The sequence below is a fragment of the Arthrobacter sp. GW822-FHT05G07 genome (assembly GCF_058799755.1).
This window is the reverse complement of sequence record NZ_JBXALT010000012.1, coordinates 1-55,980: the sequence shown is the minus strand read 5'-3', so window position 1 is coordinate 55,980 and position 55,980 is coordinate 1. Positions and strand designations below refer to the sequence as shown.

Genomic DNA, 55,980 nt, shown 5'->3' with positions numbered 1-55,980 from the left:
GAAGGCGGGGGAGAAGGACCTCCCGCCCCTCGGTCGGCGTTCCGGAGCACCATGCGTCAGACCACGGCACAGGGATTCGAGCAGACGTTTGTCATCGGACAGGACCCCGCGGGCGACGTAGGGTTCGCAGCAACGTTCATGGCCATCTGCCTGGTGGCCGGAGGGCCGGGAACCCTCCTTCCGGACGCCATTCAACAGTCCGGGCACCAGGCAATCCTTCAAGCCGGCCGCGGGCTGCAGGACTCCACGCCGACAGTGAACTGGCAAGTCGTCGCCTCGCGGCCCAACGGTTCGGCTGTTCTGGAAACGGTGCTTTCCACGGTGGCCGGCTACAGAGTTGCCGAGCACAGGGAAGCAGTGGAGCAGGCTAGGGAATTTGCCCGGACAAATCTGAACCGCGCATGGCAGTCCCCGCTTGAACTGGCCCGCTCCCTCGCCCACTACGAGGTGATGGGATGGGGTGGCGAGCTGGTCCTTAACCCGGATACCGCCCTCGACCTTGTGGATTCCGCCGCTATCGGGAAGGCGGTGGAAGGCTTGGTCAGGCCTATCAAGGAGGTCCTTGGACGCAGCTAGTGCGTCATGAACTTCAGGAATCCAACCCTGTCCGAGAACCGGGGCTAAGGTCCACCAGCCCTCCTTCGACCGCGGCCACAAGGATCTGTACGCGGTCCCGCACACCGAGCTTCTCCATGACGTTCACGAAGCGTGCTTTGATGGTGGACTCTGTCACGAAGAGCTCCGCAGCCATCTCACGGTTGCTCATTCCACGTCCGAGTAGCTGGATCACTTCCAGCTCCTTCTTGGTCAGCGCGTCCACGAGCTTGGGGTCCGGAACGACTTCGGCAGGGACGGACTCCGCGAGTCCTGTCACCACATGCCGCGTCACTTTGGAAGACAATACGGATTCGCCGGCCATCACAGTGTGGATGGCGGCGGTGATTTCCTTGGGCAGCGTGTCCTTGACCAGGTATCCCGATGCCCCAGCTCGCAGTAAGTCCACCACGTAGCGATCGGTGGAGAAGGTGCTCAAACCCAGGATGGCGATGTCCGGGAACTCGGCATGGATTTGGGCCGTTGCAGCAACGCCGTCCATCACCGGCATCTGCATATCCATCAGGATCACATCCGGGCGGAGCGAGGCTGCCTGGACCACGGCCACGCGCCCATCCGACGCCTCACCGACCACTTCGATGGACGAATCGGACGAGAGATAATCCCGCAGGATCTCCCGCGCCAACAGCTCATCATCCACCAACAAAACCCGCGTCATACTGATCCCCCAATGTCAGTCCTCGAGCCAATCCTCCCACAAACGCGCTCAGGCATCCGCAGACGCCAGCCCTTCCAGCGGGATGGACACCGCGGTGGTCCACCGCCCCTCGCTGAGGCCGACGTCCATGAATCCTCCGAACACTTCGCAGCGGGCACTCATTGCCTCAAGCCCGGTTTTGGAAGACATGATCGGCTCGGCGGTGGAGACTGTGTTCTCCGAAGCAAGCTGGACGCGATCGGCCCCTACAGTCAAACGCAGATCCACTACCCCGGACGGGTCGGCGTGTTTAAGCACATTGGTTCCCATTTCCCGCACCGTCCGGCGAAGCGCCTGGCGCAGGCTTGCCGGGATGCGGGCTACTTCGCCTTCGACTACGAGGCTCACCTGGAAGCCCGCGCGGTCCAGTGCTTCCACAACTCCGTCGAGATCGTGAACCAATCCAACGGCGGTGGTGGTTTCACCGGACATGGCAGGAGCATCCAGAAAATCAGCGGCCTGTCCTTCACGGTCCAGTAGCTGTGAACCGCCTCCCGGCTCCTCCCTTTCCTCTTCCTTCAGGAGGGTCACCAGGCTGCGCAGATCCTGGAGCGTCTGCTGCGCTGCATTCCCGATGCCCTCCAGGATTTGGGACGTCTTCGCTTGGTCGTTCACAAACTCAGCGCGCCGCGCTTGCATGGCAATGATGGTCACGTCGTGGGCCACGATGTCGTGAAGCTCATGGGCAAGGCGTGTTCGTTCCTCGCTGCGGACTTGCGCCTGTTGCTCCTGCAAATCGCGGATGTGGTGCGTGCTTTGCTCGTAGCGATGCCGGTAAACGTTGACGCTGCGCCATGCCGCGGCGGCTAGGAAGACCACCAGCGCCAGCAGCACTGCCGGCTGGTCGGCCATCTCCGGCGTTGATATGTACAAACCCAGCAAGACACTGGGCACGAACAGCGAGAAATTGATGGCCAGCTTCCACGGAAGAAGGAAGGAACAGAAGGCCACCACCACCATCGTGGGGAAGATCATGGCCACCACAAGGGACGCGTCTCCGCCCAAGACCATGATGAGGACCAAGGACAGACACCAGGCAACAGCGGATTGCATGGCACCGATGAGGAGCGCGAGGAGCGGCAGGTACGGGACTACCAGCTCCAACCATCCCTGAAACGACGAAAGATCGTGCTGTTGCCAGCGAATACCCAACGCCAGGAAAAGCAAGGTTGCCAGGACGATAGCCGAGCGAAGAATCCACCCTCCAGGCAGGGGTTTGACGTCAGCGAGCCAGTTCGTCCTACTCATCCACCCAAGTATTACAGAGCCAGCGATTCAACCTCGACGGCGGTGAGGCCCGCCTCGCGCAGGAAGCTCCGAACGTCCCCGAACTCGCGTGCGAAGCCGGCCAGAAAGTGCCGCATGGCAGCTTCCGGGCTCTGCAGGATCATGAGGTCCGGGCTGAAGTACTCGGCTGGTGTGGAAGGGACGCTCAGGCGCCACGTTTCGGCCATGACCTCCAAGACGTCGGGAAGGTTGGCTGTGGTTGCCGCGTAGTCCGCCACCACGTCGTCTTCGGTTCCGCCGGCGGCGAGGAGCCCAATCGCGGACACCACACCGGTCCGGTCCTTGCCGAGCGAACAATGAACCAGCGTGCGTTTGCCGCGGGCGGCAGGTCGAAGTGCATCTCCCACCCACTCCGGCCGCAGCCGGATCCAGCCCAAATACAGATCGCCGAGGTCCTCGGCCGTTTCCACGGCCTGGAGGGACCCCGCAATGGCGTTCGGGTCCAGCGGATTATGGATGAGTTCGACGGCGGGCTGGACGACGGCGGCAGGCTCGCCGCCGTCGTCGTGAACCAGCCACGGAACCAACGAGCGTTCAAGCTCACTCCGCAGGTCCACAATTGCCTGGATGCCGTGCTCCGCCAAGAAACCGTGCGTTGCAGCGGCGTCCAAACCGAACGGCTGGCTTCCCCTGAGTATTCGACCACCGGCCAAAGGACGCAGATTGAGCACAGCCATTGTTTGTCCCCTTAGATCTGGCTCTTGAGGTCGGCCACGGAGTTCAGGATCTGGTTGGGCCGGAACGGGAAGGACACGATTTCTTCCCGCTGCGTGATGCCGCTGAGCACCAAGACCGTGTGCAGGCCCGCTTCCATGCCGGCCACGATGTCCGTGTCCATGCGGTCGCCGATCATGGCCGTGGTCTCGGAGTGGGCGTCGATCTGGTTCATGGCGGAGCGGAACATCATGGGGTTCGGCTTGCCCACAATGTAGGGCTCGCGGCCCGTGGCCTTGGTGATCATGGCCGCAATTGCTCCGGTGGCCGGCATGGGGCCGTCCTTGGAGGGGCCGGTGGCATCCGGGTTGGTGGCGATAAAGCGGGCGCCGGCCAGGATGTGTCGGACGGCCATGGTGATCGCTTCGAAAGAGTAGGTGCGGGTTTCGCCGAGAACCACGAAGTCGGGGTCGGTGTCCGTGAGGATGAACCCGGCCTCGTGCAAAGCGGTAGTGAGCCCGGCTTCGCCGATGGTGTAAGCGCGGTTGCCTGAATCCGAGGACTGGACCTGATCCTTGAGGAATTGGGCGGTGGCCAGTGCTGACGTCCAAATGTTCTCTTCGGGGACTTCCAGGCCGGACGCGCGCAGGCGTGCTGCGAGGTCGCGGGGAGTGAAGATGGAGTTGTTGGTCAAAACCAGGAAGCGCTTGGACGTGTCTACCCAGCGCTGAATGAGCTCAGCCGCTCCGGGGATTGCCTGGTTTTCATGAACCAGGACGCCGTCCATGTCCGTGAGCCAGCATTCGATTTCGTGGCCGTTCCGATAAACCGATGTGGACGTGGTTTCTTCTGCCATATTTGCCTCCGGCTGGGATTGTTCATGCACTGCCACCCAGTCTTTCATCAATCTGCTGCCCCAACATCCTGGAAGCCCCCTTATGTGGGAAGTTCTGCCCATGTGGATAACTCTTGTGACTTGCGTGTGTTGCGTTGGGCTGGACTACGCTGGTTGCGGCGCTGGTGTGCCACCACCATGGGTCGGGGGATCGACATGGTGGATTCATGATGTCGCCGCGCTCCAGCAGGTCCCCACTTACCGCATGTGAAAGGGCCTGTCATGAGCAACAACAACGGAGTGCCGCAGCCTCCCTCCAACCCCGAGGGCGTGCCGCAGCCTCCCTACAACCCGGACGGCGTGCCGCAGCCGCGTTACGACACCGGCAAGGACCAGTACAGCCAGTACCAGCCCGGGCAGACTCAGCCCTTGTATCAGCCCGAAGCCCAGACTGAAGCCTTCCCCGCCCAACACGCCCCTACCCAGGCGTTCGCCGCGCAGCAACCCCAGCAACACCCCGACGGCGAATACGCCGAAACCGTGCACCGCTATCCCCAAGCACAGCAGGGACAGCCGGGCTTCCCGCCGCCGGGCAGCGGATACCCCGGCCAGCCGGGCTACCCAGGCCAACCCGGTGGACCCGGCCACCCCGGCGACCACAACAAGAAGTCGCTGTTCCTCATCCTGGGTGGTGTCGCCGTCGTCGTGATCATTGCGCTGGTGGTGACGTTCACGTGGCTGATTCCGTCGATGACCAAACCTGTGGCCGTTGATACTCCGCTGCCGTCGGTGACGTCCTCCGATGAAGCCTCTGAGGCAGCCGCCGAGCCTTCTGCTGAACCCTCCGGCGAGGCCTCGGCATCCTCCGAAATCCCCGCAGACGCCATTCCGCTGCCCGCAGGCTGGGACGAGTTGGCCGGACCCAGCAATGTTCCGGCCGACGGTGATCCCCTGTTCAGCAAGTGGGTCACGGGCGAATCGTCCTTCCAGTACCTGGCCGAGTGGACCCACGATGAGTCGTTCGGCATCACCAAGGACCCCACCACTGGCGAGGAGATCCAGAAGAAGGCCCAAGGCACGGTGGAGGCTGACGGCGACGGGATCGCACTCGCCTATGCCTTCTTCGCGGAGTCCGAGGAAGGCAAGTTCGGCAAGGATCCGGCGGAGATCAAGAAAGCCATCCAGGACATTGAAGCCCGTTTCAAGGGGATGACCGCTTCCGAACTGCCCCAGAACCTTGTGGGCCACAAGTGCACGGCCGACTTTAAGACCAGCATGCCGGAAATCCGTGAGTTCCGCCGCGGCGCGGCCGTGGTCATCGGATTCACCTGCACCAACGCCCGCGGCGAACAGATCCAGGCTGTGAACCTGTTCTCCGTGACACCGTGGGGAACCCCGCAGATGCTTGGCGTCAGCGGCCACAAGGAATACTGGGACGCCCACCCCGGACTCTTTGAGCAGTTGGGCAACTCCTACCGCATCAACAAGTGGAAGATGGTCTAAGGACCCTCAAAGGGCGCCAAGACGGGCAACCGGGCAGGGCTAAAGTTGAGGGGTGACTGACCTTCCCCCCAATACAGCCCTGCCCACGCCTGCCGAAACCACCGCGGAGGGCGAGGCGGAAGCGAAACCGGAGGTCGGCGTCGGGCCGTGGGAGGGCGAGTGGCCGGTTGGCGAGCACTGGGACCCGGACCTGTTGAGGGATGGTGACCGCCGCAACGTGGTGGACCAGTATCGCTACTGGAAGCACGACGCGATCGTGGCGGACCTTGATTCCAAGCGGCACGACTTCCACATCGCGATTGAGAACTGGCAGCACGACCTCAACATCGGCACCGTTGTGCGGACCGCCAACGCCTTCCTCGCCAAAGAGGTCCACATTATTGGCCGACGCCGGTGGAACCGTCGCGGGGCCATGGTCACCGACCGCTACCAGCACGTCCGCCATCACCCCACTGTTGAGGACTTTGTCCAGTGGGCCGAAGGGGAGGGCCTTGCCGTGATCGGCATCGACATCTTCCCGGATTCAGTGCCGCTGGAGACCTACGACCTGCCCAAGAACTGCGTCCTGGTGTTCGGGCAGGAAGGCCCGGGCCTGACGCCCGAGGTGCACGATGCCGCCGTCGCGACGCTGTCGATTGAGCAGTTCGGCTCCACCCGGTCCATGAACGCGGCCTCCGCCGCAGCCATTGCCATGCACGCCTGGGTTCGCCGGCACGTGTTCCAACAGCCTGTCAGCTAGGCGAGCTGTCACTATCGGCCCGGGCAACTGCCGTTCTAATAATCTTTGAGGGTGGCTTTTCCGTCGACGATGTGGATCTCACCTGAGATACGGGGCTCCATAACCTCACTATGAGGCTCCCATTTCGGGGCGGCCTCGGTGCCGCGGTTCACTTCGTAGCTAACTGTGGCTTTGCCCTTTCCCTCCGGCTGGATATACCAAATATCCCTGGACAGGGAGAGCGTGAAGGTGGGCTCTTCGTCGATGGTCCACTTCACATTTTGGGTGGGGCGGGATTCGTAGAGATTAAACCCGGAACAACCGCTGCTGAAGGACTGCCTCGCAGTGGCCGAAGCGGACGCGATGCATGTATCCCGCTTTTTTTGGAGAAGAGCCTTGGTCTCATCCAGGAGGAGCTGGCTGGGCAGCACCTTCAGGGTTTCGAAAGTGTCGGAAATCCTCCGGTCGATGCTGACCAAGGCTTTCTTCTCTTCAACTGTTGCGTACTTGTCCCCGGATATACCGAGTTTGTACTCACCGGGAAAAGCCGGCAGGAGCAGCTGGGAATCCGGCGATGCGCTCCCTGAGTCAGGGGCCGCTACGTCCACACCGTTAACGGTGAAAGACTTCACAGGACGATTGGAACTGAGCCGGATTTTCTGGAAGTTTTTGGGCCCCACCTTCCATTCGCCGTCCGGTGACTTGGTCATCATCAGGATGTCCTCTTGCTTTCGGCCGTTCTGGGTTACCTCCGCCCTGACGTACTCCCCTTTTGACTCAAGGATCCGGAAGCCGTCAATGTGCTGACCCGCGGCCTTGTAGATGTTGTCCTGGAGGAGAACCGCCTCATTCTCCGGGACGCCCGGATCCGATACGCTCAACGCCTTCTTGGCATCCCCGTCTTTGAGGGCCTGGTAAAAAGTTGTGGCAGCCTGGCCGCCGTCTGCTGCCGGCGAAAACAGGAGGACCAGCCCAACTGTGGCGGCCGCCAGGACTACCGCCGCACCGGCTGCGATGGCAATGATCACCTTACGGTTCAGTGTGCGTTTCGGCTGAGGAGGGATTGTGCCCGGCTGCTGATATGGGACGTTGGGCTGCTGATAGGCGCCGTAGGCAGGGGGAGAAGGCGGGGCGGGCGGGTCGGATGGGGCCGACGTTGGGCGGGGGTGGTTGTTTGCGCTCAAGGGGTTCTCCATCCGAAAAGTATATCCATCGTCTGGATGAAACCGTGTAGCCGTGATAAATGCCGACTCGGCGGAAGTGTTAAGGACCCTCAGTGACCCGAAACACGGCGTCCCGGCGGATATCGCTAGGATGGGTGCTAGCCGTAAGCGGTCTACTCCAGGGTTACCAACCCACAGACGAATTCAGCATAGGAGTCACCATGCCCATTGCAACCCCAGAGATTTACTCCGAGATGATCGACCGCGCAAAGGCTGGCGGATTCGCTTTCCCCGCGGTCAACGTGACGTCGTCGCAGACTCTGAACGCTGCGATCCGCGGTTTCGCCGAGGCCGAATCCGACGGCATCATCCAGGTTTCCACCGGTGGCGCAGCCTACTGGTCCGGCGCCTCCATCAAGGACATGGTTGCCGGTTCCCTCGGCTTCGCCGCGTTCGCCCGCGAAGTTGCCAAGAACTACAACGTCAACATCGCCCTCCACACGGACCACTGCCCGCAGGACAAGCTGGCGGACTTCGTCCTCCCGCTGCTGGCCGCTTCCGAGGAAGCCGTTAAGGCCGGCAAGGACCCGATCTTCAACTCGCACATGTGGGACGGCTCGCACGAGGCCCTCCCCGAAAACCTGCGCATCGGCCGTGAACTGCTGGAACGCGCCGCAGCTGCCAAGATCATCCTCGAAGTTGAAATCGGCACCGTCGGTGGCGAAGAAGACGGCGTTGAGAACGAAATCAACGAGAAGCTCTACACCACCACCGAAGACGCCCTCGCCACCATTGAGGCCCTCGGTGCCGGCGAAAACGGCCGCTACCTCACCGCGCTGACCTTCGGAAACGTGCACGGCGTGTACAAGCCGGGCAACGTGAAGCTCCGACCGGAACTGCTCAAGCAGATCCAGTCCGAGGTTGGCGCCAAGATCGGCAAGGAAAACCCGTTCGACCTCGTGTTCCACGGCGGCTCGGGCTCCACCGAGCAGGAAATCGCTGACGCCGTTTCCTACGGTGTCATCAAGATGAACATCGACACCGATACCCAGTACGCGTTCACCCGCCCGGTTGCCGGACACATGTTCTCCAACTACGACGGCGTCCTCAAGGTCGACGGAGAAATGGGCAACAAGAAGACCTATGACCCCCGCGTCTGGGGCGCTTCGGCAGAGGCCGGCATGGCCGCGCGCATCGTCGAAGCCGCTCAGCAGCTCGGATCGGTTGGCAAGACGTTCTAATGTCCGACGAATTCCGGAAGAACCTGATGGGGCCGGAGCCCACGCTCCTGCCCGCCGAAACCGAGATCTACCAGCACCTGGCTCTCGGCAACGAAGCGCTGGACCTGGTGGCGAAGAACCCCACGTCGTCTCTTCTGTGGGCCATCCTCGCAGAGGAAGCCTGGGCGGAAGGCCGGACCATCGAGTCCTACGCCTACGCCCGTGTCGGCTACCACCGAGGCCTGGATTCCCTGCGCCGCAATGGCTGGCGCGGCGTCGGTCCCATCCCGTGGGAGCACGAGCCCAACCAGGGCTTCCTGCGTGCGCTCTACGCGCTGGGCCGTGCAGCGTCGGCGATCGGCGAAGCTGAAGAGCCGGAGCGGATCGAGAAGTTCCTGAACGACTCGGACCCCAAGGCCAAGGCAGCACTCGAAGCCCGCTAAGGCGTCAAAGCAAAGCAAACGACGGCGACCCTCACCGAAAAGGCGAGGGTCGCCGTCGTCGTTAGGAACGTTAGTCCGTAACGGCTGAGTGCCGCGGCCTGCCCAGCGGGACCACCAGCGGCGTGTGCGTCACGGGGTCGTCAATGATCCGGCAGGCCATGCCGAACACTTCTTCCACCAAGGACTCAGTGATCACGTCCGCGGGAGCGCCCTCAGCGGCAACGGCACCGTCCTTCATGGCGATGATGTGGTCTGCGTAGCGGCTGGCGTGGTTGAGGTCGTGCAGCACGGCAACAAGGGTGTGGCCCTTGTCCAGGTTGAGCTCGCGGAAGAGTTCCAACAGCTCGATCTGGTGGGCGATATCAAGGAACGTGGTTGGCTCGTCCAGGAGCATGAGCGGGGTCTGCTGGGCGAGGACCATGGCCACCCACACTCGCTGCCGCTGGCCTCCGGACAGTTCGTCCACCAGCCGCCCGGATAACGACGAAACGCCGGTGGCCTCCATCGCCTCAACTACGGCAATCTCATCGGACTCAGACCATTGCCGGAGCAGCTTCTGGTGCGGGTACCGGCCACGCGCCACCAGGTCCGCCACGGTAATGCCGTCGGGGGCGATGGACGACTGCGGGAGGAGACCCAGACGCCGGGCAAGTTCCTTTGCAGGCAGCGACGTCACAGATTTCCCGTCCAGCAGCACCTGCCCGCTCTTGGGCTTGATCAGCCGTGCGAGGGCGCGCAGCAGCGTGGACTTACCGCAGGCGTTGGGCCCCACGATCACCGTGAACTGCCCCTCGGGGATGCGCACATTGAGGTTCTCGGAGATGATGCGTTGCTCGTAGCCGATGGTCAACGCGTCGGCGTGGAGCTGCGGCGCGGCAGTGGTGAGGCTCATGATTTCCTTGCTTCCTTGGCCAGCAGCCAGACGAGGTAGATACCGCCGATGCACACGGTCACAACACCCACGGGCAGTTGGACCGGAGCAAACAAGCGCTGTGCCGCGAGGTCGCTGGCCACCAGGAGGAACGCGCCCATCACCGCGGAGGGGACCAGGGTGATGCCGGCACTCCGGGTCAGCCGACGGGCAAGCTGCGGTGCGGCCAGGGCAACGAACGCGATTGGTCCGGCCACGGCGGTGACGGCTGCCGTCAACGCGACGCCCAGGATCAGCAACAGCAAACGGGTCGGTTCTGCCCGGACGCCCAAGGCGCGGGCGGCGTCGTCGCCCATTTCCAGAAGCTGCATCCGACGCGCCACTGCCAGCGTGGACAAGCCAACCACAACAACCACGACGGCGGCAGGCGCCGCTTGCTCCCAGGTGATGCCGTTGAGGGTCCCGGCTCCCCAGACAGCTGCCGCCAAAGCAGCCTCCAGTTCCGCTTGCAGGATCAGCCAGTGGTTCAAGGCGGCCAGCATCGCGCTGATGCCGATGCCCACGATGATGAGCCGGAAACCTTGGGAGCCGCGACGGTAGGCGAGCAGGTACACGGCAAGCGCTGTGAGGATTCCGCCAACAAGGGCTCCCACCGCGACACCAAGGTAGCCGCCGCCAACGGTCAGCATCACGATCAAAGCTCCCGTGTAGGCGCCCGTATTGAAGCCGATGATGTCCGGGCTGCCCAGCGGGTTGCGGGTCATGGATTGGAAGATGCCACCGCTCATTCCCAGGGCCGCGCCGAACACCAGCGCTGAAAGAACCCGGGGGAGCCGCCACTCCATGACGATGGTTTGGGCCAGTCCCGGCGCATCGCCTGTAAAGGCCTGCAGGACTTGTGGCACGGAGACGTCGTAGTCGCCCGTTGCGAGCGAAACGACGGCCACGGTTAGCGCTGCCAGAACAAGTGGTATGCAGACGAGGATGCTGCGGACATCGAACCGGACGCTCAGAGTACGGTTGCGCACCAAGGCAGTAGGCCGGCCGAAGTGGACGCGGGCCCCGGCTTCCAAACGGCCGGGTTCGAGGCGACTCACAGCCCACTCACTTTCCGACGCCGCGCCAAGGTGATAAGCACCGGCGCGCCAATGAACGCCGTCACCACGCCAACCTGGAGCTCACCTGGTGCGGCAACCCTGCCCACAACATCCGACACCAGGAGCAGGATGGGGGAGAGGATCACTGTGGTGGCCATGATCCAGCGCTGGTCCGGTCCCACGATCCAGCGGGCTACGTGCGGAATCATGAGCCCCACAAAACCAATTGCACCGGCACCGGCTGTTGCGGCTCCGCTGAGGAGGGTGATGGCCACGACGCCCAGGATGCGCGTCCGGTTGACGTTGGCGCCGAGGGACGTGGCGAGGTCGTCGCCCAGTGCCACGGCATTGAGCCCGCGGACGCAGAACAGCGCCACCAGCAAGCCCACGCCCATGAACGGCGCCACGGTCACCACCGACTCCATGCTCCGTGTGTCCAACGAGCCGATGCTCCACGAGCGCAGGTGATCGAAGGCCTTGGGGTTCAGGAGGGTGAGTCCGGAGCCAATACCTGTGAGGACCGCACCCAAGGCAACACCCGCGAGCGTCAGCCGGATAGGGTTCACCACGTTCCTGCCGGAGGTGCCAATCACGTACACGGCAGCAGTGGTCAGGATGGCGCCAATAAAGGCGAACCACATGTAGCCACTGAGAGAGCCGATCCCAAAGACGCCAATGGCGATCACGATGGCAAAGGAAGCGCCCGCGTTGACGCCCAGGATGCCGGGATCTGCCAGGGGATTCCGCGTGATGGCTTGGATGAGCGCGCCGGCTACGCCCAGGGCAACCCCGACGGCGATGCCCATCAGAGTACGCGGCAGCCGATTCTGAAGGATGATGGCGTGATCCGCCGTGTCCTGGGGGTTGGTGAACGCTTCAAGGACTGTTGACGCCGGGATGAATTTGGCTCCCACGCCCAGACTTAGGATCGCGGCGCCCAAGAGGACTGCCGCGGCAAGGACCAGGAAGAGGATCCGCCAGCGGGACTTATTGACGACGCCGGAACGTGGGGCCGCGCTGTTGGCCGGGAGGGCGACGGTGGCTGGCCCGCCGTGGCGCGGCTTGGGCGCGGGGGCGGTCAGTTGGGACATAACGCCGTCAGTGGGGACACAACAGGGGACCATTCCGGAGAGGTGGGGCAGTAATGGGTGGCCAGTCCGTGACTGTCGTCACAACGTCACGAATGTGTGCCTTAATTAGGTTAGCCTTACCCAGTGAAAAATGACGATTTTGAAGTACAGCCGCGCAAGGCCTCCCCTCGTCGCAAATCTGCAGTGCGCAAGCTTGCCATGAAGGTGGCCGGCGCTGCCGTGGCGGTGGGTCTCCTCGCGGGCTGCGGCACCAGTGGTGGCTCCGGCTCCACCGCCGGCAACGCCGATGTTGCCACGGGTGGTTCCAAGTTCACTACCGCGGACCAGGAAACGGCCAAGCTCGGCACGGACGCTGCCCCCGGCGTCTTCCCCCGCACCCTCAAGCACGCCAACGGTGAGACCACCCTGGAGAAGAAGCCCACCCGCGTTGTGGTCCTCGACACCGGTGAGTTGGACGACGTCGTGACCCTTGGCATCACCCCGGTAGGCATGGCTACCACCGAAGGCGCCAACCCTGTCCCCACCTACCTGGCCGACAAGGTCAAAGACGTGGAGTCGGTGGGCACCATCCAGGACCTCAACCTGGAAGCGATCGCTGCGCTGAAGCCGGACCTGATCCTGGGCAGCCAGCTCCGTGCTGACAAGCTGTACAAGCAACTGTCCGCCATCGCTCCCACGGTCTTCAGCATCCGCCCCGGCTTCCCGTGGAAGGAAAACTTCCTCCTGGTGGGCAAGTCCCTGGGCGAGGAAGACAAGGCCGTCAAGGCGCTCAACGACTACCAAACAGCAGCAGACGCCCTCAAGGCAGACGTGAAGGGCGACCCCAAGATCTCCCTGGTGCGCTTCCTGCCGGGCAAGATCCGCCTGTACGCAAACAAATCGCTGATCGGCGTCATCTTGAAGGATGCCGGTCTTGCCCGTCCGGAGAACCAGGACATTGATGAACTCGCTGCCGAGATTTCGGCCGAGAACATTGAACAAGGCGACGCCGACTGGATCTTCTACAGCAGCTACGGTGATCCCGCAGCAACCGGAGAAACCTCCGTGGTTGAAGGTGCCGTATGGCCCAAGCTCGGCGCAGTGAAAGCCGGGCAGGCAAAGTCAGTCAGCGACGACGTCTGGTTCCTTGGCCTCGGCCCCACAGGCGCGCAGCTGATCCTGAAGGACCTCCGCAGCATGCTGGTCAGCTAACGCCGCCAGCTCACACAAGCACCCCCAACACAAGCAGCCCCAACACAAGCACCCCAACAACGACGGCGGCCCTCACCGGAAAGGTGAGGGCCGCCGTCGTTATTGCTGGTAATTAGGCCTTGCGGGGGATTCCCGTGCGTGCCATGGCCTCGGCGTAGGCGCCGTGGATGGCATCCAGGTATTCCTGCTGGCGGGCCGGGGTGCCGGCAAAGGAGCGGCCGCCGAGCGAGCGGACCTTGAAGGTCTTGAACCCGCGGCGGGCGATGCTGGCCGGTGCGGCCTTCATGAGCTGGTCGGCCAGGCGGTGTGCCTCGTTGCCGTGTGCCACCAAAGCGGACGTGCGCGGAAGGAGCTGAAGGAGACGCAGGAGCGGCTTGAGTCCCTCGGTGATGTTGGCCGGCGTGAGCTTGCCCGGTTCCTCGGTGGGTTCGATCCACGGGTACGCGTTCCAGGGCATCATGAGCTCGGGGCGGAGGCCCAGCTGCCACTGCATGCCGAGCATGCGGGTAGTGGCTTCCTCGTCACCCGGGGTGATGAAACCTTCGCCGGTATTGGTGCGCTGATTGGAGAAAAGGCTGACGATGCGGCAGTCATCCATGCTGTGGGCGGGGTCGATGTAAAGGACCTCGCTGCCCGGCTTCTGGACCTTGATGGAGTCGCACAGCTCGTTGACCTCGGCGATGTGCGGTTCATAGCGGCGGTTCCAGAGGATTTCTTCGGGTGATTCAGTCGCCAGTTCTTGCATCAGGGGTTAGGTCTCCTAGGTGTTACAGCGCACCGTTCCAAGGTGCCGCGGGCATGCCGCAGCCAAACCTCAAAGGGTGCTGTTGGGGGCTAACTAACCTTACCGGACTATGGACGTGAACGGGGCCCGCTTCGGCGCGCCTTTCGAATGCGACGCGGCGTGTTGCCCGGAAACGTGGCCGGCATCTCCACGGCGGCGGGCAGCTCTCGACGGCAATACGTGGCGCGCACCCATCCCTGACTTATCCACAACTCCGCCCCAACACCAGCCAAACACCAGAGAAACCGTTGTCATCGGCTAAACTTGGCTGGTAAGAGCCCCGAAACTCTTGCGTATGCCGTGCCCAGTGCCGGCTGCACCAGCTAACGTCGGGGCATTCTCATGTACGGCGTCGAGTCCTGGTCATCCGGCTGGGTCTGGGCCCGAAAGAATGGGGGAGGATCCCATGCCCGCTATCGTGATCGTCGGAGCCCAGTGGGGCGACGAAGGCAAAGGCAAAGCAACCGATCTGCTCGGTGGCCGCGTTGACTACGTGGTCAAGCCCAACGGCGGTAACAACGCCGGGCACACCGTGGTTGTTGGCGGTGAGAAGTATGAGCTGAAGCTCCTTCCCGCGGGCATCCTGAGCCCTAATGCCATCCCCATTATTGGCAACGGCTGCGTGGTGAACCTTGAGGCCTTGTTCCAGGAAATCGATGGCCTCGAAGCCCGGGGCGCGGACACATCCCGCCTGCGCGTTTCGGCCAACGCCCACCTGGTTGCCCCGTACCACCAGGTCCTGGACAAGGTGACTGAACGGTTCCTTGGCAGCCGGGCAATCGGTACCACTGGTCGCGGCATCGGTCCGGCGTACATGGACAAGGTGGCCCGCTTGGGCATCCGCGTCCAGGACGTCTTTGACGAGTCCATCCTCCGTCAGAAGGTGGAAGGATCGCTTCGTCAGAAGAACGAACTCCTGGTCAAGGTGTACAACCGCCGCGACATCATTGCGGACGAGATCGTGGAGTACTTCCTGTCCTTCGCCGAGCGCCTGCGCCCGCTGGTCATTGACAGCACCCTTGAACTGAACAATGCCCTGGATGAGGGCAAGGTTGTGCTCATGGAAGGTGGCCAGGCAACGTTCCTGGACGTAGACCACGGCACCTACCCGTTCGTCACCTCGTCCAACCCGACGGCCGGCGGCGCGTCCGTTGGCTCGGGCATTGGCCCCACCCGCATTTCGCGGTCCATCGGCATCATTAAGGCCTACACCACGCGTGTTGGCGCCGGCCCGTTCCCCACGGAACTGTTCGACGAGATGGGCGTTTACCTGCAGAAGACCGGTGGCGAGTTCGGTGTGAACACCGGCCGTCCCCGCCGCTGCGGTTGGTACGACGCCGTCCTGGCCCGCCACGCTTCCCGCGTCAACGGCTTCACGGATTACTTCGTCACCAAGCTGGACGTCCTCACGGGCATCGAACAGATCCCGGTTTGTGTTGCCTACGACGTTGACGGCGTGCGCCACGATGAAATGCCCATGACGCAGACCGAGTTCCACCACGCGGTGCCCATCTTCGAGTACTTCGACGGCTGGACCGAGGACATCACCGGCGCCCGCACCCTGGAGGACCTGCCGGAGAACGCGCGCAACTACGTGCTGGCCCTCGAAAAGCTCTCCGGCACACGTTTCTCGGCCATCGGCGTCGGACCGGACCGCGATCAGACAATCGTTGTTCACGATCTGATCAACGACTAAGCACTCTTAAGTTCACGACGACGGCGGGTCGCCCGAGGTTCCTCACGGAACTTACGGGCGGCCCGCCGTCGCTGTATGAAGTACTCGGCCACCACCAGATTGATCACCCAGGCCGCCCCCATGAGCACAGCCCGCACGGTCTGGTCAGTGGGGCCTACGATCAGCATCCATGACAGGAGAACCAGCGCCTGCGTCCCGGCTCCCACGGCGATTGCGTAGGCTCGCGTCATCCATGCACCGTGTGCAGCAAAGTCCCGCCGGCGTATCGCCAGCAGACCCAGCATGATGCTTCCCAGCATTCCGAAGCCGAAGATCAGGCGAAGAACCAGGAGGGACTGGCCGTCGGTTTCCGGGAGGGTGTAGAACACGGACATCCACAGGCCGGACAAGGCAGCTAGCAGCCCTGCCGGAACCAGGACGCGCCCGGCTGCCTGGTGCCAGGACCGTGTGCGCCGCTGAGGTTGGGAGCCGCGTTGACGCGGGTTAACGCGTCGAAGAGCGGGGACGAATTGAATCGCTCCCAGCAGGCTGTACACGGTGACTGTGACGATATGGGTCACCACCGGTATGGGCGAAGCGAAGAACCTGGCGTTCTCAGGCGTCACAGTTGCGCCGCCGGTGAGTTGGGTGAGGCGCGCCGCGCCGGCGATCACCGGGATGAGGCTGAGGATGATCAGCGCTGCGGGCACGCCCCAATTGATGCCGCGGCTCCGCGCCGAGGGGGTGGTTGTGGATGTCATGGCTGCTGCCTGCGTTCTTGGGTTGTTGGATGTTCTTCTATCACCGTCTTGGCTAGGTGTACGGTGTACACCTCTGTGGACCAAACACTAGGTGTACGCTGTATACCTGTCAAGGCCTAAACAGCCGTGGCTGAGTGTGAAGAAGGGAATTCCCATGACCCAGCTAGTGGAGACGCCGCGGCGGCTTCCTCTGAACCGTGACCGTGTGCTGCGCTCGGCCATTGCCCTGGCGGACACTGAGGGGATCGAAGCGCTCAGCATGCGCAGGCTGGCGCAGGAGCTTGGCGTTGTTCCCATGGCTCTCTACAAGCACGTCGCCAATAAGGAAGAACTCCTTGGCGGCATGGTGGACACCATGGTGGGCGAAATCGAAGCTCCCGTTGCGCGCGCTCCGTGGAAGTCTGCAGTCCGGCAGCGGGTCCTTTCGGCCAGGCAAGTACTCCTGCGGCACGCCTGGGCACGTCCCGTGATCGAGTCCCGCACTACCGTGACGCCTGCCGTACTCGGGTACATGGACAGCTTTGCGGAGATGTTCCTGGCCGGAGGTTTCTCTGCGGACCTCACGCACCACGTGATGCATGCCATGGGTAGCCGAATGTGGGGATTCACCCAGGAAGTCTTTGATGACCCGGCGGAACCGGGCCCGGACCAACCGGAAATGCAGGCCGCCATGGCACGGCAGATGGCGGAGAACTACCCTAGTCTCTTCAGGATCGCCGTAACGGCGGCACATGATGATGAGTCCGTGGTGGGCAGCGGCTGCGACGACCAATTCGAGTTCGAGTTTGCCCTGGACCTGCTCCTGGACGGATTCGAACGGCTCCACCGGCAGAAGTGGACATCGGACGGGGGTAATCACCGATGAGCACAGCGATTGACGACGGAGTCGGGTTCCGTTCCCGGCGTGGGCCCATTCTGATTGCGCTGATGTTGGCCACTGGGCTGGTGGCGATTGATGCCACCATTGTTGCCACGGCCGTGCCGTCCATTGTGGAGGACATCGGCGGTTTCGCCTCATTCCCGTGGCTGTTTTCGGCCTACCTGTTGGCGCAGGCAGTGTCCGTACCTGTTTACGCCAAACTCTCTGACGTCGTGGGCCGTAAGCCGATGATCCTGGGTGGAATTGGGCTCTTCCTGCTCGGCTCGATTTTGTGTGGGCTGGCCTGGAGCATGCCGGCTCTCATTGCTTTCCGTGTGCTCCAGGGACTCGGGGCGGGGGCGGTCCAGCCCGTGGCAATCACAATTGCCGGCGACATTTATACCTTGGCGGAGCGGGCAAAAGTCCAGGGATATCTGGCTAGTGTGTGGGCTGTTTCCTCGGTTGTAGGACCCACTCTGGGAGGTGTCTTCGCCTCGCTGGGAATCTGGCGGTGGATCTTCCTGATCAACATCCCGCTGTGCCTGCTGGCTGGATGGATGCTCCTCCGCACTTTCCATGAGAACGTGGAGCGGACCAAGCACCGCATCGATTACTTGGGAGCAGGGCTGCTGACCATTTCGTTGAGCCTGCTGATCCTCGGGGCCCTTCAGGGCGGCCAAGCATGGGCTTGGGACTCGACGATCAGCATCTGCGTTTTTGCCGGCGGAGCCGTGTTGTTCGTTGCTTTTCTCTTGGTGGAAAGGAAGGCGGCGGAGCCGGTCCTGCCACCGTGGGTTGTCTCCCGCAGGCTGCTGGCGACGACGGCGATGGTCGCCTTCGGTGTAGGTGCGGTCATGCTTGGCATCACTTCCTACGTTCCCACTTTCCTTGAGGGTGCACTGTCCACGTCACCCCTTCTGGCGGGCCTCGCCTTGGCGGCGTTGACGATCGGCTGGCCCATCAGTGCGTCGCAGGCCGGCCGGTTCTACCTCCGGATCGGTTTTAAGAACACGGCCATCATCGGCATCGTGATCACGGTGATCGGCACGGCCGTCCTTGCCCTCACCGCCCCTACGCCCAACATTTTGCTGGTGGCAATGGCTTGCTTCATTGTTGGGATCGGTCTGGGGCTGGTAGCAACGCCCAGCCTCATTGCCGCGCAAACCAGCGTCGAATGGAATGAACGCGGCGTAGTCACGGGCACCAACCTCTTTGCGCGTTCAATCGGCAGCTCCATTGGCGTGGCTGTTTTCGGTGCCATCGCCAACGCCATCTATGCCAGCAGCCTTAGTGGTGGTCCCGATCCGGAAACTACTACGCACGCGTCCTCGGCCGTTTTCCTGGCGGTGCTCGTCAGCGCCGTCCTCACTGTGGTGGCGGTTCTTGTGATGCCCGCCGACCGAAAGCGCAGCAGCGATGCACCGGCACGGAAGCCCAGCTCGGAACCTGCCAACGACTAGTCTCGAACACATGGAAGAACTGATCACCGGCCCCCTGGAAAAGTTGTTCGAAGGCACCGTGTGGGCGGAGGGCCCTGTTTGGGTTCCGCAGTCACAGACCGTTCGCTGGAGCGACATCCCCAATAACAGGATCCTCGAGTTCACGCCCGCCACCGGCGCGACCAGCGAGTATGCCACCGGCGTCGAATACACCAACGGGCGCACGCTGGACCGTGACGGTAGCGTGGTGCAGTGCAGCCACGGCCGCAGGCGCGTTGAGCGTGACCACGACGGCGTGGTGACGCCGATCGTTGAAGCGTTCGGTGAGCATCGGCTCAACTCGCCCAACGATGTTGTGGTGGCCGGGGATGGCACGGTCTGGTTTACCGATCCTCCCTACGGAATCCTGCCCGGGACAGTGGAAGGACACGAGGGTGAGCAGGAATACGGCGGCTGCTACGTGTTCCGCTTCGACCCGGAAACGCAGGAACTGACTCCGGTGGTCACGGATTTGGTCCACCCTAATGGCCTTGCGTTTTCACCGGACGAATCCCTTCTGTACGTGGCTGACACGGCGGGCCGGGGCCACGGAGTGCCGTTCCGGATCGCTGCCTATCCGGTTGAGGCTGGAGCATGTGGACAGGGTTGGACGTTCGTTGAACTCGAGGACGACGCGGCTTCGGACGGGTTCCGGGTGGACGTGGAAGGCCGGGTGTGGACGTCGGCGGGCTCGTCAGTGCGCGTGTATGCCCCCGATGGCAGCCTGCTGACCGCCGTCGAGATTCCGGAAAGAGTCTCCAATGTGTGCTTCGGTGGGCCCGATGGGCGGGATCTCTACATCACTGCCACCACGTCCCTCTACCGGCTGCCGACGTCGACGCGGGATGCGGCCCAAAGGGACCTAGGCCCGGGCACCTCGGCCCTATAACCTTGACTCAGCACCACGCACTGCGATCGAGGGAGTGAACGTGTCAGGCAGCAACCCCGACCCATACGAAGACAAGATCACTGGCCTGGAGCCGGGCGGAGGAGTGCCGCCAGGGGAGACCCCTCCTGGCGAAGCCTCCACCGCCGGACCGCAGGGCCATGACGAGGGCGGCCCCAGGAAGGGCACTCAGGTTTTCTGGTTGGCTGCCATCGGTGCCGGCGTGCTGCTCACGCTGCTGTTCTTCATCGGCTACATCGTGGGATTCTTCGACTAGATCTCCCTTTTACTCGACGAGCTTCCCAGCGACGGAGTCGTCCGCGTTGGCCTGGGCCAGGGCTCGGAATGAATCCGGAGCGGGCGGCAGGCTTTCGAAGCTGACGCCTTCATCTGTTGACCAGACAAAGTTCCCCTGCAGCGAGGGATCTGCCGTCGGGAAGTCAGCACGGTTGTGGGCGCCGCGGGTTTCGCGGCGTTCAAGGGCGCACTCAAGGGTGGCTCGTGCTGCCAGCAGGGAGCCGAGAAGGTCGTAGGCGTGGGCCAGGTCATCGAACCCTGCGATGTCCGGGTGGGCGGTAACGAGCTGGGCGCGTTCCTCCAAAGCGGTCAGCTTAGCGAGTCCTTGTTCCAGTCCCTGTTCGGTGCGCACCACCCCGGCGTGTTCGGTCATGAGGTTGCGTAGTTCGCGCTGCAGCCGCCGTGCCGACTCTGTTCCGCGGTCACTGAGCAGTGACTGCATTTCCCCGCGGGCTATTCCCACAGCGGCGGGATCCCGGACGATATGGGTACGCGAATGGACGTAGTCGGCCACATGCTCGCCGGTAATACGTCCGTAGACGAGGAGCTCAATCAGTGAATTGCCGCCGAGGCGGTTGGCGCCGTGCAGCCCGGAGGATGCCTCGCCGATTGCGTAGAGGCCGTTCACTCCCGTTCCGTGGTCCTCCGGTGCAACCCAGACCCCGCCCATCGAGTAATGAGCGGTGGGCGCAATTTCGATTTTGGTGGTGGTGATGTCCAGCATCTGCAGGTCGATCATGGTGCGGTAGACCCGTGGCAGCTTTTCCATGATGGTTTCCCGTGGCAGGTGGGAGACGTCCAGGTAAACGCCGCCCTTCTCGGTCCCGCGACCTTCGGCGACCTCGGTGAATGCGGCCAGCGCAACCCGGTCACGGGTGGAAAGTTCCATGCGTTCGGGATCGTAGCGTTCCATGAAGCGCTCACCGAGGCCGTTGGTGAGGATGCCTCCTTCTCCGCGCGCTGCCTCGGAGACCAACGTACCGGCCGCGTCGTCGGGCTCCAACAGGCCGGAAGGGTGGAACTGAACCAGCTCGGCGTCGCGGATCCGCGCTCCGGCCAGGGCGGCCAGCCGGAAGGAGTCCCCGGTGTTCTCATCGCGCCGGGACGATGTGTGCCGCCAGATGCGGGTATGTCCGCCTGCGGCCAGGATCACCGCATCGGCGTGGATCTGCACCGGGGTGCCGTCCACGATGTCGAATCCATATGCGCCGAAGACGGTGCCGTCAGCGACGAGCAACCGTGTGATGTAGACGGTGTCGATGATTGGCACGTTCAACTCTGCGGCCCGGCGCATCAGCGTGCGCTGGATCTCCAAGCCGGTGTAGTCCCCTGCGTAAGCGGTGCGGCGATATTTGTGGGCGCCGAAGAAGCGCTGTGAGATGCGGCCATCCTCCTCCCGGGCGAACGGCATGCCCCACTGTTCAAGGTCCTCGATACCGCGGGCCGCGTTGCGGGCTACTGTCTCGACGATGGACGGGTCGGCCAGGAAATAGGACTCCCGCAAGGTGTCGGCGGCGTGCTGTTGCCAGCTGTCCTCGGGATCCATCGTGCCCAAAGCAGCGTTGATGCCACCGGCGGCCAGGCTCGTGTGGGCGTCATGCTTGCGACGCTTACCCACGGCCAGCACCTGCACCCCCTGTTGGGCGAGTTCAATTGACGCGCGCAGGCCGGCGCCGCCAGTGCCGATGACCAGCACGGAGGTAGACATAAGGCGTTCTGGAATGGTGTTGAGGTTCATGCTGTCAACGCTAGAAGGAGCCGCATCATGTATCCAATGAATTGTTCGAGTGAAGTTGATGCATTTATGCTATGACTATGAAGCTAGAGCAGTTACGCTCCTTCGAGGCGATCGCCCGAGTGGGCCATTTCACACGCGCGGCCGAGCAACTGTTTCTCGCGCAACCTTCTCTCAGCAGGCAGATCGCAGCTCTTGAGGCCGATCTTGGAATGGCTCTTTTCCACCGCGGACCGTCCGGGGCGACCCTGACGAACGCGGGGGAGCTCCTCCTGCCCATCGCCCGGCGCATGCTCGGTGACGCGCAGACGGCACGGGAGCAGATGAACGAGCTTGCAGGTTTGCGCCGGGGCCGCATCCGCCTGGGCGCCCCACCTACCCTGTGCGTCTCACTGGTGGCTGACGTACTGGCCTCTTTCCGAAGCGCGCATCCCGGAGTGGAATTGCACATCACTGAAGGGGGCTCCCGTTTCCTGGTGGATGCCCTCAATGAAAGCGCACTGGACCTGGCTCTGGTGGTCACCCGTGGAACGGACCCCGCCGTGCAGGGCACTGAACTGATTCCGTTGCTGACCGAGGAACTGGTGGTTGTTTCCGCCGCCGGAGCGGCTTCGCCGGAAGAACTCACCCTGGAAGAGTTGGCGCGCATTCCGCAAGTGGCTTTCAACCGTAGCTATGATCTGCGGATGGCCACCGAGGCTGCGTTCTCCGCCAGCGGCTTGGAACCTGTGATCGCCGTGGAAGGCGCCGAGATGGACGCCGTGCTGCGCTTCGTGGAAAGGGGACTGGGCGTGGCGGTGGTGCCGGCAATGGTCGTCATCGGCCGGCCCGGACTGCGCAGCGCCCGCCTGGTCAATCCCTCGCTGTCACGCACCGTCAACCTGGCCCGGCGCAACGACATTGGACCATCAGCAGCCGCAGCAGCAATGCAGGAGTTCATCTTCAGCACAGTGGATCGACTAGCGGCGCCCGGCACCGACCTTGCACGGCTGGTCACGCCAACAGCACGTCACTGACGGTCATCAGATCAGGCCGAGATTCGCCACGGCGGCGCGCTCGTCGAAAAGCTCAGCGGCTGTAGCGTCCATCTTCCTGCGGCTGAAGTCGTTCACTTCCAGTCCTTCAACAATTTCCCAGTTTCCGCCTGAGGTAGTTACTGGGTATGAATACATGAGACCTTCGGGCACCCCATATGATCCGTCGGATGCAACGGCCATCGAAACCCAATCGCCCTCGGGGGTGCCGAGCAGCCAGTCGCGGGCTGCGTCGATGGTTGCCGACGCTGCCGATGCCGCAGAGGACGCGCCCCGGGCCTCGATGATCGCTGCGCCTCGCCCGGCAACCGTGGGGATGAAGTCGTTCTCTATCCAGTCCTGATCGTTCACCACCTCCGCCGCGTTTCTGCCGGCGACTTCTGCGTGGAAGATGTCCGGATACTGCGTTGCAGAATGATTCCCCCAGACGGTCATCTTGCGGATATCTCCGACCCTGGCGTGGGTTTTTGCAGCGAGCTGTCCTATGGCGCGGTTGTGATCCAGCCGGGTCAGGGCGCTGAATCGCGAGGCCGGGATGTCCGGGGCGTTGCTCATCGCAATCAAGGCGTTGGTGTTGGCCGGATTGCCCGTCACGCCAATACGGACGTCGTCGGCCGCGACCCGGTTCAGGGCCTTGCCTTGTGCCGTGAAAATAGCACCATTGGCGCTGAGAAGGTCGCCGCGCTCCATGCCCTTGGAACGCGGACGGGCGCCAACGAGTAAGGCAAGGTTGACGCCGTCGAAAATATGGTCGGCGTCGTCGCCGATTTCCACCGAGTCGAGCGCGGGAAACGCGCAGTCGTCGAGCTCCATGACAACACCCTCAAGTGCCTTCAACGCGGGCGTGATCTCCAGGAGCCGGAGTTGCACTGGAGTATCGCCACCGAACAGGGCACCGCTGGCGATCCGGAACAGGAGGCTATAGCCGATCTGGCCAGCCGCGCCAGTCACAGCGATCTTGATGGGACTGCTCACGTGAGTTTCTCCTTATCGATGTGAGGTCGATGGGCTTTGCAAGCTGTATGTCATGGTGCCACAGAGCAGTGGGTCCCAGTACCGGCGGGTACAGCTTCATCACAATTTCCGATGTTGTTTCGCGGTTTTATTCGCTATGCAGATGCACTTCGGGCGCGTGAGAATGAATTAACCGTCACAGAAAAAGGGCCACAGCGCCCCTCATTCCAGCCGATGCTCCCAACGACGGGAGCCATCTATGCGCGCTGTGACCTTTCGCCAAATAGGAGATCACATGTCAATCCAAGAGGTTGAGGTCCTCGTCGTCGGCGCGGGCCAGGCCGGGGTAGCGATGAGCGAGCACCTGAGCGAGCGGGGAATTCCCCACATCGTCCTGGAACGCCACCGTATCGCCGAGCGGTGGCGTTCCATGAGGTGGGATTCCCTGGTTGCCAACGGCCCCGCCTGGCACGACCGTTTCCCGGGCCTGGAATTCACCGACACCGAGCCCGGCTCGTTCCCCTCCAAGGAACAGGTCGCCGACTACTTCGTGGCGTACGCCCAGAAGATCGGGGCGCCCATCCGTTGCGGTGTTGAGGTGACTTCCGTGCGCAGGAACGTCGGTGCGCCGGGCTTCCATGTGCAAACGTCCGATGGCGAGTTCAACGCCCGCTACGTCGTAGCTGCCACCGGGCCGTTCCAGCGGCCGGTGATCCCCGCCGTCGTTCCCGAAACCGCCGGACTGATGCAAATGCACTCGAGCTCCTACCGCAACCCTGGCCAGTTGCCGGAAGGTGCCGTGCTGGTGGTCGGGGCAGGGTCCTCGGGCGTGCAGATCGCCGCGGAAATCCAGCGTTCAGGCCGCCAGGTCTTCCTCTCAGTTGGGCCACATGACCGCCCGCCGCGGAACTACCGCGGCCGGGACTTCTGCTGGTGGCTCGGAGTGCTCGGCAAGTGGGACGCCTCCACTCCCGCTGCGGGCGCCGAACATGTGACTATCGCAGTCAGCGGGGCGGACGGCGGCCACACGGTCGATTTCCGCGCGCTCGCAGAGAACGGGATCAAGCTCGTGGGACGGACCACGGCGTTCGATAACGGAACCATGCGTTTCGCGGATGACCTCCGTACCAACATCGCAAACGGCGACGCACACTACCTGGAGTTGCTCGACGAAGCCGACGCGTACGTTGAACGCAACGGCTTGGACCTCCCCGAAGAACCCGAGGCCCGCTTCCTGCGACCCGATCCGGAGAGCCTTACCAACCCCATCCGCGAGCTCGATCTCGCAAGTGCCGGAATCACGTCCATCGTGTGGGCAACAGGCTTCGCAGTGGACTACAGCTGGCTGCAAGTGGACGCGTTTGATGACAAGGGAAAACCCCTCCAGCAACGCGGTGTGTCCACCGAACCCGGCGTCTATTTCCTGGGCTTGCCGTGGCAGTCACGCCGAGGCTCCAGCTTCATCTGGGGTGTCTGGCACGACGCCAAGTACGTTGCCGACCAGATCACCATCCAGCGGAGCTACCTGGTCCACAACGAACAGGACGCGCTGGTGGCGAGCGGCGCCGTCTAACACCGTAGCCGAAAGAAGGGGACCACGCCGAGCCGGCGTGGTCCCCTTCTGCTGTGCCCTGCTCGCGGCTTTGGTACAGCACGAAATAAGGCCCGACGTCGGCACTCGCGAGAGTGCCGACGTCGGGCCTTGCGGGGTTGGTGACGTCAGCCGAGCCCTGCCAGCGACGTGGCCGAAAGAGCCGCCTCCATTTTCTGCGAGTCAAGCAGCCCGCGCTCAATCACCAATTCGGCAATGCCCCGATGGGACGCGAGAGCCTCCTTGGCCAGTTCGGCTGCAGCGGCGTACCCGATCAGTGGTGCCAAGCCGGTGACCACGCTGATCGATTCGACCATCCGTTGCTGCAGCAGCTGCGTATTCGCGGTGATGCCGTCCACGCAGTGCGTCCGGAGTTGGCGGCAGGCCACGGTGAGCCATGCGATCGACTCAAGCAAAGCGTCAGCAATGACCGGCTCGAAAGCATTGAGCTGGAGCTGCCCCGCCTCCACGGCCATGGTCACCGTCGCATCGGCGCCGATCACCCGGAAGGCAACCTGGTTGACCATTTCCGGGATGACCGGATTGACCTTCCCGGGCATGATGGAGGACCCGGCCTGCACTGCGGGCAACGAAATCTCCCCGAAGCCCGTCTGCGGACCCGAAGAGAGCAAGCGGAGGTCGTTGCAGATCTTGGAGAGCTTCACCGCTGCCCTCTTCAAGACACCGGACACGAGCATGAAGACGCCCGTATCGCTGGTGGCCTCCACGAGGTTTGTCGCGGAGGTGAGCTGCATGCCGGTAATGGAACTGAGCTCACTGATCACAGCTTCCCGGTAGCCGGGGGAAGCGGTGATGCCGGTGCCGATGGCCGTGGCTCCAAGGTTGGACTCCCGCAAGTGGGGAAGGAGTTCAAGGAGCCGGTGGCCGTCTTCACGAAGGGTGTCGGCGAAGGCCCCGAACTCCTGTCCCATGGACATCGGAACAGCGTCCTGCAGTTGGGTGCGGCCCACTTTGATGATGCCGGCGAACTCCGTTGCTTTGGCATCAAATGCTTGGATGAGCTGTGCGTGCTCCGCACAGAACGCCGAGATTTCCCGCTGCAGGGCAATCTTGATGGCCGTCGGATAGACATCGTTGGTGGATTGGCTGCGATTCACGTCATCAATGGGGTGCAATGCAGAGTAGTCGCCCTTACGTTGACCCATCAGCTCCAGCGCGCGGTTGGCAATGACCTCGTTGGCGTTCATGTTGGTGCTGGTCCCGGCTCCGCCTTGGATGGTGTCCACCACAAACTGGTTATCCAAGAGGCCATCCATGACTTCCAAGGAAGCCTTTTGGATGGCCGAGGATTTTTCCGGATCGAGCAGGCCCAAGCTTTCGTTTGCACGTGCTGCGGAGTATTTCACGGCCCCCAGGCTCCAGATGAGGGAACGCAGGGTGCCGATGGTTCGTCCGCTGACGGGGAAATTGTCCACCGCCCGTAGAGTACAGATGCCCCAGTAGGAAGCCTCGGGAACGTCAGCGTCCCCGAGGCTGTCATGCTCCCGCCGTGTTCCCGGGAGGGGAGAAGATGATTGTTGTGTCATGGTCCTGTTCCTGGAAGTGCAGTCATGGAATACCCGGCTACGTTGCCAGATAGTCCAGCGCCGTAAGTGCCAAGGCGGCTGCGCCGTCGTGAATGGCAAGGTTGGCTGCGTCACCGACGCAATGCGCGGCGAACTCGGGTTGGTGGTTTGCTGCCGGGAAGCAGCCGAGTCCTATATAGGGGTGGATGGCCGGCACCACTTGGGACACATTGCCCATGTCTGTTGAGGCCCGGTTCATGGTGGCTTGCTCCGGCGGTGCGTTGAAGTCACGGCCGAGAGTCTCCGCGTGCCGCACGTACAGCTCAAGTGCCCGCAGGTCCGTACGGAACTCCGAATAGGGCTCCGATTCCGCGGTAACCGACAACTCGCAGCCGGACGCCAAGGCCCCGGCCTCGAAGCACCGGTGAACGCGCTCCTCAAGCTCGCCCAACAGCGCAAGTGATTCGGCCCGGACATACCAGCGGCCTTCCGTTTTCTCAGGGATGGCGTTGGGGGCTTCGCCGCCCCGGGTCTGAATCCCATGGACACGGGTACCCGCCGGCAGTTGTTGGCGGAGGAGGCCCAACGCCACCTGGGCAACAATAAAGGCGTCGTTGGCATTGACTCCCTGATCGGGATAAGCAGCAGCATGAGCGGACTTGCCCCTGTACTCCACGTGGTTGTGGGCCACGGCGTACGGACGGGCTTCAGCGGAGTCCACAGGGCTGGGATGCGCCATCATGGCCAGATCCAAGCCCTGGAAGGCGCCTCTCTTGAGCAACTCGATTTTCCCCCCGCCGCCTTCCTCGGCGGGCGTCCCGTACAGTTCCACCGTCAGATCACGCTCGGCGGCGAACTGCGCCAAGGCCACAGCGGCACCGCACGAGATGGCCGTGATGATGTTGTGGCCACAGGCGTGGCCGAGACCTGGAAGTGCGTCGTACTCAGCCATGAGCCCAACGCGGCGGGAGCCCGTTCCGAAGACCGCACGGATCGCCGTGGGGAAGCCCAAGTACTCCCTTTCCACCTCAAAGCCATGGGCGGTCAGATAGTCGGCGGTCCAGGCGGCGGCGCGATGTTCCTGCCAGCCCAGCTCCGGGTTGGCGTGCAGGGTCTCCGAGAGCCGAACCAGGGAAGGCTGCTGGGCGGTCACGGAACCCAGCACCCGGTCGCGTTGGACAGCCGGAGCCGAGGTGGTCGTCGTTTCAGCGCTCATCGCCCGCCACCCCATAACCCACTGACGACGCGGGGTCCAAGCCGCGAATCACGTAGTCCTGCCGCTGCGGGAGCCACACGTCCAGGAGCTTCTCCAGTTCCTCGATCGGGTGATCGTGCCAGTCCACGCGCAGATCAGTGTCCCTCCAGCCGTGCCCGGACACCACCGAAAGTCCGGCCGATCGCACGGGTCCGGCTTCGCCGCCTGCTGCCTCAGCGGCTCGCAGGGCAGCCATCAGGCGCACTTCCAGTTCGCCTTCGGCGCCTTCGAACGCGTCGCACAGGGCCTGGGCAACGCCCGGATGCGCCAGCATATTGCCGGCAGCCACGCTGTTCGCACCCCGTCCTTCGCCGAACAAGCCAAGGGTATGCGCGCCGCTGAACACGGCGGATCCACCCTTGGCGTCCAGAACCACCAGTTGCCGATAGTCCACGGCGGGTGATTCCTGTACGACGGCGTCAATCGCCTCTTGCGCGGAATATCCGGCTTGCATTCGGTCCAGCAGCGCTGTTCCCAGTCGAGGATCGGTGATGTTCTGGGAGCTGACGGCGCCGATTCCGTCACGCAGATGCGCACAGCGGGCTGCAACGGCGGGGGAGGACGAGGAGACCGCTATGCCTAATCTGCCGTGGCTGTCGGTTGCGGCAATACTGAACGTCACTGCTGTGCCTCCGTGGAGAGCACTGCGGTGGCGTCGATTTCCACGAGCCACTCCGGGCGGGCCAAGGCCTGGACAACGATGCCGGTGGACACGGGGAACACTCCCTTGAGCCAGCGCCCCATGGTGCGGTAGACGGTCTCACGGTAGCGAGGATCGATGAGGTAGACGGTCACCTTGACGATGTCCTCCAGGCTGCTTCCGGCTTCCTTGAGCAACATGTCGATGTTGGCCATGGCCTTTTCCGTTTGGGCTTCAACGTCGCCAATGCCCACAGACTCGCGCGTCTCCAGGTCCTGTCCGATCTGGCCCCGAAGGTAAACCACGCCATTGGCCACAACGGCCTGGCAAAGATCGTTATCCAGGTTCTGCTCCGGGTAGGTCTCTTTCGTGTTGAACGTACGGATACGCTGGTGCTTCATGTCGCAGCTTGCCTTTCAGTCCTGTTAGCCGGGTGCTCGTATCCTTCAGCTTCCTGCGGAGCGTTAAATCTGTCCAACAGTTCTTTTAGAACGATTGCATCGACTTTTCTGATGCAGGGTGTACTCTCGTGGCATGGATGTGACCCTCACGCAGTTGCGCTATTTCGTGGAAGCGGCAGCCCAGTTGTCCATGACAGGTGCGGCCGTCCGCCTGAATGTTGCCCAATCGGCAGTTTCGGCTGCGATTGCCCAGCTGGAGCGCCACGTAGGCACGCAGTTCTTCATCAGGCAGCGCTCCAAGGGCCTGGTGCTCACGCCGGCAGGGGAGCTCTTCGTCAGGGACGCGCAGGCGATCCTCGCGCAGGTTGAGGAGAGCGTTGACCACGCACGCGGAGAGCACCAGAGTGTCTCCGGTCGGATCCGCATAGCCTGCTTCAGCACGCTTGCGCCTTTCCTGCTTCCCGGTGTCCTGACCAAACTGCGGGAAGATCACCCCGCACTTGAAGCTGAAGTCATCGAGACCGACACTGCGGGCTGCATCGCCGCTTTGCTCAGCGGGCAGGCGGACTTGGCGCTGTGCTACGACCTGGACCTCCCCGAAGCGATAGCCCGTTCCGTGGTGGATACCGTTCGGCCTTATGTGGCACTGCCGCCAAACCACAAACTGGCAGGATCAAAGACCGTTCAACTGTCCGCACTGAGCGGCGAACCCTTTGTGTTGCTGGACTTGCCCCACACCCGTGACCTCATGATGTCCATCGCCAGGCTGGGTGGCCAGGAGCCGGACATCAGGTTCCGATCGGCCAGCTATGAAACGGTGCGCACTTTCGTGGCGCGCGGCCTCGGCTATTCCATCCTTCACCAGCGGCCACAGCACCAGTTGACCTACGACGGCGGCCAGCTGGCCGCCGTCGAAATCCGCGACGACGTGCCGGAATTGAAGACAGTTCTGGCGCACTTGAAGTCCCACCGCCCCACGGCGAGGGTGCGGGCGGTAGCGCAAGCAGTCAGGCATCAGATCGTCGCCGCCCGCTCGGCGCGAAGCTAGGTCCGGTTCCCGCTGCATCTGTTCAGCAGATGCAATTGGTGTTAAAAATCTATTCGACAGATCACAGTTCCGCGCTCGAAAATGGTTATACCAGCAATCGAGCGTGATCCACATCACGTGCCCTGGTGGCGCAGTCTCAGGTCGGTCAACGTCGACCGCCACAGGCTCGCTCTCCCCATCCCAGCATCGGATCTTTTCCTCCAGGAGGAACTGTGAACACCAATAACATCGAGGGGCAGATCAGCAGAAAGGGTTTGCGCACCAGCGTTGCCGCCGGTTCCATCGGCGTCTTTGTCCACTGGTTCGAATGGGCTATTTACGCCTACCTTGCGTCCACCATCGCCGTGGTCTTCTTCCCCCAACAAGACAGCACAGCGGCACTGCTGTCAGTTTTTGCCGTCTTCGCCATCAGCTTCGGCGTCCGTCCCCTGGGCGCACTGATCTTCGGAACCCTCGGCGACAGGATCGGCCGCAAGAAGACGCTGTCAATCGTGATTCTCTCCATGAGCGGTGCCACGCTGGTGGTCGGGCTACTGCCCACTTACGACGCCATCGGCCTGTGGGCGCCTATCCTGCTTGTGGCCGCCCGGGTGGTCCAAGGCCTCGCAGCAGGCGGTGAGTTCGGAAGCGCGGCCGCCTTCCTGGCCGAGTACTCACCCAGGAAGCACCGTGGATTCGGCGTCAGCTGGCTCGAATTCGGAAGCCTTCTCGGTTTCCTGGCGGCCTCGCTGGTGGTCTTCGTGCTCTCCAGCGCCATGGACGCACAAGCCATTGCCGGCGGTGGCTGGCGCATTCCCTTCCTGATCGCAGTTCCCCTGGGTGTCATCGGCTTCTACATCCGGTCCAAGATTGAAGACACTCCGGAATTCCGTTCCCTGGAGGAGCTGGGCAACGTCCCGCAGAGCCCCGTCAAGGAAGTCTTCACCAAACACCGCAAGCAGCTGCTTCAGATGAGCGGCTTGGAGATCATGATGCACGTTACCTTCTACGTGGTGCTGGTCTACCTCCTGACCTATCAGGAGAAAGTGCTGGGTTTCGACGCCGGAACAGCCGCGCTGCTTTCCACGGCGGCTTCTGTGGCGGGCCTGATTCTCGTACCGTTAGTGGGCGCGCTGTCCGACAGGATCGGCAGAAAGCCGCTCCTGATCACTGCCGCCGTTTCACTGGTGGTACTGGCGTACCCCTTGTTCCTGATCATGCAGACCGGCACAGCCTGGGCTGGCATTGTCAGCACCATCGGACTGGGCGTCATCCTGGCCCTCATCCTTGGAGTTCATGCGGCAGCAGCTGCCGAGCTCTTCCCCACCCGAACACGGCAGACCGGGCTCTCTATCGCCTACAGCGTCACCGCGGCCATCTTCGCCGGAACCGTCCCGTACGTCCTGACCTGGCTCATTGCGCAGACAGGAAACGACATGATGCCAGCCTTCTACTTGATCCTGGTGGGCCTTGTAGGACTTGCTGCTGTGCTGAGCATGAAGGAAAGCAAAGGCAAGAACCTGATGGACGAGGAAGAACTGCACTCGCCGGGAACGCGGTCCCGGGCAACGCAGGGCGTGGCGCACACGTAGACACACACCATCCAGTGGACAATTCACCCTCGCGTACGGGGGTGAATTGTCTGTTTGATGGGGTCAAACAGTGACGGCAAGCCGCGCCAGCGCCCGCTCCACCAGGTGCCGTTGCCGGGAACCGGTGACGGCGTCCGGATCCAGCATGGAGGTGACGTGCAGGCCCATCATGATGTTCAGCAGCTCATCGGCAACCGCATCCGGATCCGCCAAAGGTGCGCATTCGTCGTCGTGCTCTGCTTGGGCAAGGAAACCCAACACCAGGCCACGCCAGTGCAGCAAAGCCTCCCGACCCACTGCCCGCAGCGCGTCTTCCGTCTGCGCCCGCTGCCAGAAGGACACCGCCACGCGGGCCTCCACCACGGTGAGGGGATCGGCCGGAATGATCTCCAGGCACAACCTTCTGAGGGCCGAAAGGCCGCGACGGCCTGCCGTGCCAGCCGCGATGCGTTCGTTGGTGCGTTCGCAGATCAACTCGTAGGACGCCAGCAGCAGGGCGTCCTTATTGGGAAAGTAATGGGCCAGCACTCCCGGTGCCGCGTAGCCGCATTCACTGGCAATGTCCCGCATGCTGGCGTTCTCGATGCCCTGCTTCGCGATCAGCCGCCACGTGGTTTCGATGATGGAACGGCGACGTTCCTCGTGATCAACCAAGCGGGGCATGCTGTTCCTTCGTTCGGGCGGGTGGCCATGGCCGGACCGTGAGCACCCTACCACCGCGGGGACGCCGGGGCGCGCCCCCGCGGTGGTAGGTGCAGGTAAAACGCGGGTTACGCCCTCAGTGTCCGCAGGCGCCGGTGTTTTGCTCTGCGGGAGCGCAGTGTCCGGTGGAGGACGATGGCACGTTGAGTGTGGGGTTCTGATCGAAGAAGCCGTGCGGCTTCAGGGTGAATCCGGTGGTATCAACGGGCATGATCGGCCAGTCCTCGGGCCGCGGGAAGTGCGTCAGGCCAAACGAGTGCCACACTACGAGGTCCTGGCCATCAATGTCGCGGTCCTGAGCCACGTAACTGGGAAGCCCTGCACCTCCGGGGTGCTGGTTGACGAAGTCGCCTGCGGCGTAAAGCTCGTCCTCTGCGTGCTGCGTGACCCACAAATGGTGTTTGGCAAAAGCGGCCCGCGAAGCGATAGAGGAATCATCCGCCATGGCCAACGTAGGGTTGCCCTCCGGATAAAGGGTGTAGCCCACCGGGTGGCCCAGGTGATTCAGCGAGTCCGGGTTGCTGATGTGCCACACCCTTCCCTTGGTGCCATCGGCATCGCGGACTGCCTCCGATTCACGGGTCAGCACTGTGCGCTTTTGTGTGAAGGCGTTGCCGTGAGGGTTCCCGGGCCCCTTGGGAAGCCGTACAAGGTCCAGTTCCTCAACCCGGTTGGTGCCGCCGTCGATCATCATGTCCAGGCGCGCGCTGAAGAGGTGCTGGTGGTAAGGGGCACCAAGGCCCGGAGCGATCTCCGACGCGTAGGCGTAGTCCTTGTCCGGGAGTGCTGCCGTGAACACGATGCCCGTAGCCTTCGCCTCAAACTCGATGGTGCCGTCCAAATAGAGGTACCAGTAGAAGCCGTAATCGTAGTTGCCCACGGTGGTGAAGAAGGAGACCACTAGCCTGCGGTTGCGGCGAACCTCGTTGGAACCTGCCCACTCGTCCGTGTGCTTCCACAGGATTCCCGCGTCTTCCTCGTGAATGCAAATGCCGTTCTCGATCACGCGCGGATTGCCGAAATCATCTGCCACCACCGGGGACATGTAGGTGATATCGCCCAAGCAGTCGCAACCAAGCTTGAGTGAGTTGGCATCCCGGCCCACCAGGTATTCGCCGGAATCGAAGTAGTTCTGCCAGCTTCGGTACGGGGACGGGTCTCCATACGGCACCACCATTTCGGAGATGGATGCGCGGTGGACCACCGGGCGGCGCCGTCCCTGGTGCGAGTGGTGGAGCTGGTGGAGCACCAATCCCTCGCGGGCGTCGAAGCCGACGCGGAGGTCCCAGCCTGCCCAAGACAGATGGTTGCCTTCCAAGGTGAAGCTGGGACCCTCGGGTTGGGTGATTTCTATTGGCTTCAAATCCGTGCGGAGCTCTCCGTGGATGGTGGGGTCGGTGTAGTTGCCGTTGACCTCTGGTACCGGAACCGGGCCGTCGTCGATCAGGTGGTTGACGCGCCGGTTCTCAATGTCCACGAAAGCCACCAACCCGTCGATCGGGTGGGCCCACGGGTGGTCCGCGGGGTGGTCCTGGCGGAATCCCAAGCCGCGGAGCAGTCGCTTGCCTTCCTCATTCCCGTACTCGAAGACGCCTGCGGAGAGGGGAGCGACGCGGACTTGGGCGGGGGTCAGGCCGCGGCTGGCCAGTGCTGCGTTCCACTGTGGATCTACAGCCAGAATGTCCTCAATGATCCCGAATTCCTCGAGAAGGACCGGCAGTTGGCCATCGATTTCCGGGTTGAGTTCACGCTGATCCAGGACGAGGCCTGTGGCCAGGGACAGCCTGACATCGAGGGAACGCGACTGCGCGGCGTCCCAGAGCATTGCCCGGACCAAGCGAGGGGCATCTGCTGCGTCTGCCTGGAAGACGGCCTTAGGTGGCTCGATCAGGCCCAGGTAAGCGAAGCGTGTGGTTTCTGCGACGAGCCCGGCATCGGCCAGGATCCGGCGCGCCTGGTGGATTTCGTGTGCCGAGAGCTGCTCAAGCGGATGTTGCCCCAGCGGAGCCTGCGTCGTTGCGGCCAAGGGGGTGGTCTGAAGGGTCATGGCACTTCCTGAAGTCGATTTTTGATGGTACAACTGTTCAACCAACGCTTTGATGTTACCCACCTCACAGGCCGGCGTAAAGTCCTTGACCCAAATGTCGCCGGCGGCCAGGAGAACCATGAACCAGCAATCCCGCCTACCCCGGCGGCGCGGCACAACTACGCCCGTTTCCGCGGGCCTCGTGGGCGTTGCTGCTGCTGGCAGCGCTGTAGCCCATGTGGTGGCAGCGGCCAGCGGTCCGGCAGGAGTGATGGCCTGGTGGATGGCCGCGATGGGCGCTGCGTGCTTGAGCTGCGCGGCTCCCATGGCGGGCTTTCCCGCCCGGACGTTCTGCGCCGGACAGGCCGCAACTCGTGCCGCCAGCCACCTCCTGGCCATGAGTGCAGCAATGATCCTCATCCATCTGGTCCTCCTGCTGGGACCTGGCAGCGGCCACCACGGTCACGTCCAGGGCGCATCCACCCCGGACCACCAGCCGGCCATGCTCATCCTCATCGGCGTTGAACTGCTTTGCCTTATGGCTGCTTCGGCGGCCCTCCGCATGACCCGCACCGCAACACCACACCCGACCTGAAACCCCACACCAGGAGTCACCATGAACACAACATCCACCACGCTGTCCTTCGACTGGCATGGCCGAGCCGACGCCCTGGCGATCGATGGCAGGGCATTTATTGACGGCGGGCGGGCAGCGGCAAGCACCGGGCTCATCCGTCGCACCATCAGCCCGATTGATGGCCGAGTCCTCGCTGAGTTGGCCGCGTGCGGCCTGGCTGACGTCGATCGCGCGGTGGCGGCCGCGAGGCGCGCTTTCCCGTCGTGGTCCCGTTCCGGGGCCGAAAAGCGAAAGGGACTGTTGCTGGCGTTGGCCAACCTCATGGAGCTGAATGCCGATGAGCTGGCCCTGCTGGAGACGCTGGACAGCGGAAAACCAATCCTGCAGACCACAACCGTGGACGTACCCGGCGCCATCTCCACGCTGCGCTGGTACGCCGAGGCTATAGACAAGCAAAGCGGTGAAATGCCCGCCGTCCCACCCGGAGCCACGGCCCTGGTGACCCGCGAACCCCTGGGCGTAGTGGCAGCCATTGTTCCGTGGAACTTCCCGCTGGAAATCGCGGTGTGGAAACTGGCGCCGGCACTGGCCTCCGGCAACACAGTGGTGCTCAAGCCGGCCGAACAGACCTCGCTGAGCGTGTTGCGCCTCGCCGAGCTGGCCACGGAAGCGGGTCTGCCGGATGGCGTGCTGAACATCATTGCCGGTACCGGCCGCGAAGTAGGCGCAGCGTTGGCGCATCACATGGACGTTGATGCGCTGGCCTTCACGGGCTCCACTGCCGTTTCCCGAACACTGTTGGAAGCCTCAGGTCGCAGCAACCTCAAGCGACTGAGCCTGGAAGCCGGCGGTAAGAGTTCCAATATCGTCTTCTCCGATACGGCCGACCTGCCTAAAGCGGCAGCTAAAGCTGCTTTTGGGGCCTTCTACAATCAGGGCCAGGTCTGCTCTGCGAACTCACGGATCCTGGTGCAGCGGGACATCCATGACGAGTTCGCAACCCTGCTTGCAGACGCTGCGGTTGGTTACCGGGCCGCGGATCCGCTGGCTGGTTTGGCCGGCAATGGCGCCCTCATCAGCAGCGCCCACACGAACGACGTCGAAGGCTGGATTCGGCGGGGACGCACCGAGGGTGAGGTGCTTTTCGGCGGTGAGCGGCTCGAAATCCAAGCCTCCGATGCCTACCTGGAGCCCACGCTCCTGGGCGGCCTCCCGGCGGACCATGACGTTCACCGCGACGAGATCTTTGGACCCGTGGCTGTGCTGCACGCGTTCGACTCGGAGGAGGAAGCGGTGCGGTTGGCCAATGCCACAGACTACGGATTGGCTGCATCCGTGTGGACGTCCAACCTGTCCCGCGGCCATCGGGTGGCAGGGGAGCTCCTTGCCGGAACAGTCTCCGTTAACACCGTTGACGCACTGGGAAACACCACCCCGTTCGGAGGCTTCAAGCAGTCCGGATTCGGCCGGGACCTCTCCCTGCATGCCTTCGACAACTACACGGCGCCAAAGACTACGTGGATCCAGTTCGACTGATCTATCCCATCTGAAAAAACGCTGATATGCATCGTTATTCCATGGTTTACCTGATGCAATTCACGCGCCTACGCTAGGGCTCACAGTGGACCGGACCCGGCACGTCAACGTAGACGAGAGCCCGCCCGCTCCCTCACATCGCACCAGTCGCTAAGACACCTTCCCTTCCCACCCTTCTTGCTCAGTAGCAAACTTAAGCAGTAGCAAAGGATCGATCATGGATCAGCCAGTAGCCTCAACGCGGCTCGCGCAAGAACAAAGCAAGCATCTGCAAAAATCCCTGGGCCGCTTCGACATCTTGTTGTTGGTGGTCGCCGCCGTCATCTCAGTGGAAGTCCTGGGCCAGGTTTCCGGGTTCGGCGGGGAAACCTTCACCTGGACACTCATCCTGGCCATCACATTTATGGTCCCCTACGGACTTATCTTCGCCGAGACAGGCGGTGCCTTCACTGAAGAGGGCGGCGTCTACGTATGGACAAAAATGGCCTTTGGGCGCGTGGTTGCAGCCATCACGTCCCTTTTCACCTGGGTGACGCAGCCCGTTTGGGTGGGTGGCGCCATGGCCTTCGTAGCAGTGGAAACCTGGTCCGAGTACGTGGGCCATGTGGACGCCGGAAGCCCTGCCGATTACATCTTCAAGCTGCTCTTCATCTGGATCACGGTGACCTCAGCGATCATCAGCTTGAAGCACGGCAAATGGCTACCCTCGCTGGGGGCCATCCTCAAGGTGGCGTTCCTGACCTTCTTCATCATTGTCACCATGATTTACGGGCTGCAGCACGGTTTCAACGGGCTCGACCTGGGCTTCTTCTCACCCACGCTTGCTGGCTTCCTGGGCGTCACGCCACTTCTGCTGTTCTCGTTCCTTGGCTTCGAGTCCGGGAACAGCGCCGCGGGGGAAATGAAGAACCCGGCCAAGGACGTTCCCATCTCGGTTGCCAGGTCCTCCATGATTGCCGCCGCGAGCTACCTGCTCCCCATCCTTGCCATCCTGCTGGTAGTGCCGTTGGACCAGATCACCGGCATTGGAGGTCTGTTCGGCGCAATCGCCACGGTCTACACAGTCTTTGGGCCTGCTGCGGAGGTCATGCTGTCCGTTTCCGCGGTGGTTTTCTGCTTCATCCTGGTCTCGCAAGGCGCCGCATGGATGATCATCAGCGACCGCATGCAGGCCATGGCTGCTGCAGACGGCTCCTTCTTCGGAGGCTTCTTCGGACGCTTCCACCCCAAGCTCGGCACCCCCATCCGCGTCAACACGCTCTCCGGTGTGGTGGCGACGCTGTTCATGCTCGCAGCCATGCAGCTCAGCGGCACCAGCAGCGCACTGTTTGGCGTGGTCCTCTCCATCGCGATTTCCACGTTCCTGCTCAGCTACCTGTTGGCCATCCCGGCCGCCGTGAAGCTGCGGAGCAAGTATCCCCACGCTGACCGGCCTTTCAAGGTTCCTGTCTCGGACACGGGCTTCCGCATTCTGGGTTACATCTGCTTCGCGTGGATCCTGATCGGGTCCTGGGTTGCCATCTTCCCGGGGACACTGGATGTGCTTTTCGGCTTGCCATACGACTTCGAGGCAACGTGGGGCGTCTCGCAGTTCACTTTCGAGGCCTTTGCTCTTGGAACCCTCGGCTGCATTCTGGCCCTGGGGCTTGTTGGATATGCCCGCGGGAAGAAGGTCAGGGACGCGGTGGCGCCCGTGAGCGAGACAGCTGAGCTGGTCAACGACTAGCTGGGCACTAGCGGGCTTCGAGGTCCTCGAGTGTTTTGCCCTTGGTGTCCGAGGACAGGAGGGTTGCCACGGCCGAGACAACGCAGATGCCCAGCGTGGTCAGGCCGATGACCATGGGGATGTTCGCTGATCCCGGGGGAGCGATTGCCGTAAAGAGGCTCGGGAAGAAGGAAGCGATCATGAGCCCGATGTTTTGCGAGACCGCGAAGCCGGTGACCCTCATCCGCATGGGGAATTGCTCCTGGAAGAACGTGGCAAAGGTGGCGTTCCACATCTGGAAGAGGATGCCCTGAACGATCACGACGCAGACGAACACCAACGGGAGGCTGCGCTGTTCGATCGCCCACAGGTATCCCACGGTCAGCAGGCCGCCGGTGATGCCGCCGGCCACCATCAGTGCCCGGCGGCCGATCTTGTCGGACAGGGCGCCGAACAGCGGGATGGTCAGCACTGCGGCAACATTGGCAGCCATGGTCACCCAGAGGAACTCACTGCTGGAAAAACCGATGCCGTAGCCCTTCTGGGTGGCGAAGGAGACACCGAAGATGAGGGTGGCCATGCCGATGACGTTGGTGAACGTCATGATGATGCACCGGAGCAAAACCCAGGGGTGGGTGCGCAGGAGGTCTACCAGTGGGAAGCGACGCTTGGCGCCGGGGTCTTCGGATTGGGCCAGGTATGCGGGAGGCTCCTCGACGCGGCGGCGGATGACGTATCCGGCCACGATCACTACGGCGCTGAGCAGGAATGGCAGTCGCCAGCCCCAGGAGTGGAACTGCTCGTCGGGGAGGAATGCGGCGAGGGGAATAAGGACGGCCGTGGCCAGGATGGAGCCCACCTGTGTGCCCTGCAGGCTGAAGCTGGCGAAGAAGCCGCGCTTGGCGTCGGGGGAGTGCTCCACGATCATTGCACTGGCGCCACCGAGTTCACCCGCGACGGCGAATCCTTGGACCAGTCGGAGAATCACCAGGAGGACAGGAGCGAGGAGGCCCACCTGTCCGTACGTGGGCAGGAGTCCGACGGCAAAGGTAGCGAAGCCCATGAGCAGCATCGCGAAAACGAGCACCTTCTTGCGCCCGTGCCGGTCACCGTAGGCGCCCAGGATCACGGCGCCGAGCGGGCGGGAAACGTAACCTACGGCGTAGGTGGCCAGCGACGCGATGATGCCGACGGTGGGATTCTCCGTGGGGAAGAAGATGGTGGGAAACAAGAGCGTCGCCGCCAGTGAATACAGGGCGAAGTCGTAGTATTCCAGCGCGCTTCCGATCCAACCGCTCATGGCGGCTTTCTTCGGATCCTTTTGGCCGGTGGCTTCGCCTTGGGTTGAAGGGACGTCCCTCCCGTGCATCACGGTCATTGCGGCTGAACTCCTATGTCGTCGTTGGCAAGGAACAAGAGCTCTTCCCGTCCAGGACTGAACTGTTTGGTGCTCATTCAGCGTGAGGAAGGTTACTTCTTGAATCGATTCATAAAGCATAGGACGTGACCTGCGCTACGTCAACGCACGACGGCGGCAGGCCGCCGCGGGTTCCCTTGGAACCTGGGGTGACCTGCCGCCGTCGTTATTTGTTACTTGGCCAGGAAGCGAAGCAGGATCTCGTTGACTTCGGTGCCGTGCGTCCAGAGCATGCCGTGCGGGGCGTCTTCGATCTCGACGTATTCGGCGGAGGGGAGGCGCTTGGTGAATTCGCGGCCCGTGGAGTCGATGGGCAGGATGCGGTCGTCGGTGCCGTGGACAATCAATGACGGGACGGTGACCTTCTCGATGTCGGAGCGGAAGTCCGTGAGCCACGAGTCCACAACCGCGAAGGAGGCATACCAGGACGAGCCTGCGGCGACGTTCCACGAATTCCGCAGCGCCTCTTCGCTGAGGCGGTTGCCCAGGAAGTTATCGGTGTTGAAGAAGTCGTTGTAAAAGTTGGTGAACCAGGCGTACCGGTCTTCGATGGCGGCGTTGCGGATGCCGTCGAAGACTGACGATGGAACGCCGGTGGGGTTGTCGTCCGTCTGGAGGAGGAAGGGTTCGAGCGAAGCCAGGAAAGCGGCTTTGGCTACGCGGGCTTCTCCGTACGTGCCGATGTAGCGCCCGACTTCGCCGGTGCCCATCGAGAAGCCCACCAGTACGGCGTTCTCCAGGTCCAAGGTTTCAAGCACGGTGTTCAGGTCTGCCGCGAAGGTGTCGTAGTCATAGCCCGTGGTCGGTTTGCTGGACTTGCCAAAGCCACGGCGATCGTAGGTGATGACCCTGTATCCGGCGTTCAGGAGGGCGGCTGTCTGCTTTTCCCAAGAGCCGCCATCCAGGGGGTATCCGTGGATCAGGACCACAGGCTGACCCGTCCCGTGATCCTCGTAGTAGAGCTCAATGTCCGTGGTGTTCTCGGTGCCGACCTTGATGAAGCCCATGATTTTGTTCCCTTTTCCGAAGGTGGAGAACGGTCGTTCTCCGGTTGTGTTTTCATCGTATAGAACGATCGTTCTCATTTCAAGTAGAATGGGCACATGGATATTTCCGAGGTCCGAAACCGCATCGTCGCCACCGCCGATGAGCTCTACAACGCGAAGGGAATCCAAGCCGTTGGCATGGATGAACTCCGTTCGGCGGCCGGGGTCTCGTTGAAAAAGCTGTACGGGGAATTTCCCTCAAAGAGCAGCATCGTCATGGCTGTGCTTGAACACCGGCATCAATCCTGGACCCAAGGGCTCGACGCAACCGTCCAGCAAGCCGGGACACCCCGCGAACGCCTCCTAGCCATCTTCGACTACCTCGCTGGATGGTTCTGCCAGGATTCTTTCCGAGGGTGCGGCTTCATCAACAGCTTCGCCGAACTCGGTGCCATCAGCCCGGACGTCGCCGAATATGCGCGGAAGCACAAGGAATCGTTCCAGGAATACGTTGCCCGGTTGGCTGGCGAGGCCGGCGCGCCAAAATACCTGGCACCGCAACTCGCGATTCTCGCCGAAGGCGCCCAAACCACTGCGGCCATCGCGGGAACATCCGACGCAGCCGGACAGGCGCGTCAAGCAGCCGAAGTCCTGATCGACGCAGCGCTGACTTCCAACTAGGCTTCTGGGATGGGCCGAACGGCTCGTCAGGAAGAAGATTATTCGTGTTCGAAGCCCCCAGCATCTTGTTCCTCTCGGCAGGCTTTGCGGTGTTGGCCGCAGCAGTTCTGCCCAAATTGTTGCGCCACATGCCGCTTTCCATGCCGATGGTCTTTCTGGGCAGCGGAATTCTGGCGTTCACCCTGCTTCCCGAGCTACCGGACCCGGACCCCGTCAAGTACGGGGATTTCACGACTCACCTGACCGAAGTGTGCGTCATCATCTCGCTCATGGGCGCCGGATTGGCCCTGGACAGACCCTTCCGTTGGCGCGGATGGTCCACCACATGGCGCCTGCTCGGCATCGTCATGCCTTTGTGCATCCTGGTGATGACGCTCCTCGGTCTGTGGGTGCTGGGCTTGGGACTGGCGGGCGCCATCCTCGTCGCAGGGGCGATTGCACCCACTGACCCTGTTCTGGCATCCGAGGTCCAGGTGGGAAAACCTGCGGACGCGGAAGATGACCCGGACGAGGATGAGGTCCGCTTCGCTTTGACCTCCGAGGCAGGCTTGAATGACGGGCTCGCCTTCCCCTTTGTGTACCTGGCCATCCTGATCAGCTTGGTAGGGGCCTCCCCGGATGCATGGCTGGGGGAATGGGTCGCTCTGGATGTTCTCTGGCGCACTGTTGCGGGGGTGCTCGTCGGTTTCGGCACCGGCAAGCTCTTGAGCATGTTCTTCTTTGCGGCCAAGGGCAAGACTTTCCGCTTGTCAGAACACTCCGAGGGTTTCGTGGCGCTCGCAGCTACTTTCCTGGCCTACGGCGCTGCGGAAATGGTGGAGGGCTACGGATTCGTCGCGGTCTTCCTTTGCGCTCTGACTATCCGGTCCGCCGAGCACAACCACTCCTATCACCAAGTGCTGCATAGCTATGTAGAGCAGCTCGAACGTCTGATGACCGTGGTGATTCTGGTGCTCCTCGGCGGCGCCATAGCCCGTGGTCTCTTGGAGGGGATCGGTTGGACGGAGGTGTTGGTCGCTTTGGCGTTCCTCTTGCTGGTCCGCCCGTTGGCTGGATGGCTCGGGCTGATGGGTGGCAAGACCGGGCCACGCGAACGCCTGGCCATCTCCTATTTCGGGATTCGTGGGATCGGGTCGCTCTTCTACGTGGCATACGCGCTGACCCATGGAAATTTCGACGCCGAGGCACGCGAACTGTGGGCCCTGATCGGTTTGGTGGTGGCACTGTCCATCGTGGTGCACGGGGCCACCACCGCGCCCCTGATGAACCGCTTGGATCGACTTCGGGTCGCTGAAGCGCGAAAGCAGCATGGCGACGAAGGCCGGGCACCCACCACGGCTGTGTAGCGCCTGCCCGCCCTTGGATTGCGAGGTTTATCAAAATTCTGGAGTAAATTTTTTCCGGCTTTGACAGTTGCCACTGAGTGCAATAGTCAGCATCCTGATGGTCTGAGCAGGGACGATACATATTTGGGTCCTGGCAGAGCAAGATCTGCCCTCTGGCCACGTTCATTTTTGCCCAGCTCTTGCCCTAGGCGCGCCGTGCTTGCGGGCGTACAGTCCGCTGTATAGCTCCCTCACATCCTGTTAGGCAGTTGCTTTGGGGCGTTTGCCCCGCTGGGGGAAGGAACTGCCATGCACCATAGCTCTGCGCGAAAAGATTCACGCACACCATGGATGGGATCACGTCGGCGCCGAAGGACCGTATCGGTGGGGGCTGCCTCCGGAATTCTTCTCCTTGCCGGCGCCATCATGTTGCAGCAGTCGCCTGCATTTGCGGCCACGCCGGTGAACTTGGGTACAGCAGCGTCCTATTCCGTCCTTGCCGCCACAACGGTGACCAACACAGGACCGACCACCCTTCAGCGAGACCTTGGCCTGAGCCCGGGCACCGCAATTACAGGGTTTCCGCCCGGCATCGCCGCTGGCACTACCCACGCAGCAGACGCAGTGGCGCTGCAGGCACAGTCGGATCTGACCACCGCTTACAACAATGCCGCCGGGCAAGCGTTAACGGCCAGCGTATCCGGAGACCTGGTAGGTCGGACGCTCACGGAGGGTGTCTATAAGTCGACGTCCTCATTGGCGCTCAGCGGACAGCTCACCCTTGATGGCCAAGGCAATCCCGCCTCAGTGTTTATCTTTCAGGTCGCTTCTACGCTCATTACGGCCTCAGCCAGCAGCATCGTGTTCACTAACGGCGCCCAGGCGTGCAACGTGTTCTGGCAGGTTGGCAGCTCGGCAACGCTGGGCACTGCTTCGAGTTTCAAGGGGTCCATCCTCGCGCTGACATCGATAACAGCTCAAACCAACGCAGTTGTGGAGGGGCGGCTGCTTGCCCGTAACGGACAGGTCTCCCTCGACACCAACGTGGTGACCACCCCCGCCTGCGTCACCACGCCCACAACATCGGCGCCCCCGGGCACCGCAACCGCGACGCCGACGGTAACGGTCACTCCAACAGAGACGACGACGGCGACGGCCACCCCCACGGTGACTGCAACTGAGACGGCGACGGCGACGGCCACCCCCACGGTGACTGCAACTGAGACGGCGACGGCGACGGCCACCCCCACGGTGACTGCAACTGGAGACGGCGACGGCGACGGCCACTTCGACAGCCACTGCCACTGCAACAGCCTCTGCTACTCAGACGGCGCCCGCCACAAGAACTACTGCAACAGCTTCTGCTACGAATCAGGCAGTTCCCTTGGCCGGCACAGGGAGGAACCAAGGCGCCAATGTGGATACCGCCGTCGCTTTGTCCCGTGCCGGCACCACCCAGCAAACAACGATCATCGGAACACTCTTGGTGGGCCTTGGCGGCGTGGGCGTCGTCTTCCTGGCAAGCCGGCTGCTGATGAGCGGGCGCAGGGGAAGCCACAAGGAGTAGTAGCTTGCGGAGACACCGCGCCGAACGACGCAGGGGAGCGTCGTTCTCCGCCCTCGCCGCTGTCGGGCTGACTCTGCTGCTTCTTGGGTGGTGGTGGTCAGCACAGGCAGGGGTACACCATGCCCCATCCACGGCCACTGCAACGGAATCCGTGCCCGCTACCAGCGGGCCGGGTTCCGTACCCGTGGTCAGTGCACAGACAACAGCGCCCATCTTCACTCCGCAGGCCGCAAGGCCGGGCAGTGCTGTTGAACCGGGGCAAGGGAACCCGCCCCTGCACATCACATACGCGGCTGTGGGGATGGATCAAGCCGTGGTGTCGCTGGCTCCGACGGAGCAGGAACTTGAGCTGAATTCGATCGTTCCGCCCCACACCCCGGACGCCTACTGGCTTAGTCCGTACGGAATGCCCGGTGAGGGTTCGATGAACACTACCTACGTTGTGGGGCACAGCTGGGAAGGCGGCGCCTCACCATTCAACAACATCAGCACACTCGCGAAAGCGGGTGATCTGCTGACCGTCACCACTGCTGAGGGGCAACTGGACTTCAAGGTGGACGATGTCACCACTGAGTACAAAGAAACTTTGAGGGACAGCAAAATCTGGGACATAGTGCCAGGTCGGCTCATTCTGATCACCTGCTACGCGGCTGATCTTTGGGGAAAGAACATCATCGTTCAGGCCAGTCCGTTGCCCGCACCATAACCGTTTCAGGGCCGGGTGTCCTGGACACCGCAGAGTTCTTTCGGACACACTGCGTTCGGGAGCCGAGCCATGGAAGACTGGACGCATGTCTCCCCGTCCCATGAAGCCGCGCCCCCAGTCCGACGCCGTTGACAATGAAGGCCCCACGCCGCTGAGTAAAGGACGCCGTCACCTCGCTATGAGGCTCGACGACGCGTGGCTTGGTTTTCAGACTCGTCTCGCGATCCGGCGTGGCCGGGTGGAGACCGTCATCCCTTACACCGGATACGGCAGCACTTCCTGGGTTCGGGTCCTCGCGCGTATCGTCCGTAGCGACCCTCGGGACGCAGCGGGCCACACAAATCCGTTGCAGGAAAGCATGCGCGGCTGGCGCAACTTCACCAGTGCGCCGGTGGCCCACGCATCGGTGCAGGTCACCATTGATGGCACCGTCCACGACGTCGTCGCTGACCGCGGAGGGGTAGTCGACGCGCGTATTCCGGTGGCCCTCGATGCCGGTTGGCATACCATCACCCTCCGGTCCGGGGAGTCGGAAACCGTGGAGGCTCCCGTGGAGATCGTCGCGGACGACGCCGTGTTCGGCGTCGTGTCCGACATTGACGACACCGTGATGGTGACCGCGCTGCCCCGTCCGTTCCTGGCAGCATGGAACACCTTTGTCCTTAATGAGCACGCGAGGACCCCCACACCGGGTATGGCTGTGCTGTATGAGCGGATCGCCAGGACCGCGCCGTCCGCTCCGGTGCTGTATCTGTCCACCGGGGCATGGAATGTGGCACCAACCCTGTCCCGGTTCCTGTCCCGCAACTTGTACCCCGCCGGTCCCAAGCTCTTGACGGATTGGGGCCCCACTCCGGATCGCTGGTTCCGCAGCGGCCAGGAGCATAAGAGGACCTCTTTGGAACGCCTCGCCGAGGAGTTCCCCAACATCAAGTGGCTGCTGGTGGGCGACGACGGACAACACGATGAGGCCATCTACTCCGAGTTCGCCCAACGCCATCCCGCCAGCGTCCGGGCCATCGCGATCCGACAGCTCTCCGCGGGTGAAGCGGTGCTCGCAGGTGGTCGGTCGAAGTCCGGCGGCCAGCCCACGCCGGGAGTCCCGTGGATCTATGCCCCGGACGGTGCGGGAATGTCGGCCCAGCTCGAAGAACTGGGCATCATCCGGAATGAGGTGCGTTCCGCGGACGATCCCGAGGAAGGCGAAGTCACTACAGGTTCCGACTAACGAATGCGTGGCTCAGGCGAGTTGACCGTGGTGTAGTGGGTCAGTGCGCAAAGCCACCTGCCCCCGCGTCTGACGAAGATATCTGTCGTCCATTCGTCTGCATCTCACTGTAAGCCCCGGTAATGCGCGGTGCCGCGAGCATCCATCATCCTGTGTTCGGGACGCTGCGGGGCCGACCCGGGGCATCCGGGCGCGGCTTGCGGTTGGTGAGTGACTCGGTGCCGTACTTTTTCAGCAGCCAAGCGGCGAGGACCCAAGGAAGGACCCCGTACACCACCTGGGCAGTGAAGTTTCCGGAAGACAGGACCACGTAAGACTGCCATGCATTGGCGTAGCCGTGGAGGACAACAATCCAGAGGAGACTGCCGGTGTTGTTGTAAAGCCAAGTCAGGACAATGGTGTATCCCACCACACCGATGGTTAGGCCCACCACAGAGAACGCGGCCTGGAAGATGTTCGCGGCGCCGGTCATCAAGGGCAGCAGTACCACCGACGGCACATGCCATAAACCCCACGCCAGTCCCAGGATCCAACTGGCCCTCTCCGCCGTCCGCGTACGTTGCAAGTGAGGCAGTGCAAAGCCCCGCCAGCCCAGTTCTTCGGCCAAGCCCGTGCAAACTATCAGGAACAGCAGGAACGGCACGGCTAACGCCAGGGGCACCAGAAATCTGTAATTGATAGCGGGCATTCCTCCGAGCACCCAGCCCAAGGACACCGCAGTCACGCTGAGGGCAGCGGGAAACACTACGACGAAGGCAATCCATTTCCCGGGGATTCGCGCCTTAGCCAGCCGGGAGAACAGCTCCCGGAGCCCAGGCCTTCCGCGTGCCAGTGCGATGACAATGATGCCTGCTATCGATGGCCCGAAAGAAAAGCACAGCAGCAGGACTGCTACTGCGGCGCCAGCGTCCACTCCGCCGCCACCCAGCTGCCCCAGCATGAGGAAATTCGACTCATTGGTAGGAACGACGTTGCGCGGGACCAAGTAGAGGTATGCAGGAATTTGCACCGCCCAGGTAATTCCATAGGCGAGGACGAGGAAGAGCGGCCAGGCCCAGCGGCCGCCGTCGGCAACCTTCATGACCCCATTGTCCTCTCACCGGGGCCTGCGAAGAAGACCAACGACGGCGGCAGCAGCTACGCGACGTCGATGAACACCGGGTTGGCGTAGAACCAAGTATCGGTCCACGGGTCAGCGTCCCCGAGGTTGTCTCCGTGGCGGATTGGCCCTGCGGGGTCCACGGATGCGCCGTAATAGCCTGCGCCGTGGCGGTTGCCGTCGCTGCCGCGGAGGCGGAAGTAGCAAGATGCCTGCACGTCCTTGATGACGTGCTTGATGGTGAACGTTCCGGTGCGGCCCGACACATCGATCTGTTTCCACACCGTGGTTCCCGGAGCCTTCAAGGTGTCGCGATCGGCAGCTGCACCCGTAACTGCACCGCCGATGACGTCCACGTGGGCGAGATTCGGGAGGATCCCCGCGAAGTTGCGGTAGTCCGTCGTCGTAATGGTGATGGAAATTTCGACGTCGGCACCTCGCTTTACCTGGAGTCGGGAACCGAGGGTGACGCCGTTGCGTCCGTTACCGTTACCGCCGTTGCCGCGTACCTCGCGGACCCGGACGGCGAGTCCTTGAAGGAGGTGTCCGTGGTCCACCCACATGCGGCCATTGCGCATTGCGTCCAGGACGCCGGTGTAGGAGTGCTTGGTGACGCCGGTGTGGAGGCGGCTGAACTGACCCGGCCAGTAGTCGCTGCCGCCCTGCTTTTCGCCGGTATCAAAAGGATCGGGACGCTTGCCGGTGACAGACCAGCGATCGAATTCGTTGGGCAGGCTGAGATAGGGCTCCTCGGCCGGGTAGGGGCCGGTTTTCCAGGTGTCCTTGACCGTGAGGTGGTTGTCTGAGTTGGACGTGATCCAGAACGGCAGGCCTTCGGCGAGCATGGAATCCCATACGCCGCCCACGGTTGCGGTGGCCCAGTCGAAACCGCCGTAGGGCCTGAAGGCGTCCGCCGGGTAGCCGGGGAAGCTGTACTGGGTGGGGTTGTTGGTGTATTCGCCGCGCTGGTCGCCTGCCCTGGAGAACTGGCTGACGCCTGAGCCTTGCGCGCCGGGCGCACCTTCCATGCCGATCATCACCTCACGGGCGGCGTCACGCCATGCCCGGAGTTCGTGCGGGGAATCGATGCCCAGACGCATGGGGTGGTTTGCCAGCGCCACGACGTCGTCGATGTAACCGGAGCGACGCTGGTTGGCCAACCATGCGATGGCTTCAACTGCTTTTCGCTCGAAAGTCTCCACTTGGGCCGTTCCAGGGGCTGGCTTCTCCCATTGGTTCAGCTTTCCGTCCCACACCAGTTCGAAGGTCCGCAGAAGGTTCACTTCGTTGGGACCGGGGGCGACGAGTACCGACGCGTGCTCAGCTCCCGGGATGTACCACTCGAGTCCCTGGAAGATCAGCAGCTCAGGGCGTGCGGAACGCTGCGCCTGGATTTCCTTGTTGGCATTGACCGCCCCGCCGTTGTTGGCGTGACCAAAGTTGCTGTGCTCGGTCAGTGCCAGCCAGTCCACGCCGTAGGACTGTGCGGCGTCGAGCTGCTGCTTGATCAAGTACTTTGCGTCGTGGCTGTACTGGGTGTGAACGTGATGGTCTCCCACAAGCCACTTCAGCTGGGGGTCGTTCCCGCCCGGGTTCGCCATCGCAGGCCGGGCCATCGCTGCCGAGGCGGCTGTGCCGGCGGCCAGGATGCCGGCCGACTGAAGAATGCGCCGGCGGCTCAGCCCCATCGTCTTCAGCTCAGCGTCGGCCAGCTCCACGCTTCGGCTGTGGGTGGTGGTGTTTTCTTCTGCGGTACACATGGCGCTTTCCCTCTATTGATTCCGATCCCCCAAGCGGGATCACAGTAGGGAAGCGGGATGGCGCGGAGGTTAACCGGGCGGGAACGGTTTGGGGGAGCGCCCAGAGGGTGTGCACCCCTAGCGAGTTCGCGGGAAAACGTCGAGACCACCCGGAAGCTACCAGCGATCCGGCAGGATTCCGGCGATCTCGGCGCCGATAGCGGGGGCCCCGACGGACCCCCGCTGGATCAATGTCGCCGCCAACTCCGGGCCGGGTCCAGCCGCCTTCCTGCCCTCGATCTGCCTGATTAGCGCAGAGGCCGCGGCAATTCCCATGTCGTACACGGGCTGTGCGATGACGGTGAGCGGGGGAGTTGTGAGGCGGGTCCAAGCGAAATCGTCGTACATGAGGAACGAGACGTCGCCGGGGATTGAGAGCCCGGCTTCCTGGATGGCTTCCACCACGCTCAGGGCGATCAAGCCGTCGGAGGCGATGATGGCCGTGGCGGCGTCCGGTCCGCTCAGCAGGTCCCGCGTGATCCGAATGATGGAATCGGCGTCGCCTGCATTGAGTCGGATGAGATCCGCGGGATGCGGAAGGCCCGCCTCGTCGAAGGCCCGGCGGATTCCGTCCAAGCGGTCTGAGATCTGCGAAGAGTCCAAGGTCATCCCGGGAACATAGGGAGCGTCGGTGCGAACTGTGGAAACAAAGGCGATCCGCCGGTGCCCGGCTTGGATCAAGTGCTGGGTGGACTCGTAGGAAATGCTTCCCATGTCCACGGCAAAGGTCTCAACGTCAACTCCTGCGGCAGCGCGATCCAGCAGGACCAAGGGCCGCCCGGACTCGCAGACCTGCTGCAGGTGCGAGGTTTCCACGGACGATGCAGGAGCCACGATGAGCCCGTCCACGCGCTTGTCCAGCAGCACGCGGACGGCATCCACTTCGGCTGCCCGTTCCTCGTCCGTGTTGATGAGGATGACGTTGTAGCCGCTTTTCTTGGCGGTGTCCGTGATGCCCCTCATGGCAAGGCCGAAGTGGGGGTTCTCAATATCGCCCACCACCACGCCAATGGTGTTTGATTTGCCGGTGTTCATGCTGCGCGCGAGTTCGTTGGGCCGGTACTCAAGCTCCTCGGCTGCGGCGAGAACGCGCTCACGGACGTCATCGCTCACGGCCCCGTAGTTACCCAATGCCCGCGCCGCCTGCGCTTTGGATACTTTCGCGGCTTTGGCGACGTCTGCAACCGTTACGTCCCGCCGTCGGGATCCTTCAGTGCTCATGTTCACCTTTCAGAAGGGGTGTTGACGCGGCTTTGTGAGTTCCGCTACATTTCTATCAATCGATGTGAGTCCGGTCTCAATCCTAGGGGCTGAGACCGGACTCAACAAGACCCGGCATCGAGTAATACCTTTCAGCGGCTCCTAACAGCACCGCTTTCCCTCCCACGATTGGACAACGCTGTGATCAAACTGAACTTCCGCCCGGCAGCGCTCGCAGCAGCAGCCCTGGCGGCCATCCTCGCCCTCTCGGGTTGCGGCGGATCTACCGCCAGCTCCTCGCCATCCGCCGAAAACCCTTACGGCCTGATCGAGCCCGGCACCATCCGCGTCGCAAGCCTTGGCGACTCCAAGCCCTACACCTTCACGGACAGCTCAGGTAACTTCACCGGCTTTGACGTGGAACTGTTCAAGGACGTGGCCCACCGCGCGGGCGTAGACAATGTTGTCTTCACCGGACAGGACTTCTCCGGGCTCCTGGCAGCCGTGGCCAATGGTCAATTCGACGTCGGCGTTGCAGCCATCGGCATCACGGACAAGCGCAAGGAAACCGTGGACTTCTCCGACGGCTATCTCGCCGGATACCTGACAGTTATCACCACCAAGACCTCAGGCATCAACGACGCCGATGGCCTCAACGGCAAGCGCCTGGGCGTGGTCCAAGGCACCTTGCAGGAAGCCTACGCAGTCAAGAACTTCACGTCAGCGCAGCTGGTCCGCTTCCCGGACAACAACACCGCCATCTCTGCAGTCAACAGCGGTTCCGTGGACGCCCACTTCCTGGACTACGAGGCAGCCAAGGAATACCAGGAGCAGTTCGGACTGGTCAGCGCCGCGGACATCCCGTCCTTCGACGCACCGGCGGGCTTCGCAATAGCCAAGGACAAGCCCGCTTTCAAGGAAGCCCTGAACAAGGGCCTGGCCGAAGCAATGGAAGACGGCACGTGGAAGAAACTCTACGAAAAGTGGTTCCCGGGTTCGCCGATGCCGGAGCAGTACCTCCCCAAGGCCGAGCAGACCTCCAGCCCTTCCCCGACAGCCAGCAAGTAAGCCACCCGAACACCTAACGTCTGAGAGCATTCAATGGATTGGCTCAATACCATCAGCCGCACGTTCTTCGACTTTGACGCCATGGTCGAAGTACTGCCCCAGCTCCTCGGAGTTGGCCTCCTCAACACCCTGATCATCTCCATCGCAGCAACCATCCTCGGCGTAGTGATGGGCATGGTGGTGGCGGTCATGGGGATCTCGCGGTCCAAGTGGCTGCGCATCCCGGCAAGGATCTACACGGACCTCTTCCGTGGCCTGCCCGCTATCCTCACCATCTTGCTGATCGGCCAGGGTTTTGCGCGGTTGAGCCAGTCGGTCTTCGGCCCCTCGCCTTACCCGCTGGGAATCATAGCCCTGAGCCTCATCGCCAGCGCTTACATCGGAGAGATCTTCCGGGCCGGCATCCAGAGCGTGGACAAGGGGCAGGGGGAGGCCTGCCGCGCTTTGGGAATGAGCTACTCCAAGTCCATGGCCCTGGTGGTGGTGCCGCAAGGTATTCGCAGGGTTCTGCCCGCCTTGGTAAATCAGTTCATTGCAATCGTCAAAGACTCATCGCTGGTCTACTTCCTTGGACTCCTGGTCAGCGAGCGTGAACTGTTCCGGGTGGGCCAGGACGCCGCAGTACTGTCCGGCAACCTCTCACCGCTGGTCATGGCTGGCATCTTCTACCTGATCATCACGGTGCCCCTGACCCACCTGGTCAACTACTTCGACAACAAGTTCCGCACCGGACGCCGCCGTCCCACGGCACCCACCAGTGGGTTGAAGGAAGTCAAGGAACTCGATGCGGCTTCGCCGCTCATCACCGGGAGCAACACGTGAACCTCACAAGCAGCAGCAGCGCTACCAGCACCAACCAGCCAAGCAGTGACATTGAAAAGTTCCACGGCTCCAGCTTGGAACTGCAGAACCTGACCATGGCCTACGGGGACGTTGAAGTGCTCCGCAACGTCAGCCTCAATGTGGCCCCGGGGACCACCACCTGCATCATCGGCCCCTCCGGCTCAGGCAAGTCCACGCTGCTGCGCGGCGTCAACCGCCTGCACGAACCCAAGAGCGGCGACGTGCTGCTGGCCGGTGAAAGTGCCCTCAAGGTCAAGCCGGACATCCTCCGGGCACGAATCGGCATGGTGTTCCAGCACTTCAACCTCTTCCCGGACCACACCGCCCTGGAAAACGTGGCACTTGCCCTGTGGAGCGTTAAAGGGATGTCCAAGTCCGAGGCCCGGGAACGCGCCCAGCGCCGCCTGGCCGAAGTCGGCCTGGCCGAACGCGCCGACCACCGTCCCCGAGACCTCTCCGGCGGACAGCAGCAACGCGTCGCCATCGCCCGGGCACTCGCCATGGAGCCCGAGGTCATGCTCTTCGACGAAGCCACCAGCGCCCTGGACCCCGAGCTCGTCAAGGGTGTCCTCAACCTCATGGCCGGCCTCGGTCGCCGCGGCATGACCATGCTGGTTGTCACCCATGAGATGGGCTTTGCCCGCAAGGTGGCGGACCAAGTGGTCTTCATGGATGAGGGCGAAGTAGTGGAAATCGGAACTCCCACTGAGCTCTTCGACAACCCACGCAGCGAACGCCTGCAGCGCTTTCTTTCGGAAGTGCTGTGATGGGCGGGACCCCTCTGCCGGGCATGGCAACAGCGGCACCCATCCGGACCGCCGTCGTCGGGTTTGGCGTCTCGGGCAAGGTGTTCCATGCGCCGTTGATCGAAGCGGACCCGGACTATTCCTTGGACGTCATCGTGACCGCAGATCCGCATCGCATGGCCGAAGCCGGGCGGCTCTACCCACAGGCAAGGATTGTCCCCACTCCGGAGGACATGTTCGCCCTGGCCGACAACTTGGACCTCGTGGTGCTTGGGACACCGCCGCTCACGCACCTTGAGCTCGGTGCCACGGCGATCGCCCACGGACTCAACGTTGTGGTGGACAAGCCTTTCGTCACTACGGTCGCCCACGGTGAGGAACTGGTCGGGCGGGCGTCCGACGCCGGTGTGCAGCTCACGGTCTTCCAAAACCGCCGGTGGGACGCCGACTTCCTGACGCTGCGCAAACTGCTGCAGGACGGCACCTTGGGCGAGGTGCGGACGTTCGAGTCCCGCTTTGAATGGTGGCGGCCGGAAGGCTTCGGCAACTGGCGCGATTCGGCCACGTTGGCCCAGGGTGGCGGCATCCTCCATGATCTCGGCGCCCACCTGATCGACCAAGCCATCCAGCTGTTCGGCCCTGTGGAGGAGAGCTACGGCGAGACCGCCAACCACGGCCCGCACACGGAGGCTGCCGACACCGAAGCTTTCGTGTCGCTGCGTCATGAGTCAGGTGTCCGGACACGGCTGTGGATGAACGGAATGGCCGCCCAAGTGGGCCCGCGCTTCCACGTCCTCGGCTCCAAAACCGGCTACACCAAGTGGGGACTCGACGGCCAGGAACCGGCCCTCGCAGCCGGCATTACGCCGTCGGACGCCACATATGGCACAGAACCCCAGGAGTCTTGGGGGCTTCTGGGAGTGGACGGATCAGCCACGCCGGTCCCGGCGGAAAAGGGCGACTATCCACAGTTCTACAGAGAGCTCGCAGCCTCGCTCCGTGGGCGCGGCCCGCTTCCCGTGCAGCCGGCGGAGGCGCTGGAAACCCTCAGGATCATCGAAAACATTCACGCGTTCGCCTAAGCACTTATCAGCATTCAGAACACAGACGCGTTTCAGCATTCAGAACCCGAAAGAGAGATCACGCATGTCCTCCACCAAGCACGTTGCCGTCATCGGAGGCGGCATCCTGGGCGTATCCACCGCCGTCCACCTTCTCCGCCAAGGCGCCTCGGTAACCCTGCTGACCGAGCAGGGCCTGGCCAGCGAAGCCACCGGCCGCTCGCTGTCCTGGCTCAACTCGGCGGGCGAACGCTCCACGCCGTATCACCAGCTGCGGGTGGCAGGCGTTGACCGGTACCGGACGCTCTTCGCCGCTGACCCCAGCCGTGAATGGCTGCAGTTCGGGGGTGGCCTCATGTGGAACGCCGCCGGGCAGAGCGAGGTCACAGAAGCCCGGCACGCCTACGAGAAGTCCATTGGCTACGACTCCAAGCTGCTGGCCCCTGAAGAGATCGCCTCGGTGACGCCCGGTATAGACGCCGGCGCGGTCCCCGAAAAGGCCATCTTCAACCCCGGCGAAGGCTGGGTCAGCCTGCCGGACTTGGTGAACTTCCTGATGGAGGAATTCCACGCCTTGGGTGGACAGCTGGTCCTTAACGCCGGCAAGGCCTCCGTGATGGTCGACGGCGGCCGGGCCACCGGCGTCGAAACTACCGGCGGTGAAACGTACCCCGCTGATGCCGTGCTTGTTGCCTGCGGTGCCGCCACACCCGCCGTCGTGAAGCCTTTGGGCGTGGAAATCCCCAACGGTTCTCCGGTTTCCATGCTGGTGGTCACCAAGCCGGTTGAGCACCAGGTCACCGCCGTGATGAACACGCCCCGGGCTGCTGTTCGCCCGAACCCCGGCAACACTTTCGCCCTGGATCACGACTGGTACGAGGAACACATTACGGAGCACGCCGACGGTTCCTTCACCATCCCGGATGACGTCGTCCAGCAGCTGGCTGACGAGTCCTCCAAACTTATCGCGGGCAATCCCGAGCTCAAGCCGGCGTCCTGGAAGATCGGTTACAAGCCCATCCCCGGCGACGGCGAACCGGTCTTCGGTGAACTCGGTCAAGTGCCGGGTTGCTTCGTGGCCTTCACGCACTCGGGCGCCACGCTGGGCCTCATCGCGGGGGAGTTGCTGTCCGGTGAAATCCTGAGCGGCGAAGAGCACCCCATGCTGGCCACGTTCCGCCCGGGGCGCTTCTCCTAAGCCCTCTTAAACAGGCCAATGGCCCCGATACGCCATCTGCTCAAGCGTGTCGGGGCCATTGGAGTTTGAGGTGACCCGTTCAGCAGGTCATGGTGCCCTTGAGGGGCTTCCCTGTCCAGAAGTTAGTGGAGCCCGGAACCTTGTAGTAACCACGGACTTCGTAGCTCCACGTGCCAATGATCTCGATGCCCGAGCTATACGTTCTACCTGCCGCTTGGCTGAGGTCGCCGGTGAACTCGAGGTTGCCGAGGCGGTCGAAGATCTTAACCTCGTAGTAGTTGGCGTTCGCCACTGGTCCATAGGAATTCACCGTCACCACAGTGTGGAGTCCAAGGGTGCACTTCATGGTCACGCTGGCGGTGGCCGGGGCCGGGATACTTGCGGCTGAGAACTGCGGAGTGGCTTGTTCGATGTCCGTGAAGGCGGCCACCGCGGCTGTTGGTGCGACGATCAGGCCGAAGACGACGACGGCGACGATCACCAAGGCGCGCAGGAAACTGTTCCGCGGTGTCATGGTGATTGTTCTCCTTCTTGGCCGTTGGTGGTTTTCTCGCCGGCGGGGCTGTTGTTGTTTCTAGGGCAGTGCTTACTTGGTGGTTTCGGTGCGTTGGGTGCCGGTGAAGGCGAAGG

52 protein-coding genes (1 of these 52 only partly in view) are annotated in these 55,980 nt (G+C 62.8%); 28 read left to right on the top strand and 24 right to left on the bottom strand.

The features are described 5' to 3' along the window. Positions 1-576, top strand: the 3' portion of a protein-coding gene (locus AC1RJY_RS19430; RefSeq protein ID WP_498603041.1) for a hypothetical protein. 342 nt of this gene lie to the left of the window's left edge; 576 of the gene's 918 nt are visible here — the last part of the coding sequence; the start codon falls outside the window, past its left edge; its stop codon occupies positions 574-576. Between the two features lie 13 nt (positions 577-589). Here the strand turns inward: AC1RJY_RS19430 and AC1RJY_RS19425 are convergent, their stop codons facing one another. The 4 genes from AC1RJY_RS19425 to AC1RJY_RS19410 are packed head-to-tail and all read right to left on the bottom strand — an operon-like array spanning position 590 to position 4,109. Then, positions 590-1,273: a response regulator gene (locus tag AC1RJY_RS19425; protein WP_014920632.1), complete on the bottom strand. Its 684-nt coding sequence runs from the start codon at positions 1,271-1,273 to the stop codon at positions 590-592. Between the two features lie 48 nt (positions 1,274-1,321). Further along, positions 1,322-2,560, bottom strand: coding sequence for a sensor histidine kinase (locus AC1RJY_RS19420; RefSeq protein ID WP_014920633.1), 1,239 nt, complete (start codon positions 2,558-2,560; stop codon positions 1,322-1,324). 11 nt (positions 2,561-2,571) lie between these two features. After that, a complete protein-coding gene (locus tag AC1RJY_RS19415; protein WP_011773306.1) occupies positions 2,572-3,276 on the bottom strand; it encodes a tyrosine-protein phosphatase in 705 nt (234 codons plus the stop codon). 11 nt (positions 3,277-3,287) lie between these two features. Next, a complete protein-coding gene (locus AC1RJY_RS19410; protein WP_035761154.1) occupies positions 3,288-4,109 on the bottom strand; it encodes an HAD-IIA family hydrolase in 822 nt (273 codons plus the stop codon). Between the two features lie 261 nt (positions 4,110-4,370). On the opposite strand from AC1RJY_RS19410, the gene AC1RJY_RS19405 reads away from it, so the two are divergent. Together AC1RJY_RS19405 and AC1RJY_RS19400 are read left to right on the top strand one after the other, a co-directional pair. After that, entirely contained in the window at positions 4,371-5,591 is a 1,221-nt protein-coding gene (locus AC1RJY_RS19405; RefSeq protein ID WP_498603039.1) for a hypothetical protein, read from the top strand. 52 nt (positions 5,592-5,643) lie between these two features. Beyond that, the gene (locus AC1RJY_RS19400) at positions 5,644-6,330 is read left to right on the top strand and encodes a TrmH family RNA methyltransferase (protein WP_011773309.1); all 687 of its coding nucleotides are present in this window, start codon (positions 5,644-5,646) and stop codon (positions 6,328-6,330) included. 35 nt (positions 6,331-6,365) lie between these two features. Here AC1RJY_RS19400 and AC1RJY_RS19395 read toward each other — a convergent pair whose 3' ends face one another. Further along, complete coding sequence (locus AC1RJY_RS19395; RefSeq protein WP_238324477.1) at positions 6,366-7,337, bottom strand: hypothetical protein; 972 nt, start codon at positions 7,335-7,337, stop codon at positions 6,366-6,368. A gap of 356 nt (positions 7,338-7,693) precedes the next feature. Between AC1RJY_RS19395 and fbaA the strand changes: the two genes are divergently transcribed. Both fbaA and AC1RJY_RS19385 read left to right on the top strand, forming a co-directional pair. Next, complete coding sequence (gene fbaA, locus AC1RJY_RS19390; protein WP_014920636.1) at positions 7,694-8,713, top strand: class II fructose-bisphosphate aldolase; 1,020 nt, start codon at positions 7,694-7,696, stop codon at positions 8,711-8,713. Beyond that, the gene (locus AC1RJY_RS19385; RefSeq protein ID WP_011773312.1) at positions 8,713-9,135 is read left to right on the top strand and encodes a DUF3151 domain-containing protein; all 423 of its coding nucleotides are present in this window, start codon (positions 8,713-8,715) and stop codon (positions 9,133-9,135) included. The genes fbaA and AC1RJY_RS19385 overlap by 1 nt, the downstream gene beginning before the upstream one ends. A gap of 70 nt (positions 9,136-9,205) precedes the next feature. Here AC1RJY_RS19385 and AC1RJY_RS19380 read toward each other — a convergent pair whose 3' ends face one another. Genes AC1RJY_RS19380 through AC1RJY_RS19370 form a run of 3 tightly spaced genes read right to left on the bottom strand, consistent with a single transcriptional unit; the run spans position 9,206 to position 12,194 of the window. Further along, entirely contained in the window at positions 9,206-10,027 is an 822-nt protein-coding gene (locus AC1RJY_RS19380) for an ABC transporter ATP-binding protein (RefSeq protein WP_011773313.1), read from the bottom strand. Further along, a complete protein-coding gene (gene fepG, locus AC1RJY_RS19375) occupies positions 10,024-11,103 on the bottom strand; it encodes an iron-enterobactin ABC transporter permease (protein ID WP_014920637.1) in 1,080 nt (359 codons plus the stop codon). The genes AC1RJY_RS19380 and fepG overlap by 4 nt, the downstream gene beginning before the upstream one ends. Beyond that, positions 11,100-12,194: an iron chelate uptake ABC transporter family permease subunit gene (locus AC1RJY_RS19370; protein WP_430515952.1), complete on the bottom strand. Its 1,095-nt coding sequence runs from the start codon at positions 12,192-12,194 to the stop codon at positions 11,100-11,102. The genes fepG and AC1RJY_RS19370 overlap by 4 nt, the downstream gene beginning before the upstream one ends. A 123-nt stretch (positions 12,195-12,317) precedes the next feature. Between AC1RJY_RS19370 and AC1RJY_RS19365 the strand changes: the two genes are divergently transcribed. Beyond that, positions 12,318-13,385, top strand: coding sequence for an ABC transporter substrate-binding protein (locus AC1RJY_RS19365; protein ID WP_011773316.1), 1,068 nt, complete (start codon positions 12,318-12,320; stop codon positions 13,383-13,385). Between the two features lie 112 nt (positions 13,386-13,497). Here the strand turns inward: AC1RJY_RS19365 and AC1RJY_RS19360 are convergent, their stop codons facing one another. Beyond that, a complete protein-coding gene (locus AC1RJY_RS19360) occupies positions 13,498-14,130 on the bottom strand; it encodes a hypothetical protein (protein ID WP_011773317.1) in 633 nt (210 codons plus the stop codon). A 445-nt stretch (positions 14,131-14,575) separates the two neighbouring features. Here AC1RJY_RS19360 and AC1RJY_RS19355 point away from each other — a divergent pair, with 445 nt between their 5' ends. Further along, positions 14,576-15,865 (top strand): adenylosuccinate synthase, encoded by a 1,290-nt coding sequence (locus AC1RJY_RS19355; RefSeq protein WP_011773318.1) that lies wholly within the window; start codon positions 14,576-14,578, stop codon positions 15,863-15,865. Here AC1RJY_RS19355 and AC1RJY_RS19350 read toward each other — a convergent pair. Continuing rightward, entirely contained in the window at positions 15,862-16,605 is a 744-nt protein-coding gene (locus AC1RJY_RS19350) for a DUF2306 domain-containing protein (protein ID WP_014920640.1), read from the bottom strand. The two genes, AC1RJY_RS19355 and AC1RJY_RS19350, sit on opposite strands and share 4 nt — an antisense overlap. Before the next feature lie 154 nt (positions 16,606-16,759). Here AC1RJY_RS19350 and AC1RJY_RS19345 point away from each other — a divergent pair, with 154 nt between their 5' ends. The 4 genes from AC1RJY_RS19345 to AC1RJY_RS19330 are packed head-to-tail and all read left to right on the top strand — an operon-like array spanning position 16,760 to position 20,105. Beyond that, positions 16,760-17,470, top strand: a complete 711-nt coding sequence (locus AC1RJY_RS19345) for a TetR/AcrR family transcriptional regulator (protein WP_043805751.1) — start codon at positions 16,760-16,762, stop codon at positions 17,468-17,470. Next, entirely contained in the window at positions 17,467-18,924 is a 1,458-nt protein-coding gene (locus tag AC1RJY_RS19340; protein ID WP_498603038.1) for an MFS transporter, read from the top strand. Before AC1RJY_RS19345 ends, AC1RJY_RS19340 begins: the two co-directional genes overlap by 4 nt. Positions 18,925-18,934: 10 nt before the next feature. Then, positions 18,935-19,831 (top strand): SMP-30/gluconolactonase/LRE family protein, encoded by an 897-nt coding sequence (locus AC1RJY_RS19335; protein ID WP_498603037.1) that lies wholly within the window; start codon positions 18,935-18,937, stop codon positions 19,829-19,831. A 40-nt stretch (positions 19,832-19,871) separates the two neighbouring features. Further along, positions 19,872-20,105, top strand: coding sequence for a DUF6480 family protein (locus AC1RJY_RS19330; RefSeq protein ID WP_011773322.1), 234 nt, complete (start codon positions 19,872-19,874; stop codon positions 20,103-20,105). A gap of 9 nt (positions 20,106-20,114) precedes the next feature. On the opposite strand, the gene AC1RJY_RS19325 is transcribed toward AC1RJY_RS19330, so the two are convergent. Continuing rightward, on the bottom strand, positions 20,115-21,863 hold the full coding sequence (locus AC1RJY_RS19325) for an L-aspartate oxidase (protein WP_011773323.1): 1,749 nt from the start codon (positions 21,861-21,863) through the stop codon (positions 20,115-20,117). A gap of 71 nt (positions 21,864-21,934) precedes the next feature. On the opposite strand from AC1RJY_RS19325, the gene AC1RJY_RS19320 reads away from it, so the two are divergent. Continuing rightward, entirely contained in the window at positions 21,935-22,876 is a 942-nt protein-coding gene (locus AC1RJY_RS19320) for a LysR family transcriptional regulator (RefSeq protein WP_498603036.1), read from the top strand. 6 nt (positions 22,877-22,882) lie between these two features. On the opposite strand, the gene AC1RJY_RS19315 is transcribed toward AC1RJY_RS19320, so the two are convergent. Further along, a complete protein-coding gene (locus AC1RJY_RS19315; RefSeq protein ID WP_210064758.1) occupies positions 22,883-23,869 on the bottom strand; it encodes a malate dehydrogenase in 987 nt (328 codons plus the stop codon). Between the two features lie 274 nt (positions 23,870-24,143). Here AC1RJY_RS19315 and AC1RJY_RS19310 point away from each other — a divergent pair, with 274 nt between their 5' ends. Continuing rightward, complete coding sequence (locus AC1RJY_RS19310; RefSeq protein WP_014920646.1) at positions 24,144-25,421, top strand: flavin-containing monooxygenase; 1,278 nt, start codon at positions 24,144-24,146, stop codon at positions 25,419-25,421. Positions 25,422-25,567: 146 nt separating this feature from the next. On the opposite strand, the gene AC1RJY_RS19305 is transcribed toward AC1RJY_RS19310, so the two are convergent. From AC1RJY_RS19305 to AC1RJY_RS19290, 4 genes are read right to left on the bottom strand one after another with little or no spacing between them, the layout of a single operon-like run. Further along, on the bottom strand, positions 25,568-26,986 hold the full coding sequence (locus tag AC1RJY_RS19305; RefSeq protein WP_498603035.1) for an aspartate ammonia-lyase: 1,419 nt from the start codon (positions 26,984-26,986) through the stop codon (positions 25,568-25,570). Positions 26,987-27,023: 37 nt separating this feature from the next. Next, complete coding sequence (locus AC1RJY_RS19300; protein WP_498603034.1) at positions 27,024-28,181, bottom strand: M20 family metallopeptidase; 1,158 nt, start codon at positions 28,179-28,181, stop codon at positions 27,024-27,026. Then, a complete protein-coding gene (locus AC1RJY_RS19295; RefSeq protein ID WP_498603033.1) occupies positions 28,171-28,842 on the bottom strand; it encodes a DUF1028 domain-containing protein in 672 nt (223 codons plus the stop codon). Before AC1RJY_RS19295 ends, AC1RJY_RS19300 begins: the two co-directional genes overlap by 11 nt. Next, complete coding sequence (locus tag AC1RJY_RS19290) at positions 28,839-29,261, bottom strand: RidA family protein (protein WP_011773330.1); 423 nt, start codon at positions 29,259-29,261, stop codon at positions 28,839-28,841. The genes AC1RJY_RS19295 and AC1RJY_RS19290 overlap by 4 nt, the downstream gene beginning before the upstream one ends. Before the next feature lie 133 nt (positions 29,262-29,394). Between AC1RJY_RS19290 and AC1RJY_RS19285 the strand changes: the two genes are divergently transcribed. Together AC1RJY_RS19285 and AC1RJY_RS19280 are read left to right on the top strand one after the other, a co-directional pair. Beyond that, complete coding sequence (locus tag AC1RJY_RS19285; protein ID WP_011773331.1) at positions 29,395-30,309, top strand: LysR substrate-binding domain-containing protein; 915 nt, start codon at positions 29,395-29,397, stop codon at positions 30,307-30,309. 212 nt (positions 30,310-30,521) lie between these two features. Then, a complete protein-coding gene (locus tag AC1RJY_RS19280) occupies positions 30,522-31,880 on the top strand; it encodes an MFS transporter (protein ID WP_498603032.1) in 1,359 nt (452 codons plus the stop codon). Positions 31,881-31,943: 63 nt separating this feature from the next. On the opposite strand, the gene AC1RJY_RS19275 is transcribed toward AC1RJY_RS19280, so the two are convergent. Next, positions 31,944-32,543, bottom strand: coding sequence for a TetR/AcrR family transcriptional regulator (locus AC1RJY_RS19275; RefSeq protein ID WP_498603031.1), 600 nt, complete (start codon positions 32,541-32,543; stop codon positions 31,944-31,946). A gap of 115 nt (positions 32,544-32,658) precedes the next feature. After that, positions 32,659-34,629 (bottom strand): primary-amine oxidase, encoded by a 1,971-nt coding sequence (locus tag AC1RJY_RS19270; RefSeq protein ID WP_498603030.1) that lies wholly within the window; start codon positions 34,627-34,629, stop codon positions 32,659-32,661. Positions 34,630-34,747: 118 nt separating this feature from the next. Here AC1RJY_RS19270 and AC1RJY_RS19265 point away from each other — a divergent pair, with 118 nt between their 5' ends. The 3 genes from AC1RJY_RS19265 (at position 34,748) to AC1RJY_RS19255 (ending at position 38,447) form a co-directional block, all read left to right on the top strand. Next, complete coding sequence (locus AC1RJY_RS19265) at positions 34,748-35,203, top strand: hypothetical protein (protein ID WP_498603029.1); 456 nt, start codon at positions 34,748-34,750, stop codon at positions 35,201-35,203. A 21-nt stretch (positions 35,204-35,224) separates the two neighbouring features. Continuing rightward, positions 35,225-36,721, top strand: a complete 1,497-nt coding sequence (locus AC1RJY_RS19260) for an aldehyde dehydrogenase family protein (protein WP_498603028.1) — start codon at positions 35,225-35,227, stop codon at positions 36,719-36,721. Between the two features lie 217 nt (positions 36,722-36,938). Then, positions 36,939-38,447, top strand: coding sequence for an APC family permease (locus AC1RJY_RS19255; protein WP_498603027.1), 1,509 nt, complete (start codon positions 36,939-36,941; stop codon positions 38,445-38,447). A gap of 7 nt (positions 38,448-38,454) precedes the next feature. On the opposite strand, the gene AC1RJY_RS19250 is transcribed toward AC1RJY_RS19255, so the two are convergent. Continuing rightward, on the bottom strand, positions 38,455-39,804 hold the full coding sequence (locus tag AC1RJY_RS19250) for an MFS transporter (RefSeq protein WP_498603026.1): 1,350 nt from the start codon (positions 39,802-39,804) through the stop codon (positions 38,455-38,457). A 212-nt stretch (positions 39,805-40,016) separates the two neighbouring features. After that, positions 40,017-40,850: an alpha/beta fold hydrolase gene (locus AC1RJY_RS19245; protein WP_011773338.1), complete on the bottom strand. Its 834-nt coding sequence runs from the start codon at positions 40,848-40,850 to the stop codon at positions 40,017-40,019. Positions 40,851-40,946: 96 nt separating this feature from the next. On the opposite strand from AC1RJY_RS19245, the gene AC1RJY_RS19240 reads away from it, so the two are divergent. The 5 genes from AC1RJY_RS19240 to AC1RJY_RS19220 all read left to right on the top strand — a co-directional run bounded on the left by AC1RJY_RS19240 (position 40,947) and on the right by AC1RJY_RS19220 (position 46,336). Then, positions 40,947-41,510, top strand: a complete 564-nt coding sequence (locus tag AC1RJY_RS19240; protein ID WP_011773339.1) for a TetR/AcrR family transcriptional regulator — start codon at positions 40,947-40,949, stop codon at positions 41,508-41,510. A gap of 44 nt (positions 41,511-41,554) precedes the next feature. Further along, on the top strand, positions 41,555-42,856 hold the full coding sequence (locus tag AC1RJY_RS19235; protein ID WP_014920657.1) for a cation:proton antiporter: 1,302 nt from the start codon (positions 41,555-41,557) through the stop codon (positions 42,854-42,856). 363 nt (positions 42,857-43,219) lie between these two features. Beyond that, positions 43,220-44,473 (top strand): ice-binding family protein, encoded by a 1,254-nt coding sequence (locus AC1RJY_RS19230; RefSeq protein ID WP_498603025.1) that lies wholly within the window; start codon positions 43,220-43,222, stop codon positions 44,471-44,473. Continuing rightward, positions 44,407-45,108 carry a class F sortase gene (locus tag AC1RJY_RS19225; protein ID WP_498603024.1) on the top strand — a complete coding sequence of 234 codons (702 nt, stop codon included), beginning with the start codon at positions 44,407-44,409 and terminating at the stop codon, positions 45,106-45,108. The genes AC1RJY_RS19230 and AC1RJY_RS19225 overlap by 67 nt, the downstream gene beginning before the upstream one ends. An 85-nt stretch (positions 45,109-45,193) precedes the next feature. Beyond that, complete coding sequence (locus AC1RJY_RS19220) at positions 45,194-46,336, top strand: App1 family protein phosphatidate phosphatase (protein WP_014920660.1); 1,143 nt, start codon at positions 45,194-45,196, stop codon at positions 46,334-46,336. Between the two features lie 145 nt (positions 46,337-46,481). On the opposite strand, the gene AC1RJY_RS19215 is transcribed toward AC1RJY_RS19220, so the two are convergent. The 3 genes from AC1RJY_RS19215 to AC1RJY_RS19205 form a co-directional block, all read right to left on the bottom strand. Then, complete coding sequence (locus tag AC1RJY_RS19215; protein ID WP_011773344.1) at positions 46,482-47,417, bottom strand: CPBP family intramembrane glutamic endopeptidase; 936 nt, start codon at positions 47,415-47,417, stop codon at positions 46,482-46,484. 56 nt (positions 47,418-47,473) lie between these two features. Next, positions 47,474-49,195, bottom strand: a complete 1,722-nt coding sequence (locus AC1RJY_RS19210; protein ID WP_498603023.1) for a PHP domain-containing protein — start codon at positions 49,193-49,195, stop codon at positions 47,474-47,476. A gap of 156 nt (positions 49,196-49,351) precedes the next feature. Continuing rightward, positions 49,352-50,455 carry a LacI family DNA-binding transcriptional regulator gene (locus AC1RJY_RS19205; protein ID WP_498603022.1) on the bottom strand — a complete coding sequence of 368 codons (1,104 nt, stop codon included), beginning with the start codon at positions 50,453-50,455 and terminating at the stop codon, positions 49,352-49,354. A 180-nt stretch (positions 50,456-50,635) separates the two neighbouring features. Here AC1RJY_RS19205 and AC1RJY_RS19200 point away from each other — a divergent pair, with 180 nt between their 5' ends. The 5 genes from AC1RJY_RS19200 to AC1RJY_RS19180 all read left to right on the top strand — a co-directional run bounded on the left by AC1RJY_RS19200 (position 50,636) and on the right by AC1RJY_RS19180 (position 55,350). Next, positions 50,636-51,502, top strand: a complete 867-nt coding sequence (locus tag AC1RJY_RS19200; RefSeq protein WP_043805760.1) for an ABC transporter substrate-binding protein — start codon at positions 50,636-50,638, stop codon at positions 51,500-51,502. 33 nt (positions 51,503-51,535) lie between these two features. Next, positions 51,536-52,324, top strand: a complete 789-nt coding sequence (locus AC1RJY_RS19195; RefSeq protein ID WP_011773348.1) for an amino acid ABC transporter permease — start codon at positions 51,536-51,538, stop codon at positions 52,322-52,324. After that, positions 52,321-53,112 carry an amino acid ABC transporter ATP-binding protein gene (locus AC1RJY_RS19190; protein ID WP_011773349.1) on the top strand — a complete coding sequence of 264 codons (792 nt, stop codon included), beginning with the start codon at positions 52,321-52,323 and terminating at the stop codon, positions 53,110-53,112. The genes AC1RJY_RS19195 and AC1RJY_RS19190 overlap by 4 nt, the downstream gene beginning before the upstream one ends. Then, positions 53,112-54,173 carry a Gfo/Idh/MocA family protein gene (locus AC1RJY_RS19185; protein ID WP_498603021.1) on the top strand — a complete coding sequence of 354 codons (1,062 nt, stop codon included), beginning with the start codon at positions 53,112-53,114 and terminating at the stop codon, positions 54,171-54,173. The genes AC1RJY_RS19190 and AC1RJY_RS19185 overlap by 1 nt, the downstream gene beginning before the upstream one ends. A gap of 64 nt (positions 54,174-54,237) precedes the next feature. Continuing rightward, positions 54,238-55,350, top strand: coding sequence for an NAD(P)/FAD-dependent oxidoreductase (locus AC1RJY_RS19180; protein ID WP_011773351.1), 1,113 nt, complete (start codon positions 54,238-54,240; stop codon positions 55,348-55,350). Between the two features lie 79 nt (positions 55,351-55,429). Here the strand turns inward: AC1RJY_RS19180 and AC1RJY_RS19175 are convergent, their stop codons facing one another. Further along, a complete protein-coding gene (locus tag AC1RJY_RS19175; protein ID WP_011773352.1) occupies positions 55,430-55,864 on the bottom strand; it encodes a SipW-dependent-type signal peptide-containing protein in 435 nt (144 codons plus the stop codon). Positions 55,865-55,980 lie beyond the last annotated feature (116 nt).

What these genes read in the sequence shown, in the direction of transcription:
- AC1RJY_RS19240 (WP_011773339.1), top strand. Translation starts at nt 40,947, where the DNA reads ATGGATATTTCCGAGGTCCGAAACCGCATCGTCGCCACCGCCGATGAG.
- AC1RJY_RS19320 (WP_498603036.1), top strand. Translation starts at nt 21,935, where the DNA reads ATGACTATGAAGCTAGAGCAGTTACGCTCCTTCGAGGCGATCGCCCGA.
- AC1RJY_RS19255 (WP_498603027.1), top strand. Translation starts at nt 36,939, where the DNA reads ATGGATCAGCCAGTAGCCTCAACGCGGCTCGCGCAAGAACAAAGCAAG.
- AC1RJY_RS19250 (WP_498603026.1), bottom strand. Translation starts at nt 39,804, where the DNA reads ATGACCGTGATGCACGGGAGGGACGTCCCTTCAACCCAAGGCGAAGCC.
- AC1RJY_RS19325 (WP_011773323.1), bottom strand. Translation starts at nt 21,863, where the DNA reads ATGAACCTCAACACCATTCCAGAACGCCTTATGTCTACCTCCGTGCTG.
- AC1RJY_RS19275 (WP_498603031.1), bottom strand. Translation starts at nt 32,543, where the DNA reads ATGCCCCGCTTGGTTGATCACGAGGAACGTCGCCGTTCCATCATCGAA.
- AC1RJY_RS19265 (WP_498603029.1), top strand. Translation starts at nt 34,748, where the DNA reads ATGAACCAGCAATCCCGCCTACCCCGGCGGCGCGGCACAACTACGCCC.
- AC1RJY_RS19260 (WP_498603028.1), top strand. Translation starts at nt 35,225, where the DNA reads ATGAACACAACATCCACCACGCTGTCCTTCGACTGGCATGGCCGAGCC.
- AC1RJY_RS19270 (WP_498603030.1), bottom strand. Translation starts at nt 34,629, where the DNA reads ATGACCCTTCAGACCACCCCCTTGGCCGCAACGACGCAGGCTCCGCTG.
- AC1RJY_RS19180 (WP_011773351.1), top strand. Translation starts at nt 54,238, where the DNA reads ATGTCCTCCACCAAGCACGTTGCCGTCATCGGAGGCGGCATCCTGGGC.
- AC1RJY_RS19380 (WP_011773313.1), bottom strand. Translation starts at nt 10,027, where the DNA reads ATGAGCCTCACCACTGCCGCGCCGCAGCTCCACGCCGACGCGTTGACC.
- AC1RJY_RS19300 (WP_498603034.1), bottom strand. Translation starts at nt 28,181, where the DNA reads ATGAGCGCTGAAACGACGACCACCTCGGCTCCGGCTGTCCAACGCGAC.
- AC1RJY_RS19385 (WP_011773312.1), top strand. Translation starts at nt 8,713, where the DNA reads ATGTCCGACGAATTCCGGAAGAACCTGATGGGGCCGGAGCCCACGCTC.
- AC1RJY_RS19210 (WP_498603023.1), bottom strand. Translation starts at nt 49,195, where the DNA reads ATGTGTACCGCAGAAGAAAACACCACCACCCACAGCCGAAGCGTGGAG.
- AC1RJY_RS19420 (WP_014920633.1), bottom strand. Translation starts at nt 2,560, where the DNA reads ATGAGTAGGACGAACTGGCTCGCTGACGTCAAACCCCTGCCTGGAGGG.
- AC1RJY_RS19405 (WP_498603039.1), top strand. Translation starts at nt 4,371, where the DNA reads ATGAGCAACAACAACGGAGTGCCGCAGCCTCCCTCCAACCCCGAGGGC.
- AC1RJY_RS19195 (WP_011773348.1), top strand. Translation starts at nt 51,536, where the DNA reads ATGGATTGGCTCAATACCATCAGCCGCACGTTCTTCGACTTTGACGCC.
- fbaA (WP_014920636.1), top strand. Translation starts at nt 7,694, where the DNA reads ATGCCCATTGCAACCCCAGAGATTTACTCCGAGATGATCGACCGCGCA.
- AC1RJY_RS19345 (WP_043805751.1), top strand. Translation starts at nt 16,760, where the DNA reads ATGACCCAGCTAGTGGAGACGCCGCGGCGGCTTCCTCTGAACCGTGAC.
- AC1RJY_RS19310 (WP_014920646.1), top strand. Translation starts at nt 24,144, where the DNA reads ATGTCAATCCAAGAGGTTGAGGTCCTCGTCGTCGGCGCGGGCCAGGCC.
- AC1RJY_RS19285 (WP_011773331.1), top strand. Translation starts at nt 29,395, where the DNA reads ATGGATGTGACCCTCACGCAGTTGCGCTATTTCGTGGAAGCGGCAGCC.
- AC1RJY_RS19185 (WP_498603021.1), top strand. Translation starts at nt 53,112, where the DNA reads ATGGGCGGGACCCCTCTGCCGGGCATGGCAACAGCGGCACCCATCCGG.
- AC1RJY_RS19220 (WP_014920660.1), top strand. Translation starts at nt 45,194, where the DNA reads ATGTCTCCCCGTCCCATGAAGCCGCGCCCCCAGTCCGACGCCGTTGAC.
- AC1RJY_RS19175 (WP_011773352.1), bottom strand. Translation starts at nt 55,864, where the DNA reads ATGACACCGCGGAACAGTTTCCTGCGCGCCTTGGTGATCGTCGCCGTC.
- AC1RJY_RS19350 (WP_014920640.1), bottom strand. Translation starts at nt 16,605, where the DNA reads ATGACATCCACAACCACCCCCTCGGCGCGGAGCCGCGGCATCAATTGG.
- AC1RJY_RS19305 (WP_498603035.1), bottom strand. Translation starts at nt 26,986, where the DNA reads ATGACACAACAATCATCTTCTCCCCTCCCGGGAACACGGCGGGAGCAT.
- AC1RJY_RS19205 (WP_498603022.1), bottom strand. Translation starts at nt 50,455, where the DNA reads ATGAGCACTGAAGGATCCCGACGGCGGGACGTAACGGTTGCAGACGTC.
- AC1RJY_RS19355 (WP_011773318.1), top strand. Translation starts at nt 14,576, where the DNA reads ATGCCCGCTATCGTGATCGTCGGAGCCCAGTGGGGCGACGAAGGCAAA.
- AC1RJY_RS19360 (WP_011773317.1), bottom strand. Translation starts at nt 14,130, where the DNA reads ATGCAAGAACTGGCGACTGAATCACCCGAAGAAATCCTCTGGAACCGC.
- AC1RJY_RS19410 (WP_035761154.1), bottom strand. Translation starts at nt 4,109, where the DNA reads ATGGCAGAAGAAACCACGTCCACATCGGTTTATCGGAACGGCCACGAA.
- AC1RJY_RS19425 (WP_014920632.1), bottom strand. Translation starts at nt 1,273, where the DNA reads ATGACGCGGGTTTTGTTGGTGGATGATGAGCTGTTGGCGCGGGAGATC.
- AC1RJY_RS19415 (WP_011773306.1), bottom strand. Translation starts at nt 3,276, where the DNA reads ATGGCTGTGCTCAATCTGCGTCCTTTGGCCGGTGGTCGAATACTCAGG.
- AC1RJY_RS19340 (WP_498603038.1), top strand. Translation starts at nt 17,467, where the DNA reads ATGAGCACAGCGATTGACGACGGAGTCGGGTTCCGTTCCCGGCGTGGG.
- AC1RJY_RS19245 (WP_011773338.1), bottom strand. Translation starts at nt 40,850, where the DNA reads ATGGGCTTCATCAAGGTCGGCACCGAGAACACCACGGACATTGAGCTC.
- AC1RJY_RS19215 (WP_011773344.1), bottom strand. Translation starts at nt 47,417, where the DNA reads ATGAAGGTTGCCGACGGCGGCCGCTGGGCCTGGCCGCTCTTCCTCGTC.
- AC1RJY_RS19290 (WP_011773330.1), bottom strand. Translation starts at nt 29,261, where the DNA reads ATGAAGCACCAGCGTATCCGTACGTTCAACACGAAAGAGACCTACCCG.
- AC1RJY_RS19370 (WP_430515952.1), bottom strand. Translation starts at nt 12,194, where the DNA reads ATGTCCCAACTGACCGCCCCCGCGCCCAAGCCGCGCCACGGCGGGCCA.
- AC1RJY_RS19335 (WP_498603037.1), top strand. Translation starts at nt 18,935, where the DNA reads ATGGAAGAACTGATCACCGGCCCCCTGGAAAAGTTGTTCGAAGGCACC.